Origin of the sequence: Priestia sp. YIM B13490 (genome assembly GCF_042787735.1) — a bacterium.
In the GTDB taxonomy this organism is placed as follows: Bacteria; Bacillota; Bacilli; order Bacillales; family Bacillaceae_H; genus Priestia; species Priestia megaterium.
In genome coordinates this window covers 865,073-917,721 of the sequence record NZ_JBHZOT010000002.1, presented here as the reverse complement: position 1 = coordinate 917,721, position 52,649 = coordinate 865,073, and the positions used below count along the sequence as shown (strand labels likewise).

The window sequence follows — 52,649 nt, the reverse complement described above, 5'->3', positions numbered from 1 at the left end:
GCGATTGTGGCGAAGTGGTTAACGCACCGGATTGTGGTTCCGGCATTCGTGGGTTCGATTCCCATCAGTCGCCCCATCTTAAGTAACGCGGGTGTAGTTTAGTGGTAAAACCTCAGCCTTCCAAGCTGATGTCGTGAGTTCGATTCTCATCACCCGCTCCAAAAATGGGCCTATAGCTCAGCTGGTTAGAGCGCACGCCTGATAAGCGTGAGGTCGGTGGTTCGAGTCCACTTAGGCCCACCATATTCCACAGTAGCTCAGTGGTAGAGCTATCGGCTGTTAACCGATCGGTCGTAGGTTCGAGTCCTACCTGTGGAGCCATACTGGCCCGTTGGTCAAGCGGTTAAGACACCGCCCTTTCACGGCGGTAACACGGGTTCGAATCCCGTACGGGTCATCTTAAAAGCAGTTTGCATATGCAAACTGCTTTTTTTGTTTGTAAACGGAGTTTATTCTTTTGTCTAAACTCTATTTTTCATTTTTCTATGATTTCCTCGCCTCAAATTACATTTCTTATAGCACATCCATAAACGCTTGTTCTAAATTTCGAAAAAAAACCTACAATAGTAATAACGGCATACTGTTTGTACAAAAGGAGGGGAATGCGTGAAAAAAATTGTTTGGTGGTCCATCGGAGTTTTTCTTGTGTATGGAGCGTGTATTTGGGTGTATTTATTCTATATAAGCGATACCTCTATTCCACAATCATTAAAAGGCACCAGCGTAGACCCGGCTACGTTTATGAATACACGAGAACTTATGTTAACCGAAAAATATTCAAAAATTAGAGATGCGCTCTTTTTTATCCGAATTCCATATGAGTGGCTAGGGTTTATTTTAATTTTAGTGTTAGGTGTGTCTAAGAAAGTTAATAAGTGGTCTAAAGATGTCAGCCGTTTCAGTCTTCTCCAAACTGCTATTTATGTATTTTGGTTATCCGTTCTGCTGCTGATCTATTCTTTTCCTATGGACTGGATTAGCTATAAGCTTTCAAAGGCTTATCATATTACGACGCAACCTTTCCAGGGATGGATGAAGGATCTTTTTACAGATTTTTGGGTGAACTATGCCACCATGTTTTTAGTGATTGCTGTGTTATATGCATTCATTCGTAAGTTTTCAAAAAGATGGTGGCTGTATGCGTGGCTAGTATCTATTCCATTTACGCTATTTTTGACGTTTATTCAACCAGTGGTTATCGATCCGTTATATAACGATTTTTATCCATTAAAGAATAAAGAGCTGGAAACGAAAATTTTGCATTTAGCAGACGAAGCTCATATACCTGCTAAGCATGTATATGAAGTAAACATGTCTGAAAAAACGAACTCCCTTAATGCATATGTGACGGGAATAGGTTCTAATTCAAGAATTGTGTTATGGGATACTACTCTTAATAAATTAACGGAACGTGAAATTTTGTTTATCATGGCGCATGAAATGGGTCATTATGTAAAGAAACATATTTATGTGGGGATTGCTTCAGCATTAGTTTTATCGATCGTAGGCTTATGGCTAACGAAACATTTAGCCAGCTTTGTGATTAAGAGATGGGGAAAAGCATTAAAAATTACTTCTCTTAGTGATTTAAATTCTTTACCGCTTATTCTACTTATTTTTTCTATTCTTACATTTGCTGTGAGTCCGTTAACAAATATGCAGTCGCGTCATCATGAACTTCAATCTGACACGTACGCTATGGACCTAACAGGAGATAAGCAAGCTGCTATTAAAACGTTTCAGGACTTAACGAAATCAGGACTATCTCAGGTAAATCCGCCGTATTTAGTGAAGATTTTCCGATATGGTCACCCAACAATACTGGAAAGAATTTCATTTGTTGAGAAGTATGAAAGAAATGAATAAGTGATATAAGAAAAAGTAAAGGATATATGAAGCCTTTTATACGTAGGTATTAATAGAAAAGCCTCCTTGCGAGTAGGAAAAAAATTCTAAAAGGAGGTTTCATTTTCGAAAGTACTGTTATATAATAACGTATGTAAAATAAAAACTGTTTTATAACAATAGGGAGGAATAGTTATTTGTGATTGAAAAGATAGCAGTCAAAATTCTCAGCGTATATTCACCTCAGCTAAGTCTTACTACATGTCCTTCAACTACTTACTTATTTCATCTACGTTCTTGCTAATATTATGGCAAGCTGCTAATTTACTTCATCATGAAACAGACATATTCTAACTGCTGCGTTTTATATTTTTGTGAATATAGAATTTTAAATTCATTAGGGGGTATAAAGAATGAAAGACATTCGTGTAAAAAACCTTGAAGAGAACTGGAAAAGCGATGAGCGTTGGAAAGGAATTGAACGTCCATATTCTGCAGAAAAAGTCATTGGGCTAAGAGGGTCCATTGATATTGAACATACGCTTGCTAGAAGAGGAGCCGAAAAGTTCTGGAACTTATTAAAAACAGAGCCATACGTTCATGCCTTAGGAGCTCTAACAGGAAATCAAGCGGTACAACAGGTAAAAGCAGGGCTAAAAGCAATTTACTTAAGCGGATGGCAAGTAGCTGCAGATGCAAATCTTTCAGGAAACATGTATCCTGATCAAAGTTTATACCCGGCAAACAGCGTGCCCCATGTTGTGAAACGAATCAATCAAGCGCTGCAGCGTGCTGATCAAATTCAGCATTTAGAAGGAGAAGGGGATATCGATTACTTTGCTCCAATTGTAGCAGATGCAGAGGCAGGGTTTGGAGGACAGTTAAACGTATTTGAACTCATGAAAGGAATGATTGAGTCGGGAGCATCTGCCGTACACTTTGAAGATCAATTATCCTCTGAGAAAAAGTGTGGTCATCTCGGCGGCAAGGTATTGCTTCCAACTCAAACCGCTGTGAAAAATTTGATTGCTGCTCGTTTAGCTGCTGATGTAATGGGGGTTCCAACACTTCTGATTGCTCGTACCGATGCTGATGCCGCTGATTTAATTACAAGTGATGTTGATCCTGTAGATCGCCAGTTTATTACAGGTGAACGCACCGCTGAAGGTTTTTATCGCACGAGAGCCGGAATCGATCAAGCTATTGCTCGTGGCTTAGCATATGCGCCATATGCGGATCTAGTATGGTGTGAGACGTCTGAACCAAACTTAGAACAAGCACAAAAATTTGCAGATGCTATTCATGAAAAATTCCCAGGTAAAATGCTTGCTTATAACTGTTCACCATCTTTCAACTGGAAGAAAAAGTTAGATAAGAAAACGATTGAAAAATTCCAAAGAGAAATTGCAAAAATGGGCTACAAGTTCCAGTTTGTTACGCTTGCTGGCTTCCACGCTTTAAACCACAGCATGTTTGAGCTGGCACGAGGATATAAAACAAGAGGAATGGCAGCTTATTCAGAGTTACAAGAAAGAGAGTTTGCTAGTGAAGTAAATGGATATACAGCTACAAGACATCAGCGTGAAGTAGGAACGGGCTATTTTGATGAAGTGGCACAAGTAGTTTCTGGTGGGACTTCTTCTACAACAGCTTTAAAAGGTTCCACAGAAGAAGAGCAGTTTCAGACGCATAAATAACAAAAAAACCTATGAGTGGAATGGTCGGTTACGTCCACTCATAGGAAAGATTCTACTAAAAAAGATTCTTACAGGTGTAAGAATCTTTTTTTATGTAGTAAACACGATTTAACAGACAGCTGTTCTTCCTGAGAAGAAAGGATCTGCCTGTTAAACGTACATATAAATCGTTAATATGAATTAAGCTCCTGAAATATTAAGTAGATGTTTGAAGCAGGGATTGGTACTGTGCTGATAGCTCATAAAAAGCAGTTTCATCACGTTGATCTAATGCCGTGTTAATGTTTGTTTCTAACAGTTCTTTTTGACGCTTAAAAAGCGATTCATCAATTACCATTTCGATATAAACATCCAACATACTCACAGTATCAATTACTTTTTTCTTGCGAGCGAGGGACTTCATCATTTCCGTGTACGATTTTTCATTGTTCATACCTCATCACCTCTGCACCCTTTTTATTATTATATAGATTAAAAGGAGAAAAAACAACTAATTTTCTAAATTTTTAGATTTTTATTTTTAGAAATGATAAAGTAAAAGGGAAACGCTATTTTTGTTTTTATCAATTGACTATTTGGTTTAAAAATGAGTGCTTGGGGGCGAAGAAATTGAATCATTTAAAAAAGCGTACGGTAACGATAGAGGATTTGTATGAACTGAAGTCTGTGTATAATCCTCAGATTTCCCCAGATGGTAAAAGTGTAGTTTATACGGTCCGAGAAACGAAGAAAATAGAAAACACGTATGAGACGCAGCTATTTATGCTAGATCTTGAAACGAAAAAAACAAAGCAATTAACCTACTGTAAAGGAAACAATCATTCTCCAGTATGGTCTCCTGATGGCAAGTGGATTGCTTTTTTATCCGATCGCAGTCAGACCGTTCAGCTCTATCTATTAGCAGCGGCAGGAGGAGAAGCAGAAGTACTCACAGAATTTGAAAAAGGCGTTAGTAATCCGGTGTGGTCTCCTTATAGTGACGAAATTATGTTTTCTACAAAAGTAGGAGAAAAAGCTGTAAGAGTTGAACAAAATCATGAATATCCTCAGCCTTACGAAGTGGAGCGTCTATTGTACAAATCCGATGTTAGCGGTTATTTAAAAGGTGAATATGCTCAAGTTGCCGTCGTTAAACTTAAAAACAAAGAAGTGACGTTTTTAACGGATGGACCTTATCATCACTCTGTTGGGTGCTGGTCCCCTGATGCAAACTCAATTGTATTTTGCAGCAGCCGAGGAGAGAATCCGGATTTATCATTAACTATGGACGTGTTTATTTTGCATCGCGAGACTAAAAAAGTAACATCTATTACAGCAGAAACAGGATATTTTCATCAAGTTTCGTGGTCACCGGATGGGTCATACATAGCATACATTGGAAATGAACGTACATACGGATCGGCTTCAATGAATGACATATACATTTATCAGATCTCTAACCAAAAAACAGCTTGTATCACTGCTGGTATAGACTTAGAAATAGGAGATATGGTAGCAGGAGATTTCCACTTTGGAAGAACCGCAGCGGGAATTATGTGGGGCAGTAATGAAGAATTTTATTTTGTCGTAAGTGAAAAGGGTTCTGTAGGCATATATAAAGGAAATGTGAATGGAAAGTTAGACTCTGTACTTATGGATAATGCTCACGTATATGAGGTATCTGTTCTTCCCAATTGTGAGGAAGCTATCGTGGCAATCAGTACATTTACACATCCCGGAGATCTTTATTCTCTAAATTTAAAAACAGAGGAATTAGTGAAGCTGACAAACGTTAATGACTCATTTTTAAAGCATGTGCAGCTTACACAAGCAGAATCTTTTTACGCCACTTCTACGGACGGTATACATATCCACAGTTGGGTAGTAAAAGCTGCTGCTACCAATGATGTATCTCCAACCATTTTAGAAATCCATGGAGGTCCGCATCTTATGTATGGTCATACATTTATGCTTGAATTCCAAGTACTTGCATCAAAAGGGTTCAATATCCTCTTTTCTAATCCAAGAGGCAGCAGAGGATATGGTCAAGCATTTACAGATGCGGTTCGAGGAGATTACGGAGGCATGGATTATACGGATTTGATGGCAGTGACCGACGAAGCAGTGAAGCGCTACTCTTATATTAATGAAGATAAGCTTGGCGTAACAGGAGGAAGCTACGGAGGGTTTATGACAAACTGGATTGTAGGAAGTACAAATCGGTTTAAAGCAGCGGTAACGCAACGGTCTATTTCAAATTGGACAAGTTTTTACGGCGTTAGTGATATTGGCTATTATTTTACCGAATGGGAATTAAAAGCTGATATTTATGAAAATCCGGAAAAACTTTGGAACCACTCGCCGCTTCGTTTAGCGGAGAATGTTAAAACACCGCTGTTAATCTTGCATAGCGAACAGGATTACAGATGTCCAATTGAACAAGCTGAACAGCTTTATGTGGCCCTGAAAAGAAAAGATAAAGAAGTAGAATTTATTCGTTTTCCTCAGTCTAATCATGAACTTTCTAGAAGCGGTAAGCCTAATTTACGAACGGCGAGACTAAAATATTTAACAAGCTGGTTTAAACGTTATTTAAAACAGTCTCAGTAAAAAGTGCATGGCTGTTCAACCAAATATGTATGTGTAAATAAAGGCTGTATGGCAAGCGTAAAAGGACAGGAAAGGTAAAACGCTGTAAAACTTTTGTTTGGTAAAGGAAAGTAGTACAATAAGTGAAAAGTAGCACAGTTGTTTAAATAAGGAGAACATTCGATGGATTTTGAAACATTAAAGCATTATTTGACGTTAGACGGCGTCCTCGAGTTATTAAAACAATATCAATCATTTGGAATCATTCCAGGGCTGCTGTTGCCTATTTTAGAAGCGTTTATCCCTATCTTGCCGCTTTTTGCGTTTGTAATGGCCAATGCTGCCGCTTTTGGCTTATGGTTAGGCTTTTTAATTTCATGGGTTGGCAGCTGCGTTGGATCACTGCTTGTCTTTTTGATTTTTAGAAAATATGGACAGGCGAGGTTTTTACATTTCATCAGCCGGCATGCGCAAATTCGAAAGATTATGATTTGGGTAGAAAGACACGGGTTCGGACCGCTGTTTATTATGCTTTGTTTCCCTTTTACCCCGTCTTCGGCAATTAATGTAGTAGCAGGACTATCACGTGTTAGTATGGCTCAGTTTATGCTTGCTGTATTAGCCGGTAAAATGGTGATGATATTTATGATGAGCTTTATTGGGGCCGATTTTGTTTCATTTGTGAAACAGCCTCTAAAAGCAGTACTTGTTTTAGTCATCATTTTTGTTCTATGGCTTGTTGGAAAACAAATTGAACGAAGATTAAATGAAAAATCTAAAGTGAAACAGTATGACAAATAGTTTGTTTATATATAACAAATAGTGATGAAAGACTGCTTTTTAATAGGCAGTCTTTTGTTATACATACAGCCAAAAGGGGTATTGTAAACTATAGAAAAGCCTTTTCTTATAGGGATACAACAGCATTTTTGAAAAGATCTTAAAATTTTTCTTAAAGAAGTTATTTGTCTGTTTATTCGGTTGGCAGAACAATGCATATACAGGGTATCTGTCCAGTAATGAACAAGTTTTTTGTTTATCAATTGTGAGAAATATGCTAAAATAAAAGAAAAAACTGGGAATAAATTAGACGTCTATTCCTAGTTGCACCTAAGTAATGAACCCTTTGTTTTCTAGAGATATACGTGTTTTTTCTCAACATGTATTATCACCTCATGTATTTCAAAACGTTTTCTTAAAAATTATATGAATGATTTTTGAGCTTGACTACTAAGATGTAAGTAGAGGGATCATTACTAGAAAAGCACCAAATGATCATTAAGACGTGCTTGGCGTCGTTTTGAGGAGGGGAATGCGCTACTGAGATTCAAGCGACTTGCTGATTAATCGTTGTTAGTAAGCGTCTTATAGCGCGGGTGACATGAGATTAAAAGATAAAGTGGCAATTATTACGGGTGCAGCAAATGGATTAGGATTCGAAGCTTCTCGAATATTCGCACAAGAGGGTGCAAAGGTCGCTATGGTTGACTACGATGCAAAAACGGGAGAAGAACGAGCAGCTCAGCTAAAAGAAGAAGGCGGAGATGTAGCATTTTTTCAAGTGAACGTAGCGGATCGAGACAGTGTAGATGCAATGGTAGAAGAAGTAGTGAAACGCTACTCTAAAATAGATATTTTAATTAACAATGCAGGTATCACCAGAGATGGAATGCTAACCAAATTATCAGTTGAAAATTTTCAAGCAGTAATCAACGTAAACCTTACAGGCGTTTTTCACTGTACACAAGCAGTGGTACCGCATATGATTGCTCAAGGTAAAGGGAAAATTATTAGCACATCTTCGGTATCTGGCGTATATGGAAATGTTGGTCAAACAAACTATGCGGCGACAAAGGCAGGCGTAGTAGGAATGACAAAAACATGGGCTAAAGAGCTGGGACGAAAAGGAATTAATGTAAACGCTGTAGCTCCCGGGTTTATTGAGACGGATATGGTGAAGGCGATGCCAGACAAAATCATTGATCAAATGAAATCCACTATTCCTTTACAAAGACTAGGTCAGCCTTCTGACATTGGTTATGCTTATCTGTATTTAGCATCTGATGAGTCCAACTATATTAACGGTACAACACTTCATGTAGATGGTGGAATCATGATGTAAAAGTAGAAAATAATTCGCTTTTCTAAAACTTTTCAGTGGTCTTTTGACTACTGAAAAGTTTTTTTGTTGCATCCAGCATTTCACATATCGGCAAAGTGGAATTTTGTCTGCAAGTTCAGTAAAATAATAAGGAGAGAGATAGAGAGATTTAGATGATTATCACTATAAAATTTTGACGACTGCGTCACGTGTTTACGTGGCGTTTATCCATTTTGTACTTAAACAAATGAAAACATAGAGAAAAAAATGAAGGGGTGAAAACGTGGGGCTACAGTTTTTATTAGGACGTTCAGGAAGCGGGAAAACGGAATATCTTTTAAATAGCATGCGCCAAGAGCTGTTAAATGCTCCGCTTGGGCATCCACTTATTTATATTGTACCTGAACAGATGACATTTCAGTCGGAGTATGCGCTTGTTCAAACACCTGGGTTAGAAGGCATGATGCGTGCTCAAGTTTATAGTTTTACACGTCTTGCATGGCGTATCCTGCAAGAAGTTGGAGGTATTAGCCGCTATCATGTGGATCAAACAGGTATTCATATGATGCTTAAAAAAATTATCGAACATCAAAAAGAAGAGCTTCGACTGTTTGCGAATTCTTCAGAACAAGCAGGGTTTATTGAAGAACTGGAAAAAATGGTTAAAGAATTTAAACAGTACACAGTAGATGCCCCGTCTCTCGAAGAGATGAAGAAAAAGCTTCAAGCAGAAGATGAGAAAGTCCTTGCTGATAAATTACATGATTTACATCTCATTTACGGAGAATTAGAAAAACAGCTGATGACGAAATATGTAGATGGAGAAGACTATTTGAAGCTGCTGGGTGAAAAAGTAGCGTCTTCTGGCTATCTTGCTCAAGCAACGATTTATGTAGATGGATTTCATCACTATACTCCTCAAGAATTAACCGTATTAGTAGAGCTGATGAAAGTTTGTAGAGAAGTAAAAATAGCGGTGACTTCTGATTATTCATATCAAGATTTTATTCCAAATGACTTGCACTTGTTTCGATTAACGAGCGAAACGTACCAAGAAATAATGGGCCTGGCGGCTGAAAACGGTATAGAGATTCAAGAGCCAATCGTATTTAACGAACAAAAAAGGCATCAAAACAGTCCAGAGCTTGCCTATTTAGAACGATATTATGATGAACGGCCAACGCCGGAATTTCAGTCAGAGCCCGAGCACATTCAGCTGCTGCCGGCTGTTAGCCGAAGAGCAGAAGTTGAAGGGATTGCAAGAGAAGTGCTTTCACTTGTGCGCGATCGCGGCTATCGCTATCGTGATATTGCCTTGATTGTTAGAAATGCAGAAGACTACCATGACTTGCTTCAAACCATTTTTCAAGATTATGAAATTCCGTACTTTATTGACCAAAAGCGAGCGATGTTTCACCATCCACTCGTTGAATTTGTTCGCTCAGTCTTAGAGGTGGTAAGCGGGTCATGGCGGTATGAAACCATCTTTCGAGCAGTGAAAACAGATCTTTTATTTCCTTTGTCATCTGATGTGCACCAGCTTCGCGAAGAGATGGATGAATTAGAAAATTATGTACTTGCTTACGGTATTCAAGGATCTAAGTGGACGAGTAAGGAACCATTTACCTACAGAAAATATCGTTCACTTGAAGACATGAACCTTGGGAAAACGGACGAAGAGCTTGCTTTTGAGCAAAAAATAAATGAATTAAAAAATATGATTGTTCCTCCTATTTATTCGCTTCAGCAAAAATTAAAACAAGGGAAAATAGGAAAAGAAAAAGCAGAAGCGCTCTATCGTTTTTTAACGAATTTAGATATTCCACAAAAGATAGAAGCGCTGCGCAATCGATGTGAAGAAGAAGGAAAGCTTCAAGAAGCAAGAGAGCACGAGCAGGTATGGAAAGCAATTCTTCACTTATTTGATCAGTTTGTTGAAATGATGGGAGAAGAGAAAGTATCGATTTCTTTGTTTGCAGATCTATTTGAGACAGGGCTTGACAGCATGCAGTTTGCACTTGTTCCGCCTGCACTGGATCAAGTGGTTGTGGCAAGTTTTGAGCGTTCGCGTTTATCCGATATCAAAGCAAGCTTTGTGTTAGGTGTAAATGACGGTGTGATTCCAGCTAAACCAAAAAGCGATGGCCTGTTATCTGAGAAGGAGAGAGAGCAGCTGCTTGAATCAGGTTTATTACTTGCGCCAACCGGAAGACAAAAGCTGTTTGACGAACAATTTCTCATTTATTTAGCACTTTCCAGCTCTTCGGAAAAACTTTATGTTTCGTATCCTCTTGCCAATGAGGAAGGGAAGACCCTGCTGCCTTCCCTCGTTATTAATCGAGTAAAAGAGCTATTTCCGCTCCTGCAGGAAAAACTGTTAATGACGGAACCTACAGATTTAGAAGAAGAAAAGCAAGTTGATTATATTACAAATCCTTTAACGAGCATCGCGCATTTAGCCAGCCAGCTGCAAGGATGGAAACACCATTATCCGATGAGTTCCGCTTGGTGGGATGTGTATAATTTTTATGTGGAAAATCCAGATTGGAACTCATACAGTGAGAAAGTACTAAGCAGCTTATTTTATCAAAATGAAGCAAAACGGTTAACAAAGAAAACGAGTCAGCGTCTTTATGGAAGGCATATTCAAGCAAGCGTATCGAGAATGGAAAAATTTGAAGCCTGTCCATATGCGCATTTTGCTTCTCACGGGCTCAAGCTTAAAGAACGAAAAGTTTTCAAATTGGCGGCTCCTGACATAGGCGAGTTATTTCACGCGGCGTTGAAAATGATTTCAGACGAACTTCGCGGCGGTCAAAAAGAATGGAAGAACTTAACGAGAAAAGACTGTCAGCAGCTTTCTACGGCTGCAGTGCATGAGCTTGCTCCGCGCTTGCAAAATGAGATTTTATTGAGCTCGAATCGCCACCACTATTTAACACATAAGCTGCAGCAAATTATTGAACGTGCGTCGCTTGTGTTAAGTGAGCACGCTAAGATGAGCGGCTTTGTTCCCGTTGGATTGGAGCTTGGATTTGGACCTAGTGCAGAGCTGCCTTCTATGCAGTTCACACTGCCAAATGGCCATACGATGGAACTCGTTGGCCGAATTGACAGGGTAGATAAAGCGGAAAGCTCAAAAGGACTTTTACTGCGTATTGTCGACTATAAATCAAGCGATAAAGCACTAAACTTAGTGGAAGTGTACTACGGTTTATCTCTTCAAATTTTAGCTTATTTAGACATAGTCGTGACGTATGCTGAACAGCTTCTTCATGATAATAGAGGAGCATTGCCTGCTGGCGTTCTTTATTTCCACGTTCATAATCCAATGATCAACAGTACTAAAGCATTACAGCCTGATCAAATTGAAGCTGAAATCTTCAAGAAGTTTAAAATGAAGGGACTGCTTGTAGGAGACGAGGAAGCAGTAAGGTTAATGGACGAAACGTTAGAATCAGGGCACTCACAGGTTATATCAGCTGGCATTAAAAAGACAGGGGGCTTTTATTCCAATTCTTCGGTTGCGAGCGAAGAAGATTTTACACATCTCCGTCAGTATGTGCGAGGTAAATTTGTGGAGGCAGGTACAGAGATTACAAATGGGAAAATTGATATTTCGCCTTATAAACTAAAAGATAAAACACCATGTGCGTTTTGTGAATACCGCTCAATTTGTCAGTTCGATGAATCAATGGAAAACAACGAATATCGTCAGCTTAGTACAGAGAGTCAAAGTGTTATTTTAGATAAAATTCGAGAGGAGGCCAAACGAGATGAGTGAAGATATACACGTAAAACCGGCCGACTCCCAGTGGACGGATGATCAGTGGAACGCCATTGTTTCATCCGGTCAAGATATATTAGTAGCCGCGGCGGCTGGCTCAGGAAAAACAGCGGTTTTAGTTGAACGTATTATTAAAAAGATTACGATGGGTGATGAGCCAATCGATGTTGATAGATTACTCGTTGCTACGTTCACAAATGCTTCTGCAGCCGAAATGCGAAATCGAATTGGAGAAGCATTGGAAAAAGAGTTAAAAAAGAATCCATCTTCTTTGCACTTGCGCAGACAGCTTAATTTATTAAACCGTGCGTCGATTTCTACACTCCATTCTTTTTGTTTAGAAGTCATTCGAACGTATTATTATTTGATTGATGTAGACCCTGGTTTTCGGATTGCAGATGATACGGAAGCCGATCTTCTGCGTGAAGAAGTATTAGAAGAATTGTTTGAAGAACAGTACAGTATTGAACAGAACGAGCGATTCTTTGATTTAATTGATCGTTATACAAGTGACAGAAATGACTTAGATATTCAGCTTATGGTAAGAAAGCTGTATGACTTTGCAAGATCTAACCCTGACCCAAACGGCTGGCTTGAAATGATCGTGAGTCAATATGATGTGACAGAAGACTCTTCTATTGATTCACTTCCGTTTCTATCTTTTCTTTTACAAGAAGTAACAACGCAGCTGATGGGCATTGAGTCGATTTTAAAACAGGGCTTAGAGTTAACAAAGCTGCCAGGAGGGCCTGCTCCTCGCGCCGTTAATGCAGAGGAAGACCTGGCTCAAATTCATCGGCTGATCAGTGCTTCTAAGCATTCTTTTGCTGATTTGCATGAGGAAATGCAGAATTTGAATTTTACTCGTTTAAAGCCATGTAAAGGAGAAGCATACGACTCGCAGCTTTTAGATGATTTCGGAGAGCTTCGCAAAAAAGCTAAAACAAGTCTTGAAAAACTTCATGCTGATTTGTTTTCTAGGCCTTTGCACGGCTACATGGCTGATTTTGAGAAAATGAAACCCGTTATTGAAACGCTAATCTTTTTAGTTCAGCGCTTCGGTGAACGATATGAACATATGAAAAAAGAGAAAGGGTTAGTGGACTTTTCTGATTTAGAGCATTATTGCCTGCAAATCTTGAGTGTAAAAGAAGATGGAGTGCTTAAGCCTTCGTCCATTGCCCAAAAATATCGTACTCAGTTTGAAGAGGTGCTTGTTGACGAATATCAAGATACAAATATGGTTCAAGAAACACTGATTAAATTAGTGACGAGAGATAGTGAAGAACAAGGGAATTTATTTATGGTTGGAGATGTAAAACAATCCATTTACCGCTTTCGTTTAGCGGAGCCATTTTTGTTTTTAACAAAGTACAAGCGCTTTACACAAGATGGTCGCCAGTTCGGAAAACGTATCGATTTGAATAAAAACTTCCGCAGTCGTTCTCAAGTGCTTGATGCTACAAACTTTATTTTTAATCAGCTGATGGATGAAGAAGTAGGAGAAATTGCATATGACGATGATGCTTCTTTAAAATTAGGAGCATCGTATCCAAAAGCGGAAGGAATGGAAACGGAGCTTCTGCTCATTGCAAAAGAAAATGTAGAAGAAGGAGGGGAAGAAGAATCGGATTCTTCTCTCGTCGCTTTTTCAGAAGCAGAGCTTGAAACGGCTCAGTTAGAGGCAAGAGCAATGGCGCGTAAAATCAAAGAACTCGTTCAAAACCGCTTTCAAATATATGATCGCAAGCTTGATATCATGAGAAATGTGACGTATCGTGACTTTGTTATTTTGCTTCGTTCTATGCCTTGGGCTGCGCAGATTATGGATGAATTTAAGCAAGAAGGCGTGCCCATTTATGCCGATTTATCGACAGGTTATTTTGATGCTACTGAAGTGATGATTATGATGTCTTTATTAAAAGTAGTAGATAACCCGCATCAAGACATTCCGTTAGCTTCTGTTCTTCGCTCACCGGTAGTAGGGCTTTCAGATGAAGAGTTAGCTACACTGAGAGCAGAGCAAAAGAAAGGAACGTATTACGATGCGTTAAAAACGTACTTAGCGGCTTCAGATGATGAAGAACTTCGCGATAAAGTAAAGTATTTCTATGAGCAGTTAAAAGCATGGAGAACACAAGCTAGACAAAGCTCTTTGTCAGAACTGGTATGGCAAATTTACCGCGATACGGGTTTCTTTGAATTTGTTGGCGGACTTCCTGGCGGGAAACAGCGTCAAGCCAATTTACGTGCTCTTTACGATCGCGCTCGCCAGTACGAGGCAACTTCATTTAGAGGTCTGTTTCGATTTTTACGTTTTATTGAACGCATGCAGGACCGGGGGAACGATTTAGGAGCTGCTCGAGCACTGGGAGAACAAGAAGATGTGGTGCGTTTGATGACGATCCACAGCAGTAAAGGTCTTGAGTTTCCGGTTGTTTTTGTAGCTGGTCTTGCTCGTCAGTTTAACTTAATGGACTTGAATAAAGCATATTTACTCGATAAAGAACTAGGTTTTGGGTCTAAATATATTGATCCAAAACTGCGTATTACGTACCCTACTCTTCTTCAGCAGACCATGAAGAAAAAAATGAAAAAAGAAAGCATGGCAGAGGAAATGCGGGTATTATACGTAGCTTTGACGCGTGCGAAAGAAAAACTTATTTTAGTCGGAACAGTAAAAGATGCACCAGAAAAGCTCAGACAATGGAGCTCCGTTATGGCACATGAAGATTGGACGCTTCCAGCTCACGTGAGAAGAGATGCAAAATGTTATTTAGACTGGATTGGACCTTCTTTAATCCGTCACCAAAATGTTAGTCATATGGTTGAAGGAGAGGTCCAGCCGGCCAAGGTGATTCATCAGCATGCTTCAAGCTGGAAACTTTCAACGTTATTAGCAGATGATTTAGCCGAGCAGCCTCTTGAAGAGCAGCAGCATCATGAAGAGCTTTTAAACGCTCTTCAAAAGCATGAGCCAGTTTCAGAATCGAGCGATTATAAAGACGAAGTGTATAGACGCTTAAATTGGTCTTATGATTATCGTGTAGCTTCCGTTCATCGTTCGAAGCAATCTGTTTCTGAACTAAAAAGGCAGCAGCAGCTGACGGACGCAGGTGGAAGCGACGATCTCATTCGGGGATCTAAAGCACCTCTTGAAAATCGTCCGCTGTTTCTTCAAGAGAAATCTCTCACAGGAGCTGAAAGAGGAACAGCTACACATGCCGTTATGCAGCAGCTTCCATTAAATAAAGCTTATACCCTTGAAATGGTTCAAGACTTTATTCAATCAATGGTTACCAAAGAATTATTGACGCAAGAACAAGCGGATGCTGTTGATGCAAATGATGTAGCAGACTTTTTAGACAGTGACATTGCACAAGGTATTCGAACGGCTCGCACGCTTTATAGAGAGATGCCTTTTAGTTTAGGTGTCTCCGCTAAAGAAATCTATGATCATTGGGAGCAGGAAGACGAAACAATTTTAGTGCAAGGTATTATTGATTGTTTGTATGAAACGGAAGAAGGTCTCGTTTTACTTGATTTTAAAACCGATAACATTTCGGATCGTTTTCAAGGGGATTTTGAACGAGCAAAACCATTTCTAATTGACAGATACCGCATTCAGTTAGAGCTTTACGCAAAGGCCATTGAGCGGATTGTAAAACAACCTGTGCAGCATCGCTATCTGTACTTTTTAGATGGTGGACATGCTGTTGAAATATAAAAAAAGAAGAAGGCGATAGTCTTCTTCTTTTTCACCAATAAGGAGAGAGTAACATGCGTTTATTACATACAGCGGATTGGCATTTGGGGCGAACGTTAGAAGGTCGAAGCCGTCTAGCTGAGCAAGCACAGTTTTTAGATGAACTGGCAGACATTGTGGAAGAAGAAAAGATAGATGCTATTCTCATGGCGGGAGATGCCTTTGATACGGTTAACCCTCCAGCAGCGGCAGAGCAGCTTTTTTACGAAAGTATGTCTAGGTTGAGCAACAATGGAAAACGTCCGATTATTGTTATTGCAGGTAATCATGACAACCCAGATCGGCTGTCGGCGGCTTCTCCATTAGCTGTTCATCAAAATATTACGCTTCTTGGTTTGCCTACTACCGATGTAGAAAGCATTCACATTCCTACATCAGATGAAGTGTTAAAGGTTGCGGCTCTTCCTTACCCATCTGAATCAAGGTTAAAGGAACTGTTAGCAGAAGAAAATGATGAGCTGGCTCTTCGAAACTCATATGATGCCAGAGTAAAAGGTATTTTTGATAAAATGAGTGAGCAGTTCACAACAGATACCGTTAATATTGCCATGAGTCATATTTACGTAGCAGGGGGAAGTTCAACGGACTCAGAACGTCCAATTGAAGTAGGAGGAGCTTATACGGTGGCGGCAACTAGTTTACCTGCTAATGCTCAATATGTAGCTCTAGGACATTTGCATCGCCCGCAAATGATCAATCGCGCCAGCACCCTTGCAAGATATTCTGGGTCACCTCTTGCCTATAGCTTTTCAGAGTCAGGCTATGCAAAGTCTGTTACCATTTTAGACGCTCAGCCAGGAAAAGAGGTCGAAATGACCGAAATTCCATTATCCAGCGGAAAGCCTTTGACACGTTGGAAAGCAAAAAACGGACTGCTAGAAGTATATACGTGGCTTGATGAACAGAAAGATGCGCAGGCATGGGTTGATTTAGAAGTTCACGTAGAAGATGCACTTTCATTAGAAGAAATCCATCGTCTTCGCAAGCTTCATCCAGGCTTTATTCATATCCGTCCAGTATTCAAAGCAGAAGAACTAGCACTTGAAACACGTTCACAGCGAGAAGTGCCGATCGAAGAACTGTTTACAAAGTTCTACAGCAGGCAAACCGGCGGAGGGGCACCTGATGATGAATTAGTCAAACTGTTTTTAACCTTGATTAACGATGAAGAAGTATCGGGAAAGGAGGATGAAAAATGAAACCTATTAACTTGACCGTTTCGGGGCTTCACAGTTTTAGAGAAAAACAAACTGTCGACTTTGAAGCGCTGTGTTCAGGCGGTGTTTTCGGAATATTTGGTCCTACAGGAAGCGGGAAATCCTCCATTTTGGATGCCATTACACTAGCTTTATACGGAAAAGTAGAGCGTGCAGCAAATAATACACAAGGAATTTTAAATCACGGGGAAAATGAACTGAAAGTATCGTTTACGTTCGAGCTGGAAAACGCTAGTCATAAAAAACGCTATACTGTTGAACGAAGCTTCAAACGAACGGATGAACTGCGTGTGAAATCAGCTTCAAGTCGATTGATTGAAATCGAAGATGAAACGTACGTATTAGCAGATAAAACGAATGATGTAAATCAGCAGGTACAGGAACTTCTCGGTTTAACTATTGATGATTTTACAAGAGCTGTTGTATTACCACAGGGAAAGTTTGCAGAGTTTTTATCATTAAAAGGGACGGAGCGCCGTCAAATGCTGCAGCGTCTTTTTAATCTCGAGCAGTACGGAGATCAGCTTAGTAAGAAAATACGCTATCAAGTTCAGCAGCTAAAAACAGACCTAGATAAGATTACGGCAGAACAAACGGGATTAGGTGAAGCTTCAACAGAGAAAGTAGCGGAAGCCCGGCAGCTTGTAAGTGATAGCATTGTACTTTTGGAAAAACGAGAAAAAGAAGCGTCTGATTTGCAGGAAAGATACGATCAGCAGGCGTCTCTTTGGAAAGCGCAGCAGGAAAAAACAATGCTAGAAGAAAAACTAGTGCATGCTTCTAAGCAGGAAGAGGAGATTAAACAAAAGCAAGATGTGCTGACGAAAGCTCAGCAGGCAGAACGTCTTTTTCCCTATTTAGAAACATTTGAACAAGCTGAAAAACAGCAGAAGCTTTATGAAGATAAAGTAGAAAAATTAAAAGCACAAATTGTTCAAAAAAGTGAGGAATATAAGCGCTCAAATAACTTATATGAGCAGGCTCGCTTACAAAAAAATGAACAGCAGCCCAAATTGGTTGTTCAAAAAGAACAGCTTCAACAAGCTTCTGATCTTCAAAAACAAATTAAAGAAGGTCAGCAAGAAATAAAAGAAGCGGAAGTTTCTCTTCAGCAAAAGCAGCAGGCAATTCAAACGAAAAATGATGAATTAATGGAAGCGGATCAGCGGTATCAGCAAGGTTTGACTCTTCAAAAAGAGTTAAAGGAAACATTAACAAAAGTGGAGATTCAACCTGATTATCGGCAGGCTGTTCAGCAAGCATTTTACCGTTATCAAGTATGGAATAACGATAAAAAAAACCTAGATGAAGGTCAAAAAACGTATAAAGAAAAAGCCGAACAGCTTAAGCATTTGTACACACAAAAACAAACACACAAAGAGAGAGATCAGCAAACAATAGAACAAAGTAAAGGGTTATTTTCAGATATTCAAGGCTTGTATCACACTGTATGTGAGCGGGAAAAAGAGTTTCAGCAGCTTTTTCAACAAGCAGATCGTTTAATGAGCGATCTAAAAAGACGCAAAGAAAAAGAATGGTCACGCCGTCTGGCTCATCAATTAGCCGAGCAGCTGACCCAAGGAGAGCCTTGTCCGGTTTGTGGCTCTGAGCATCACCCTAACCCCGTGTTACACCAACAAGAAGGTGACGTCACAACTGAATCAGCGGATCAGTTCGAAGATCAAGTTAATCAGTTGCGTGAACAGCGATTTAGCTATTCGTCGCTCAAAATGCAGCTTGAACAGCTAGCTAAACCTCTTGTTGAAAAAATACCTGAGTTAGCTGAGTTTATGAATGAAGCTGGCGAAGTTCCTGCTTTAGGAGAAATGGATACAGATGCCTTTGGGCATTATGCTAAGAAAATAGAAGTTGAAATCAAATCTCTTGAGCAGGATTATTTGCAGGTAAGTGAAAAACAGCAAGCAATTCTTGGGCAGATACAAAAGGTCCAGCAAAGTCTTGAAAAGATTGAATTAGAGCTTGCTCATTATCAAAAAGAACAAGCTGAATTAGAAGGAAAGATAAATCAGCAAAAACAGGCGCTACAAGCAGGAAAAGAAGCTTTTCAACAAGACTATCCTTCCTTTGTATTTGAAGAGATGGAAAAAATTAATGAAAAGCTGACTGAAAGAGAAAAAGAAGAGCAGACAATAAAGGCTCGAATTGAAAAAAGTAGCGTATTTTTTGAAAATCAGCAAAAGAAAATCGAACGTCTAAAAGAAGAGAAATATGCGGGCGAAAAAGAATTTACAGAATTAAAAGCAATGCTGTCTCATAAACAATCTCTTGTTCACTCGCAAATTGAACGCTTGCGTACGCTTACAGATCAAGAAGATATTGAACAGACGCTGCAAAAAACAGTTCTTTTACTTGCGGAGTTAGAGACGAATGAACAGCAGGCATATCAACATTGGCAGACTGTTCAAAAAGCGTATCAAACGCTGCAAATGGATGAAAAAGCGGCGAGCGAGTCCCTAGAAACAGCTCATATCCAGTATAAAAAGGCAGCTGAAAAATGGGAAGAAGCGGTAGGGAATTCTTTATTCAGCGAAGGAAAAGAAGTTCAGCAAGCTTTGTTATCACATGATGAGATGAAATTGTTGGATGAAACTGTTCAGGCTTATTGGGACAATATAAAACAGATGAAGTCATCAATTGAACAGTTAAATATTCAGCTGAATCACCAGTCCATAGAAGAGCACCAATTTGAAGAAACTCAGCAGCTGCTTCATGATATAAAAGCGGCTGTGAAAGAAGCGGTTCAGCTCAAGGGAGCAGCTGAGCAAACGTTAAAAAGCGTCAAAGAACGGCATGAGCGATTTTTAGTGCTTGAACAGGACCGTGAAGAAAAACAAGCGTTATTTGAACAGTATCAAAAGCTTCAAACAGTATTTAAAGGAAATGCTTTCGTGGAATATATTGCTGAAGAACAGCTGATGTCCGTTAGCCGAGATGCTTCAGAGCGTCTGGGTATATTAACACGTCAGCGCTATGCGATTGAAGTTGATTCCCAAGGCGGCTTTATTATGAGAGATGATGCAAATGGAGGCGTAAAACGTCCGGTTTCAACTTTATCTGGTGGAGAGACGTTTTTAACTTCCCTGGCTTTGGCCCTTTCATTATCTGCACAAATTCAGCTAAGAGGAGAGTATCCGCTGCAGTTTTTCTTTTTAGATGAAGGATTTGGAACGCTTGATGGAGAGCTTCTTGATACCGTGGTAACAGCGCTTGAAAAACTTCAGTCCAATAATTTATCAATTGGAGTCATCAGTCACGTGCAAGAACTTCGTGCTCGCCTGCCAAAACGTTTGATTGTTGAGCCGTCCGAGCCTTCTGGCAAAGGAACTAGTGTAAGAGTAGAAACTTTATAGGGAAGGAAATCTATATGAAGAAAAAAGACAGGCGGATAGGAACATGCGAATTATGCGGAAGGCAGGATGTCTTGACGACCGTACATCATTTAACGCCAAAGGAAATGGGCGGAGCATTTGAACCAACAGCAAACTTATGTATTCCGTGTCATAAACAAATTCATGCGTTATACACAAATGATGAATTAGCCATTCGTCTTAATACGATTTCTTTATTACAAGCTGATTCTAAAATTAGCTCTTTTATTAAATGGATTCGTAAACAGCCTTCTTCTAAATTACCTAAAACCAAGAAATCAAACAGCCGAAAATCCAGGTGAATAAAAAACCCCTTATCCGCTTTAATAGCAAAGATAAGGGGTTTTTTTAAGCATTTGCTGCTATATTTTGATCGAATAAATCTGGATCTAACGTATTTGTTCCTGAAATGCCGTTATTAGTATTAACAAAGTTACCTGTATTTAAAGAACCAGAGCCTGACGCTGTTTTAGCGGCACTTTTTGGAGAAACATAAAACGTATCTCCAAACGTTACGACACCGCCTCCGACGCTCATGATACTAACGGGTCCAATTATTGCTGGCATGAGATTCACACCCTTTTTTCATGATATTAATTTAGTATATGAGCATCTTTTTAAAAGGTTCACTCACTGCTGCTAGCTTGTGAAGAAGCACTACTTGATGTTCCTGTTTCAGCTTCCTTTGAAGGTTCATCGTTGATCAGTTCCCGAATATGCTTAATGCGGGCTTCTGCATAAACATTGCACGTTGATCCAATATGAATAACTGATGAGAATGAGCACCCTTTTATATCAATTCTGTTAACGCGGATCAAAGGTATTTCATTCCATGTTTGAACGGGAATAGGTTCATAATCGCCATGAGGAATAGGCTCATTAAAGATAGCGTAATCATCAAAGTTTCCTTCTCGACCGTAGAAAAACGGATACTGTCTCCGATCGGCTAAAGCTTTATTAAGTAGATGAATTTCTGTTGAATCTCCAATTTGGCAAAAGGAGCTCGCCGACAAGGAATTAATTTCTATATAATTAACAGAAGATGTGCGTGAAAGCATACGTAAGCTCCTTTATGATAACGATAGTGGCACATAAGGTCCGATAATCAACGATTCAGCCGGCGTATCAAATGTTGAGGATAGAGAGATGTAATTGGCATCACCAATTAAAAAAAGAGAAGAAGAAGATACGCCTGTAATACTAACGTCTCCAACAAGCAATTCGCGGTTTACAACGTTAAAGTTCATGAAGGAGGTCCACCTTTCTTTAAAGATTCAGGTAAATACGTTAAAAATGCGTCAATTCCTTTTTTCATATCTTCATAAAGTTTACCGATAATTTGAGGTTTGATTTGTTCAAAATTTCGTTCCATTTCTTCCGGCTGAACTTGCTGTATATAAAAAGTAATCCGCTGCTGCAGCTGCTTTTTAATATCTTCTAAAATAAACTCGTAGTACGATTCATCAATCATCATCGAGCGCTCATCAAGCACATGTTGAACCATAGAAAATCCATATTGATTAAGTTCAGCTAAAATCGTTTCGTGGATATCAGAGACCCACTGTTTTTCTAGCTGGCGGTTCAACGGTTTTAAGCTAGGATTTTGCGGTCCAGGACCTCCGGGTTGTCCCGGCTGCTCACCTTGAGGCGGTTGCCCCTGTGGCTGAGCTCCTTGCGAAAACGTTACTTCTGGTTTCTCATTGATAATGATATCTTCTAAATTATCAGGTGTAAGAGGGTTTAATCCAATATTTAATGTTCCATCTAAAGAATCGATTTTTAACTGTTCAAATTTATATTCAATTTTATCAATTTTAATAGGTGGCTGTTCACCTAACTCTTTTATTTTTTTCTGAAGTTCTTGTACGTTTTTTTCAAGCTGAGCAATGCGTCCTTCTTGCTGCTGAATATACGAAGACATTTGCTGAACATACTGATGTACCTGCTGAATATAGTCCATGTTATCCACCTTCAATCACCTCAATTCCCTTATCTTCTGATAAAGAAAATAGTTATATATATACATATGGCGATGAAGGTTGTAACATGTCAGTCGTTGTCTCGAACTGGGGGAGTTAACGACTGTGAGAAAGGAGCTGGGGCAGTGCCCGCACCGGTTCCGGGAGTAAAGGCAGAAGGAGAAACAGATCCAAGAATGCCTTTTTTTGTTTCAGTAGGTGCAGCGCCTGTAAACCCTCCTGTATTAAAGAGATTTGAGTTCGGTTTAATAACACCTACGCTTCCAATTTGAAGTACTGAAGAGTTACTTACGGCACTGATTTTCATACTTTGAATACAGATACTTTGATTCACGTAAAAGTTCATAAGCATCCTCCTGTATGAGCTTCATTTCTATTATAGATTTCCAGCAACATTTTGGTCATTTACATCATTGTCTGACGTATTGGTTGAGCTCTGCTGATTCACAACATATAATCCGTCACCTGTATTAAACGAACCTGCGCCAGCAAATGTTTTAGCAGTGGAAATAGGGGCTATTGTATAAACATCTCCAATATGAAAGACGCTGGCTGAACCAACACTGTTAAGATTAACAACACCAACAATGGCAGGCATAGGCAAACACCCTTTTAATTTAGTCTAGTAACAGCATATGAAGCCTAGACAAAAAGGTGATTAATGCTTTTTCTTTATCTATATGCAGGGAGGAAGCAAAACATTAAAGAGAGGAATGGAAATAGTAAACATTGAAGAAAAACTTTTGCGTTCGATATAATGTGAAAGCAATAATGAAATAATGTAAGGTGTGAAAGAATGAAACGTTTCAAAATGAACGCAGCTGATAAAGAACAGCGCATTGAGGCAGCAGATGTATTAAAAGGAATCGCGCTTATTGGTATTTTGCTCATAAACATGCCGAATTTTTATTCACCTGCTTCCTATTACGACCATAATTTGTTGGACGGTTCAAGAATGAACTATGTTGCTAATGGATTAGTTGATGTAGTTGTAGGGCAGACATGCTACGCGCTGCTCGCTATTTTGTTTGGATTTGGTTTTATGAAAATGTTCCAGCGTACATACGAAAGGCAAGTAAGCTTTACTCCTTTTTATGTACGAAGAATCACGGCTTTGCTTCTCGTTGGGGCTATTCATACTTTATTTATTTGGCACGGTGATATGATTGTGATGTACAGCTTCTTTGCTTTGATCATGCTATTTTTTCAAGAAGCAAAGAAAGAAGTGATATTAGCGTGGGGAACCGGAATATTTAGCATTTATGCTGTGATTATGATTGTTATTTTAACAGTAGCGGCTTTGGTTAACGAAGGAGAGACAGCAGCGGGAATTCACCAGCCTATTATTGACCAAGCGCTTCAAGCATATGGACACGGAAGTTTTGCGTCAATCTTTCATCAGCGCTTGCTTGATTGGTACTACGCGTATAATTTAAATACGGTTCCTTTTCTGTTTTTATCGCTATTTCCACTGTTTTTATTAGGCGGTTTTATGGCAAAAAGCGAGTGGTTCGAAGAAATAGAAGAATATATAGTGGAGACAAAGTGGCTTTGTCTTATTTCATTCATCGTGTATGCAGCATCATCTGTATTGCCCTATGTTTTAGATCACAATGTAGCGACATCGTATATTCACGATACAATTGGAGGAACGGCAGGAGCAATTTTTATTGTAACGTTGGTCACATTAGCTATGCGAAGTGTATCTATTCAAAAAGTCATGCAGCCATTTGCCTTTTTGGGGAGAATGATTTTAACTAATTATATTGTCCAGTCCATTGTATGCACATTTCTTTTTTACTCATATGGGTTAGGATACTACGGACATATTTCAATTGTAGAAGGTTTGGCTATTGCGGGGATTATCATTTTTATTCAACTGCTGGGAAGCCGGATATGGATGAGCCTATTTTCAGATGGACCCCTTGAAAAACTCATTCGGTATGCTACTTATGGACGCGGTCGCTAAAAATCCTTTTTCTTCCTTATATTATTGGTGAAGGAAAGGTTTTCATGATATGATATTTTCAGAAAGGACGTGAGATGAATGGCTCCACTACATATTCATGTAACGCTTTGGACATTATTAATTATCTCGTTTGTGGTTTCGTTGATTTTACATCGAGCAGGTAAAGCTAAAGGTCAAAAAATTCTACATATGGTGGCGAGACTCCTATACTTATTAGTATTAGTATCAGGTCTGCATATGTTAGCAGCTTGGTACCATTTTCAAGGCGCAGCGCTCATTAAAGGAATTGCCGGAGTGTTAGTGCTTGTGGGAATGGAAATGGTACTTGTTCGTACTGAAAAAAGAAAGCGTACAGGCGTTGCTTGGGCAGTTCTTGTAATTGCGCTTATCTTAGTATTCTATTACGGATATGTCGTACTAGGATAAGAAAAAAGCTATCTTGGATAAGATAGCTTTTTTCTTTTGCTTTAATCTAAAAAAAGATTCATTGAACGTTCTCCATCATTAACGGTATATTCAAATCGATCTAGGTGATGCGTGCCTCGTTCGAATAAATGCTGAACGGCACAAATTTTCTCCTCATTGTCATAAATGATAAAATTAGCACCTTTTGTATCACCGTCTGTCGGTAAAAAACATAATGTGTTGTGACAGTAAATACAATCATAAAGAGAGAATTTTAATGAATTTAAGTGCTGAGTGAATGATAAAAAGGTCTCTTTCGGTAGCGATTGAAGAAGCTGTTCGTATGCATAAGGTAGCTTTTTAGTCAGTCTTAGCTTATCCCCATTTCGCAATAAATACGTTCCATCGTGAAGCTTTATTTGACGGTCATCAACCATAATGGCTTTTTCCCAGCGTGTATCAATAAGAAGTTCTAATGTATCATCCATTACTTCATGGAGCATGGAAGCTTCGTCACTTTCATCTTCAAAGAAAATCCACTGTGAATCAACACATTCAACCGTACCAATCACGAAGGAACGCGGCTGATTGTTCAGAGCTTGTTGTTTAGAATAATGAGTCATAATCAAACCTCCGTGTGAAATTTATCCATATTTTTTTATTGCCTAAAAAAGCTCTCTTTATAACTCGAAAGTGAAAATAAAATATAAGGACAATTCAACTGTAACTATTGCGTGCATACAATGGCATTATTTCATTCATAAACAAGAGCGTGAAAGAAAGGATGATAAACGATGTGTGGTATAACGGGTTGGGTCGACTTAAAGCGATCGCTTTTAAATGAAACAGCAACAATAACAAAAATGGCTGACACTTTATCGAAAAGAGGTCCTGATGACACCAACGTATGGACACAGCAGCATGTTGCTTTTGGGCACAAACGCTTAGTTGTAGTAGATCCTCAAGGCGGAAGACAGCCCATGACAAGAGAAAAAAATGAACAGCTCTATACGCTTTGCTATAATGGAGAGCTTTACAACACGGAAGATATTCGGAAAGAATTACTAAAAAGAGGTTATCAATTTCAGGGACATTCAGATACGGAAGTACTTCTAACATCTTATATAGAATGGAAAGAATCATGCGTAGATCATTTTAACGGTATCTTTGCTTTTTCAATCTGGGATGAAGCCAATGAAAAGTTATTTATAGCACGCGACAGAATGGGAGTGAAGCCCTTATTCTATCGATCTTATGAAGGTGGAATTCAATTTGCATCGGAATTAAAAGCGATATTAGCTCATCCTGAGGTGAAAGCGGAAGTAGGATTAGATGGATTAGCAGAAGTGTTTGGCTTAGGACCTTCTCGTTCTCCCGGCCACGGCGTATTTAAAGAAATAAATGAATTGCGCCCGGCTCACGCGCTCACGCTTACTCGTAACGGGTTGAAAATTTGGCGATACTGGAACGTGAAAAGTGAGCAGCATACAGATGATTTAGGTGAAACTACAGAAAAAGTTAAATTTTTAGTGCAAGACGCGATTGTAAGACAGCTAGTGTCGGATGTCCCGGTTTGTACATTTTTATCAGGTGGAGTAGATTCAAGCGCCATTACAGCAATTGCTGCAAATGCGTTCAAAGAAAGCGGCAAGGGCTCTCTTCATACGTATTCTATCGATTATGAAGACAATGATAAATTTTTTAAAGCAAATGAGTTTCAGCCAAATTCTGATGGAACTTATATCAAGCTCATGTCGGATACGTTTCAAACAAATCATCACCGCTGCATTATTTCAACGGAGGACCTTGTGCAGCATTTAACAGAGGCTGTAGAGGTGAGAGACCTTCCTGGAATGGCTGATGTAGATTCATCGCTGCTTTGGTTTTGCCGTGAAATCAAACAAGATTTTGTCGTGAGCTTATCAGGAGAATGTGCGGATGAAATTTTTGGAGGATATCCGTGGTTTCACCGAAAACATGATTTGTCTTCGGATACCTTCCCGTGGATGCGTTCATTAGATGCTCGAATTGATTTGCTGCAAAGTTCATGGAGAAAGAAATTACAGTTAGAAGATTATGTGCGTGCAAGATATGAAGAAACATTAAAGGAAGTGCCTGAATTAGAGGGTGAATCGTTAGAAGATGCGCAGCGGAGAAAGCTGTTTTATTTAAATCAGATTTGGTTTATGACAACTTTATTAGATCGTAAAGATCGTATGAGCATGGGCGCGAGCTTAGAAGTACGGGTACCTTTTGCAGATCATCGCCTTGTGGAATATGCATGGAATATTCCGTGGGAGATGAAAATGACGGGCAATAAAGAGAAGGGGATTTTACGAAAAGCGCTTGAAGGAATTTTGCCTCATGACGTTCTTTATCGCAAGAAAAGCCCTTATCCTAAAACGCATAACCCAGCTTATACAAAAGCTGTAACTGTATGGCTTCAATCTCTTTTACAAGATAAACAGTCACCTCTTCATGAATTTTTTGATAAGCAACAGTTAAAGCATATTATTGATACAGGCGGAGAAGGATTTAAAGCACCGTGGTTTGGTCAATTAATGACAGGACCTCAGCTGCTAGCTCATCTAGCTCAAATTCACGTCTGGTTTACTCACAATAATATTCAAATTGTGGAATGACAGGACCCTCTCAGTACAGAGGGTTTTTTTTATGAAATAAAGTCATCTGTTTCTCTTTTTTGTACGTTTAACTAGAGAAGAAGACCGCAGTCTATTTTTGTATAACTTTACATAGATATAAAATAAAAGCTTGAAAGCACCGAATAAAGGGAAAGTGTACTGAAACCCTGGAAAAATGGTACAAACGTCATATTTTAATGGTTTAGTTATTGGTAATTTTATGATTCGAATAAAGACAAGCAGTTTATCGTTGTGTTTAATAATAAAGCTTTGTATAATGTTTGTATAACTATTGTATAGGATTAGGAGTGTATGTATGCAAAAAAACGTAATCGTGATTGGAGCAGGTCCAGGAGGACTAGCGGCAGCGATGCTGTTAGCAAGTCATGGCTATAAAGTAGATGTATATGAAAAGCAAGGATACGTGGGCGGGCGAAATTCAGCGATTAAAATGTCGGGTTATACGTTTGATATGGGTCCTACATTTTTGAGCATGCCACAGATTTTTGAAGAATTATTTCAAGCTGCTAATCGCAATGCGCATGATTATATGGACTTAAAACGTCTAAATCTCATGTATGAGCTTATTTTCGATGATGCGCAGATTCAGATGACGGATAACCATAAAAAGATGAAAGAAGAAATCGAACGTTTATACCCAGGAAACGGAGAAGGTTATGAGCGCTTTATGAAAGACACCGAAGCAAAGATGGCGGCTTTGCTGCCTTTATTGCAGGGCGAGATGGATCGTTTTCATCACTATTTAAAGCCTGAAGCAATTCGAGCACTGCCGCACTTATCCTTAGGTAAAACGCTCTATGATGTACTTGGCAAGTATTTCACTGATGAGAAATTGAAATTAGCTTTTACTTTTCAGTCGAAGTACTTGGGAATGTCCCCTTGGGAATGTCCAGGAGCCTTTTCTATTTTATCGTTTATGGAACATGCTTACGGTATCTTCCATCCAATAGGAGGAGTAAACCAACTATCTCAAGCAATGGCAAAAGTAGTGGAAGAACATCAAGGGCACATCCACTTAAACCAAGGTGTCCAAAAACTATGGGTTGAAAATAAGAGAGTAAAAGGAATTATTCTAGAAAATGGAGAGCGAATAGGTGCAGACGACGTCATTATCAATGGAGATTTTGCTCATGCGATGACGAATTTAATAGATGAAGGTACCCTTAAAAAATATGCAGTTAAAAAACTTGAAAAGAAAAAATACTCTTGTTCTACTTTCATGATTTATCTAGGCATAGACAAACAGTACAAAGATCTGCCTCATCACACGATTGTGTTCGCTGAAGATTATAAAAAAAATGTAGAAGAGATCACAAAAACGCTAGCTCTTTCAGAAGACCCTTCTATCTACATTCAAAACCCTGTGGTAACGGACCCAACTTTAGCGCCAGAAGGAAAGTCTGCTCTTTATATTTTAGCGCCGGTTCCAAATAATTTCAGCGGCGTAAACTGGGATGAAAAACAAAAAGATTTCCGGGATGCAGTATTAAGAATTGTAGAAAAGAAAACGGGCTTCAAAGATTTAGAGAGTCATATTGAAGTTGAAAAAATCATTTCACCAAAGCAGTGGGAAGAAGACGTGCTGGTCTATAAAGGAGCGACATTTAATCTTGGACATCAGCTCACTCAAATGATGGTGCTGCGTCCGCATAATAAATTTGAAGAATTAGAAAACTGCTGGCTAGTTGGAGGAGGAACTCATCCAGGAAGCGGTCTACCAACTATTCTGGAATCATCTCGCATTACGACAAAGCTCATCTTAAAAAGAGACGGACAATTACTGAATGAGCCGTTTAAAACCATGAAGGAAATGGAGAGTGCATTATGAGAACCGCAATTGTTGGAGGCGGCATAGGCGGTTTGATTACCGCTTTGTTATTAAGCAAACGAGGATTTTCTGTTGATATTTTCGAAAAAGAAAACAAGCTGGGCGGCCGGTTGGCGTTTGTAGAAAAAGATGGTTATAAAATTGATGAAGGTCCCACGATTGTCTTACTGCCTTTAATGCTTGAACGTATTTTAGATGAAGCAGGCATTTCTGCTTCTCAATATGAACTAATACGCTGTGATCCACTTTATGATATTCATTTTCCAGACGGTACGACCTATACAAAAAAAGCGACTGAAAAAGATCAGTTAGAGGAAATTAGCCGTTTGTTTCCAGGCGAAGAGCAAAACTACCGGCGTTTTATGACTGAATTAAAAAAGCGATTTGAATTAGGAAGTAAGGCATTTTTGGAAAAAACATTTGTAAATAAACGAGATTTTTGGACATGGCAAAACATCAAGGCATTAAAAAAAATGAATGCAAATAAATCAATGAGAAAATTTGTTTCAACGTATTTCCATGATGAACGTCTAGTAGATGCCTATTCCCTGCAATCTCTCTATATTGGAGGAAATCCTTATTCGGCGCCAGCTATTTATTCCCTTGTTCCTTACAGTGAGCATGCTCATGGCATCTATTACGTAAAAGGCGGATACGCAAGTCTTGTGCCACTTCTTGAAAAGGCGCTGATAGAGCAAGGTGTAAACATTCATTTGAATAAGGCGATTCAAGAGCTTTCTATATCAGGAGACAAAACGGAAGGGGTTATTGTTGACGAAAAACTTTATCCATTTGATCAAGTTGTTTTAAATGGCGACTTTCCTAATATGGCGAAAATTGCTCAAAAAAAAGAAAAGAAGTATGTGCCTTCGTCCAGCTGTCTGCTGCTTTATCTTGGTTTGAAGAGAAAATATGATCATCACAATGTGCATCAATACTTTATGGGCAATGATTTAGCTAAACATATGGAAGCAGTGTTTAAGCATAAAACGATTCCTGAAGATCCCGCTATTTATACATTTAATCCCTCTGTTATTGATCCATCGTTAACCCCTGAAGGGAAAAGTGTGCTATATGCACTTATACCGGTTCCATCAGGCGGCCACATTGATTGGAGCAATCAGCAAGATTTTGTTGATGGAATCATTCGAACTTTAGAAGAAAAAGGGTTTGAAGAGCTTCGTAAAGAACTAGAATGGGTAAAAGTACGCACGCCAAATGATGCTCAAGCATTTGGACTTTACGAAGGAGGAAGCTTTGGTATTGCTCCTGAGCTGTTTCAATCAGGCGTATTCAGACCCCAGTACCAGCCGTACGAATATAAAAATGTTTTTGCAGTCGGAGCATCTATTCATCCAGGCGGAGGCGTGCCAATTGTTATGCAAGGAGCAAAAATGTTAGCTGATCATCTTATTGAACAATCATCTGTTCAAACGGTTGCAAAGCTTTCTTAAGATCTTGTAAGCCATAAGGAAATGATGGTTTATCCTTTAATAGAGAAAGGGGTCCTATATGATGAACATTTCGTTAGACAAAGCGTACAATCAGTGTGAAGAAATTATTAAAGAAAACTCAAAAACGTTTTACAAAGCTTTTTCCATGCTGCCGTCAAAACAAAGAAAGGCAGTATGGGCAGTATATGCATTTTGCCGTCAAGTCGATGATATTGTAGATGAAGGATGCAACCCTGAAATAGAGCTGCAGCAATTCGAATCAGAATTTGCTCGATTTAAAAATGGAGAACTATTAAACGAAAGCGCCATGTGGGTAGCTCTGCGCAATGTATTTGAACAATATGAGATGAATGTTCAAGCGTTTGATGATATGATTACCGGCCAGAGAATGGATTTAGTAAAAAAAGAATACGATACGCTTGATGAAGTGAAAACATATTCTTATCATGTAGCGAGTACGGTAGGGTTAATGCTTTTACCGATTTTAGCTCCAACTACTCATAAAGAATTAGAAGAAGAAGCAGTTGCATTAGGCATTGCGATGCAGCTGACCAACATTTTAAGAGACGTTGGGGAAGACTTAGAGCGAGGGCGCATTTATTTACCGAAAGACCTTATGAGTTCTTACGGATATACGCGCATGCTATTAGAGAACCGGTGGGTCACTTCTGAATTTATAGAGATGTGGGAGCACCTGGCTAAAGAAGCGGAGATGTATTATATAAAAGGACTTCAGTCGATTCATAAATATCCGGTCGCTTCTCGTTTGCCTCTCACAGGAGCGGCGCATTTATACCGAGCGATTCTTGATAAAATTCGAAAAGAAAATTATGACGTATTTACAGAAAAGCACTTTGTCACAAGTCAAGTGAAAAAGAAAATTATGACATCTATTTCTACGGGGTAACGCAAAGGAATTACTTTTCCTTTGCGTTACTTTTTTTTGAAAAGATATGAAAGCGTTAACTATTATGTAAATAAGAAAAAAGTCTCAGCCAAGAAGAAATTGCTGGTTTAGATTTTGCTGAACACGGTTCATCCGCATACGAATTTCGTGAAAGTTTCGTAGCGACAGCAGATGGTAACCTTCATCCTGAATTTGGTGTTGGATTGATTGATCGATTAAATAAAGTTGGTAAAGTATCGGATAAACCTCATATCTCGAACGTAAATGAGACGGTATAGCAGCATATAGATGGAAAAAAGTGATTAAAAGTAAAAACTTTTAATCACTTTTTTTGTTTTTATCAACTTATTTAACAATAATGTAAGCGTTAACGTTATAATGGAAACAAAAGTGAGTTTGAAACAGTTCGTCTATAGGAGGGGAATAGATGAAATGGAAAAGGACAAGTATGCTGCTTATACTACTATTGCTTTTTGGAAGCAGTGCCTCAGCGCAAGATCATAAAGATATACGTGATGAGGTAATATACTCATTGATGATCAACCGTTTTTATAACGGAAGTGAACAGAATGATCGAAATGTTAACTATGAACGTTCAGATGCCTATTATGGAGGCGATTTACAGGGAATAGCACAAAAGTTAGACTATATTCAAGAGATGGGATTTACCGCTGTTTTATTAACTCCTTTTATGGAAAATGATGAGACAGGCTATCATGGATATGCGGTGACCAACCATTATAAAATAGACGATCATTTTGGAACGTTAAAAGACTTACAAAATCTTGTGAAGAAAGCACATGAGCGCAATATAAAAATTATGGTCGAATTTCCTTTGACAATCAGTAACAATCATCCCTGGGTAGCAGATAAAGAAAAACAAACATGGATAAGTAATAAATCCGGTACAGATAACGAAGTAATTAAAGCATTGCCTCACCTTAATTTAAACGAAAGCGCTGTGCAGAAATACCTTATTAAAAATGCTGCTTGGTGGGGCAAACAAGCAGATATTGACGGATATTACGTTAAAGATATCGATCAAGCCCCTTCTGCATTTATTTCATCCTTTTCTAAGACGCTAAAAAGCATGGATCCTTCTTTTCTATTAATAGGAGAAATAAACGGGGAACCATTTAAAAAAAATGAGCAGGCTGATTCGTTAGGAGTAGATTTGCTTGTAGATAGAACGCTAGCCGAAGCCACTGCTGCTACGTTTAGCGGTACTAATCGTCCGCAGAAAATGTTGTATGACAAGTGGGGAAAAGGAAGTAATCAGCCTTTAGCCAATTTTTTAGATGATGTTCATAGCACGCGTTTTACAGCACAAGCATTAAAGAGTGAAAATCATCCTGGAGCCCGAACAAAGCAAGGGCTTTCGTATCTTTATACTTCGCCGAGTGTACCAATCGTTTTTTATGGAACGGAAATTGCGCTGAATGGGGGAAAAGGAGCAGAAAATTATGGCATGATGAATTTTTTAGCTAATCCCGATATTATAGATCATTTAAAAAAACTGGCTGAACTTAGAGCAAAGTCGCCTTCTCTTCGAAAAGGAAGCTTTACCCTTGTGTCTGAGCAACAAGGTGTGGCTGTATACAAGAGAAGGTATAAGGACGAAACGACGTTTGTTGTGATTAATAATACAAAGGAAACGTCGGCCATTAATGTCCCGCTTAAAAAAGTTGGAAAAGAAAATGAACTAAGAGGGTTAATAACGGAAGGAATTATACGACCCGTTGACGATGTATACAACATTTCATTGGAGCCTGAGACCACAAATGTATATAAAGTAGTGAAAAAGTCAGGGGTTAATATTGGATATATCGCAGCGGTTGCTGCTGTTTATACGGGATTTGGCATCTTTTTGTACAAAGCATCTTCAAAAAGAAGAAAAGAAAAGAAAATTTCTCAATCTCGTAAAAAGGACAGCGCGTCGTAGTTGTCAAATTATATTGGATAAGTATTATAAGTATTAATGAAGAAAACATAATTAAGAGGTGGAATTATGGGTGTAACAATAAAAGATGTGGCAAATTTAGCAAATGTAGCCCCTTCGACGGTATCTCGCGTCATTGCAGACAGCTCAAGAATTAGTGAAAAAACAAAACAGCGCGTGCGATCGGCTATGAAAGAACTTGGTTATCACCCAAATATTATTGCGCGAAGTCTAGCAAATCAAACGACAGAGGCAGTCGGCCTAGTGATGCCGAGCTCAGCAGACAAGGTGTTTCAAAATCCGTTCTTTCCCGAAGTGCTAAGAGGAATCAGCACCGGAGCTCACGAAAACAAAAGAGCGATTTATATGTCCACTGGAGAAACAGAAGAAGAGATTTTTGCAGAAGTTGTTCAAATGGTACAGGGAAGACGAGTGGATGGATTAATTTTGCTGTACTCCAAAGTTGATGATCAAGTACTTTCTTATTTGCAAGAACAGAGCGTGCCGTTTGTAGTTATTGGAAAGCCGTTTAAACATAGTGAAAGCATCACGTTTGTTGATAATGATAATTTTAAAGCTGGAAAAGAAGCGACGGAATATTTAATTAAATCTGGACATGAGCGTATTGCTTTTATTGGCGGAAGTCTTGAATTAGTCGTTACCATTGACCGTTTAACAGGCTATGATAAAGCGATTCAAAAAGCAAACATTCCTTACCGGGACGAGTATGTAATTCATGAAGAATTTCTACAAAAGGGAGGAAAAGAAGCTGTTTGCGAACTTTTATCTCTAAAAGAACGTCCAACAGCTCTGGTAGTAGCAGACGATCTAATGGCATTAGGCGTTTTAAATACATTGGATGAAATGGGGATTTCGGTTCCTGAAGACATTTCGATTGTCAGTTTTAATAATGTTCTGATCGCCGAAATGGCTAGACCTGCTCTCACATCTATTGATATTAATATTTTTGAACTTGGTTATCAGGCTGTACGCTGCTTGATTAAGCAGATTGAAACGCCATATGCTGTTGCAGAACAAGTGCGCGTTCCCCACAAAATGATTGAAAGACAATCCTGTAAAACCATTCAAATGACGAAGAGATAACTTTATATACAAAGAGAAAAGAGGCTGGGACAAAAGTATTGTAGTTGAAGGAAGATCCGAACGAGTTTGATTCTTGATGGAGAATCAAACTTGTTCGGATTTTTTCGTTTTTAGATTGGATTGATTTTGGTATGTCTCAATATATTTTCTGTGCCAAAGATATTGGCGTTTAAAGTGCAAAAAAAAATACACACGTGCCAATTATTTTTTCCTTTATCAAAAAGAAAGAATGATATAAGTGGTGAAAACCTTGATGACAAATAGGCTGTAAAGTTTTATTAAAAGTTGGCACGCTATTTGCATAACTATAAAGTAAACAAAGATTTGCATACTAGGAGGTATATATCATGGTAGTTTCTTATTCTCATGAACCATTTACAAATTTTAAGGACGAAAACAATAAAAAGGCATTTCAAGAAGCATTAACATATGTAAATACACAGCTTGGCAAAACGTACCCGCTTGTGATCGACGGTGAAAAAGTGGAAACTGAAGAGAAAATTACGTCTGTTAACCCAGCGAATATAAAAGAAGTGATTGGATATGTCTCTACAGTAAATAAAGACTTAGCAGAGCAAGCGATGCAGTCAGCTTTAAAAGCTTTTGAAACGTGGAAAAAATGGAAAGTAGAACATCGCGCGGATATTCTTTTCCGTGCAGCGGCCATCATCCGTCGCAGAAAGCATGAATTTTCTAGTTATCTTGTAAAAGAAGCAGGAAAGCCTTGGAACGAAGCAGATGCTGATACAGCAGAAGCAATTGATTTTTTAGAGTACTATGCACGTCAAGTCCTGACGTTAAAAGATGGTTCTCCAGTACAGAGTCGAGACGGTGAGTATAATCAGTACAATTATATTCCACTTGGCGTAGGTATTATTATTTCACCCTTTAACTTCCCGTTAGCTATCATGGCTGGAACAGCAGTAGCAGCTATCGTAACAGGCAACACGATTTTATTAAAGCCAGCTGATGCCACTCCTGTAGTAGCAGCGAAATTTGTAGAAGTAATGGAAGAAGCAGGTTTACCGAAAGGCGTATTAAACTTTATTCCTGGTGCTACACCTGAAATCGGTGACTACTTAGTTGAACATCCAAAAACACGTTTTGTTTCATTTACCGGCTCGCGCGCAGTAGGTTGCCGCATTTACGAAAGAGCAGCAAAAGTACAGCCGGGCCAAAAATGGCTAAAACGCGTTATTGCTGAAATGGGCGGAAAAGATACGGTGGTTGTAGACAAAGATGCGGATCTTGATTTAGCTGCTTCTTCAATTGTATACTCTGCATTTGGTTTTGCAGGGCAAAAGTGCTCCGCTGGTTCTCGTGCTGTTGTGCATCAAGATGTGTATGATGAAGTGCTTGAAAAAGCAGTTGCGCTAACAAAAACATTAACCGTTGGAAACCCGGAAGAAGTTTCAACTTATATGGGACCTGTTATTCATGAGGCGTCGTATAACAAAGTATTATCGTATATTGAAATTGGAAAAGAAGAAGGACGGCTTGTTGCGGGAGGAGAAGCAGACAATTCAACTGGATACTTTATTCAGCCAACTATTTTTGCGGATGTAGATGAAAAAGCTCGTCTCATGCAAGAAGAAATTTTTGGTCCGGTAGTAGCATTCTCTAAAGCGCGAGATTTTGATCATATGATGGAGATTGCAAACAATACAGAATATGCATTAACAGGCGCTTTATTATCAAACAACCGCGAGCATATTGAGCGCGCTCGTGAAGAGTTCCATGTTGGAAATCTGTATTTTAACAGAGGATGTACAGGAGCGATTGTGGGTTACCAGCCTTTTGGCGGATTTAATATGTCAGGAACGGATTCAAAAGCAGGCGGACCGGATTATCTTGTTCTTCACATGCAAGCAAAAACAACATCTGAAACATTCTAATTAGAAAATAAGGAGGAGTAAATATGACAACTGAAACACAAAAAACGGTGAAAATCATTGAGCAAACAGAAAAATTTGGGGCACACAACTATCATCCGCTGCCGATTGTAATTGAAAAGGCAGAAGGCGTATGGGTACACGATCCAGAAAATAATAAATATATGGATATGCTAAGTGCTTATTCCGCTGTTAACCAAGGACATCGTCATCCAAAAATTATTGAAGCATTAAAACGTCAAGCTGATAAAGTAACGTTAACGTCACGAGCTTTTCATAATGATCAGCTTGGTCCATGGTATGAAAAGATTTGTAAATTAACAAATAAAAATATGGCTCTTCCAATGAATACGGGAGCAGAAGCGGTGGAAACAGCCATTAAAGCTGCACGCCGCTGGGCTTACGATGTGAAAGGCGTTGCTGAAAATCAAGCACAAATCATCGCATGTGTGGGCAACTTCCACGGTCGTACAATGACAGCTGTTTCCTTATCGTCTGAAGCAGAATATCAACGTGGTTTTGGACCGATGCTTCCAGGGCTTCAAACCATTACTTATGGTGATTTAGAAGCGTTAAAAGATGCTATTACACCAAATACAGCCGCATTTTTAATTGAGCCAATTCAAGGTGAAGCAGGTATCGTTTTACCTCCAGAAGGCTTCTTAAAAGCTGCAGCTGATTTATGTAAAGAACATAATGTGCTATTTATTGCTGATGAAATACAAGTTGGCTTAGCGCGTACAGGCAAAATGTTTGCTTGTGATTGGGAAGGCGTAGAACCAGATATGCTGATTTTAGGTAAAGCGCTTGGAGGAGGAGTTTTCCCTATTTCTTGCGTAGTCGCTAATGAAGACATTTTAAGTGTCTTTAACCCTGGCTCTCATGGTTCAACATTTGGAGGAAACCCGCTTGCTTGTGCCGTATCATTAGCTGCTTTGGAAGTAATTGAAGATGAAGAACTTCCAGCGCGTTCATTAGAATTAGGTTCTTATTTCAAGCAGAAGCTCCAAAGCTTAAGCAATCCAGTTATTAAAGAAGTGCGCGGCCGAGGTCTATTCATTGGGGTAGAATTACACGAAGAAGCTCGTCCTTATTGTGAAAAATTAAAAGACCAAGGTTTGCTTTGTAAAGAAACGCACAGTACGGTTATTCGTTTTGCTCCGCCGCTAACGATTTCAAAAGAAGAGTTAGACTGGGCAATTGAACGAATTGAAAAAGTATTTGCTGAGTAATCGGTTTAAAATAAATAAAAATAGTACGATATGTATATATCGTACTATTTTTATTCATATGCAGCTAAATAACGTTTTTATTTGATAGGCAGGAGGAATAGAAGTGTATATCCAACTCTCACAGCTAAGCATGGAAGAGCAAGTTGAATGTTTAACAAAAGCGTTAGTGAAAATCAAAAGTATCAATGGGACAAGCGGCGAAGTAAAGATTGCTGATTTCATTAAAAACACGCTTCAAAGTTTTCCTTATTTCAAAGAAAATCCCCTCCACGTTTGGGAACAGAAAATTAATGGCGATACGCTAGGTAGAAAAAATGTATTTGCTTTTATTCAAGGCAGCAAAAAAAATGCTCAAACAATGATTTATCACGCTCACTTAGATACGGTTGGCATTGAAGATTTTGGTCCATTAAAAGACATAGCATTAGATCCAGAAGAACTTCAGCGCTATTTCTCTACGCATAACATTAATGAAGATGTACAGCGAGATGCTCGCTCAGGTGAATGGATGTTTGGAAGAGGAGCCGTTGATATGCAAAGTGGAATTGCTGTACATTTAGCCAATGTGCTGCATTTTACTAAGCATCTAAATAAACTAGAAGGAAACGTCCTTTTTATGGTCAACCCAGATGAGGAAAGTCAGCATGCTGGAATTATTTCTGCCGTTTCTGAACTGAACCGTTTGAAAAAAGAAAAAAATCTTTCATATGTAGCAGCGATTAATACCGACTTTATTACACCTCTTTACGATGGAGATTCCACGCGCTATATTTATACAGGAGCCGCTGGGAAACTGCTTCCATGTTTTTATATTTACGGAAGGGAGGTACACGTAGGAGATACGCTTGCTGGTATAGATCCTAATTTGATTGCATCTGAGATTACAGGAAGCATCCATAACAATATTAATCTAGCTGAAAATATTGAAGGAGAGCTGGTACTGCCACCTTCCTGTCTGTATCAACGAGATAATAAAGAGGCTTATAATGTGCAAACTGCTGTAAGCAGTCATTTGTATTTTAACTATTTCATCTATGAACGAACGGCAAAAGAAGTGATGAGTCAATTAATTGGATTATCAATCGAAGCATGTGAAAAAGTGGAGAAAAAACTTTCTGATTATTACGAACTTTTTGTTTGGAGAACGAATTTACCAAAGCGAAACTTGTCTTGGAAAGTGGATGTTGTGAGTTTGGAAGATTACCTGGAAGAATTGGATCAAAAAGGGATAAATGCTCAGGCTTGTATTGAACGAGCTTTCGAACAGTATGGGCATTTAGAACTTAGAACAAGGTGCTTTAAAGTAATTGAAGAACTTCAAAAGTTAGATCTGCATCAAAGTCCGCGCGTAATTGTCTTTTTTGCACCGCCTTACTTGCCTCATAATCACTTGAAGAAAGACGAAAGCAGAGATCAGCAGCTTCTTTATCCCTTGCAAGCAGCTGTGGAGAAGGTTGGAAAACAGACGGGAGAGACGTTTCAGTTTAAAAAATTTTTTCCCTACCTAGCGGATGGCAGCTTTTTATCTCTTCATGAGACAGATGAGGAAATCGATGCTTTTACACGTAACTTTCCGGGGTGGGGGATTGCAGGGGCGATTCCTTTCCGTGAAATTCGAGAGTTAAATATTCCGTCCATCAATATAGGAGTATATGGGAAAGACGGACATAAGTGGACAGAGCGAGTGTATAAGCCTTATTCGTTCGGAGTTCTTCCTAAGTTGATTCAAGAAACAACTGTTCAGATGCTAAAAAGTAGGCATGCTTGTACAAACCACATATAAGAAAATGAAGAACGGAGGTACCGATGAATAGACATACAGAACAAAACCAATTACAGAGAACAATGAAAAGCAGACATTTATTTATGATTGCGTTAGGAGGCGTGATTGGAACAGGCCTATTTTTAGGTTCGGGTTTTACTATTAGCCAGGCAGGGCCGGGAGGAGCCATTCTTGCATATGTAATAGGCGGCTTCCTCATGTACTTAGTTATGCTTTGTTTAGGAGAGCTAGCGGTAGCAATGCCGGTTTCAGGTTCCTTTCAAGAATACGCTACAAGGTTTTTAGGGCCTTCTACAGGCTTTATGATTGGATGGCTGTACTGGTTCAGCTGGGCAAATACGACGGGGCTTGAATTTACGTCAGCAGGAATTTTAATGCAGAGGTGGTTTCCTGATGTACCTATATGGTCATGGTGCTTGATTTTTGGCGTCATTACATTTTTAATTAACGCTCTTTCTGCTCGAAGCTATGCTGAAACTGAGTTTTGGTTTTCGAGTATTAAAGTTACGGCTATTATTCTATTTATTTTAATTGGAGGAGCTGCTGTTTTTGGTTTTATCGATTTCAAGGGAGGAGAACCCGCACCGTTTCTTTCACATTTCACCCAAGGCGCAGGTCTTTTTCCAAATGGAATACTGGCAGTTTTATTGACTTTAGTAACGGTTAACTTTTCGTTTCAAGGAACGGAGCTTGTCGGCATTGCAGCAGGAGAAAGTGAAAGTCCTGAGAAAACGTTGCCGAGATCTATTCGAAACGTCATTTGGAGAACGCTGTTTTTCTTTGTGTTAGCTATGTTTGTTTTAGTCTCTATTCTGCCATACAAAACAGCAGGCGTCATTGAAAGTCCGTTTGTTGCCGTATTAGATCAAATTGGCATTCCATACGCAGCGGATATCATGAACTTTGTCATTTTAACAGCCGTTCTATCAGTGGCGAACTCCGGCGTTTATGCTGCTTCTCGTATGCTTTGGTCACTGTCAAACAGCAATATGGGGCCAAAACCTTTGAAGAAATTATCTTCAAAAGGTGTTCCAATTAACGCATTAATTGTGACAATGATTATTTCAGGGTGCTCGTTGATTACAAGCGTCGTGGCTGCTGAAACCGTATATCTTTGGTTTATTTCGATTTCAGGAATGGTGACCATTATTGTTTGGATGTCCATTTGTGCCTCTCAATTTATGTTCCGCCGTCGTTTTTTAGCGGAAGGAGGAGACATAAAGGAATTGAAATTTAAAACGCCGCTTTATCCGTTCGTTCCTATTCTAGGTTTTTGTTTGTATGGACTTGTATTAATCAGCTTAATTTTTATTCCGGATCAACGAATTGGTCTTTACTGTGGTGTCCCTTTAATCATTGTGCTCTACGTGTATTATCACGTAGGAATCAAGAAAAATATTGATCAAAAACAATCGGATTCACCGGTTTATAAAGCAAAATAAAAAAGAAGTGCACTGTGCACTTCTTTTTTATTTAGAGCGGATGTTTAATCGTTTCATACGATACTGCAAGCTTTGTCTAGTCAGCCCTAGTATCTTAGCACTTTTTGAGATGTTGTGGCTGTGTTGTTCAAGCGTTTGTTTAATACATTCTGCTTCGAACGCTAACAGCTGTTCCTTTAAAGGAAGAGAAGGGTGAAAAGCGCTTGGATAAGAAGGTGCGTCACTGCTTGCTTTATTTTCAAAATGTTCATGCTGCTTTAGCTGGAACTTCGTTCTGTATTGGAAAGGAAGGTGAGAATAGTGAATAACATCTTCGTCCATTACTAAGTTCATTGCACCTTCAATAATGTGTTCTAATTCCCGTACGTTCCCTGGCCAGTCATAAGAGAGAAAAGAAGACATGACTTGGTGATCTACGGTTTTTACATTCATCTGAAATAAATCATTGTATTTTTTGATGAAAAACTTTGTTAATTCAATAATATCTTCTTTTCGTTCACGAAGAGGAGGAATAAAAAGCGTCACGACGCCAAGTCGATAATATAAGTCTTTGCGTAATCGGTTTTCTGCAATTGCATCGATTGGATCTTCATTCATGTTCGCGATCACTCGAACGTTAACCGGTTTGTCCACTGTATCCCCAATTCTTCGTACGGTTTTTTCCTGCAGCACTCGAAGAAGCTTAGCCTGAAGATTTGGGTTTAACGAGTTGATTTCATCTAGCAGTAATGTGCCTCCTTGCGCTTGTTCGAAAAGGCCAGGATTATCCATTGCACCTGTAAAAGCTCCGCGCTTCGTACCGAACAAAAGACTTTCAATTAAATTATCCGGTAGCGCAGCACAGTTTTGTGAAATAAAAGGAGCAGAAGAGCGGCTGCTGCCATTATGTATGCTTTGAGCAAACAGTTCTTTTCCCGTGCCTGTTTCTCCAATGATTAAGACATAAGAAGGAGTTCTAGTAGCGCGCTTGGCGTCTTCAATCACATCATGAACCGCTTGACTGTTTCCAATGATGCTATCAAACGTAAAGCGTGTGTTTCCTTTTTGCCTAATGTTTTGCCGGATTAGACGCTCTAGTTTCGTCACGTCCTGAGCAATTTCAACCGCTCCTTGAATGACCCCGTCTTTTAAAATAGGGAAGGTATTATTAATCGTCGTAATTTCTTGTCCTTGATTGTTGAAATACGTTTGCTTGACGTTAACCGTTTCTTTTCCTTTTTGCAGCGCCTGTACAAGCGTGCTTTGCTGATTTTCTTTGAACATAAACACATCTAACAAGTTTTTATGTAAAACGTCTTGTTCATCCATCAGCTCCATCTTTGTCATCTTTTCATTATAAATAATAGTTTTTCCTGTTTCATCGACCGCATGGATACCGGCATCGACTTTATTTAAAATGGTTTCGTATATATGTTTAAGAGTGCTTAATGTATCGGTCATTCAAATACTCTCCTTTAGCGGTGTTCATATCTCTATTTAAACAAAAATAGCTGAATTCTGATAGTGTTTCCACATAAAAATAAATGAATGACCGAAGAGAAATGTTATCCGTTTACAATAGATCCCCCATTAATGTGCAGAACTTGCCCGGACATATAAGAAGAATCAGAGCTTGCCAAGTATACATAGGCCGGTCCGAGCTCAGAAGGCTGTCCTGCCCGTTTCATAGGTGTATTAGACCCAAATGTCGCAACTTGCTGTTCGTCGAACGTAGACGGAATAAGAGGTGTCCAAATGGGTCCCGGAGCTACGCCGTTTACGCGAATGCCTTTTGTTGCGAGCGAAGCTGATAAAGAACGTGTAAAAGCAACGATAGCACCTTTGGTTGAAGAGTAATCAATCAGCTGATCATGCCCATGGTAAGCTGTCACAGACGTTGTATTAATAATAGCGCTTCCTTGTTTTAAATGAGGCAATGCAGCTTTGGTCAGATGAAAAATTGAAAAAATATTCGTTTGAAACGTACGAGTAAGCTGTTCAGTCGTAATATCCGTAATACTTTTTTGAGGATGCTGTTCAGCTGCATTATTGACTAAGATGTCTATTTTTCCGAAAGTCTGAATCGCCTTTGAGACGACTTCTTGACAAAAATGCTCATCTCCTATATCGCCAGCAAGCAATAAACAAGAAGCTTCCATTCGTTCAACTTGTTTTTTGGTTTCATTTGCATCATCGTGTTCATTAAGGTAGGTTATGACAACATTTGCGCCTTCTTTAGCGTAATGATAAGCGACAGAACGTCCGATACCGCTGTCTCCTCCGGTGATAACAGCTACTTTGTTCTGTAATTTTCCGCTTGCCTTATAGTCTGGAGCGATAGAGGTAGGGATTGGATGCATATCTTTCTCAATACCTGGCTGAGTTTGCTGATGCTGAGGAGGGAAGTTTTGTTTTTGATTTTGATTCATTGGTATACACTCCTTAATTAATATGAGTATGTAAGCGTATACTAGTATTTGTTAAGAAAGTGTATCTATGCATAGGAATAAGCCTGAACGAATAAAAAAAGGCTTTAAAAGAAAAAATGAATGCCGGAGCATCCATTTTTTTAGCGGTAATTAATAAATTGTACGTCAATAGGTAAATCAGCGCTGCGAATAGCTGAAATAATTTGCTGCAGGTCATCACGATTTTTACCGCTTACGCGAAGCTGATCATCTTGAATCTGGCTTTTTACTTTTAAACCGGTATTTTTAATAATTGTATTTAGCTTTTTAGCGTTGTCTTTGTCGATACCTTGAATTAGCTTGGCGCGTTGTCTAACCGTTCCTCCAGAGGCGTTCTCAATTTTTCCATATGAGATATTGCGTGTAGGTACGCCGCGTTTAATAAGCTTGGAGATCAGTACGTCTTTTAACTGTTCAAGCTTAAATTCATCATCAGAAATAAGAACAAGCTCTTCGTTTTCAAGCGAGATTTCGCTTTTACTACCTTTAAAATCGTAGCGGGTTTTAATTTCTTTTGTTGCCATGGTAATGCCGTTTGTTACTTCTGATAAATCGACTTGTGACACAATGTCAAATGAACTATCTTTAGCCATAATAACCTCCATATGTAAAGAGTTTGTTCTTTTATTATAAATAAAACACAAACTGTATACAACTGATATTGAATAGAGAGCCGGTAATTGATACAATACAAGTTATGCTTTTTGTTGTAAGCTATAGAAGCAGCTTTTTTAAACAATGCATGCATTTAAGTTGATTTGAAAGTTAAAATGCTGTTCGATGCAAAGTGAGAAGGTATGTGGTGACGGAATAATCACTACTAATTTATATAAAGGATGGATAGAACGATGAATGTAGAAGCTGGGATGAAAGCGTATTTAACAGTAAACCGGGAAACGCCGATTGGTTATATGTTAGCAGAAGGTGAAGAAGAAATTTTGCTACATAAAAATGAAACAACAAGAGAACTTGCTGAAGGAGAAGAAGTGGAAGTTTTTCTATACCTTGATCAGCATGACCGTTTAACGGCAACGATGCACTTACCTCTTGTTGAAGAAGGTGTTTATGAGTGGGTCGAGGTCGTAGATGTTAATCCAGGTTTGGGCGTGTTTGTAAATATCGGCATGAACAAAGATATGTTAATTGGTTCAACAGACTTACCTGCCCTAGAAGATCTGTGGCCAGAAGTCGGAAACAAAGTTTACTGTACAATGAAGATTTCAAAGCGCGGTAAGATGTACGGAAAAATTGCTACAGACGATGTGATGAAAGCAATGGCATTAGATGCTCCGCCCGAACTTTTTAATCGTGAAGTGAGCGGATACATCTATCGCGTACTGCGCGTAGGTTCATTTATTATGACAGATGAAGGATATGTTGGATTTATTCATGAAAGCGAGAGACGCAAAGAACCAAAGCTTGGTACGTATGTAACAGGCCGCGTAATTAATGTAAAAGAAGACGGAACGCTAAACGTATCGCTTCTTCCGCGCAAGCAAGAAAGCATGGATGAAGATGCACAAGTACTATACGATTACATGGAAAGCCGCGGTGGCGTTATGCCATTTTGGGATAAAAGCTATCCGGAAGATATTCGCGAGCGCTTTAATATGAGTAAAGCTGCGTTCAAACGTGCGCTTGGTAAACTGATGAAAGAAGGAAAAGTTTATCAAGAAGAAGGATGGACATATTTTAAAAAAGAAGAAAACTAAAAGGAGAAGCCGCTGAAAATTCAGCGGCTTCTTTTTATAAGTGATCAGTTTTTTTAGAAAATGAATGTTTTCCAAGCTCACGGTTATGCTTAGCTTGCAGATTCTTTTCGTGAAGCTTTGCGTTATTATCTTTTGCTTTTTTATCGTTATCGCTCGTTTTTGGCATTGTGATACACCCCTTTTTGGTCGTATCTTTAGAATGCCCTGACCTCTTTAAATTATTCGATGGTTTCATTCAAAAAGAAGACTGCAATCGTCCCTGGGCCAGAGTGAGAACCTATGGCTGCACCAATAATATTAATAATAAAATGTTTGGTTCCAAAACGTTCTTGAATCATCTCTTTCAGCTGAAGAGCTGTTTCTAAATCATCTCCATGGCTAATTCCAATGGTTTGAGAAGAGAGGTTTTTTCCTCGCTCTTCCATTACATCAAGCATGCGCTTAAATACTTTTTTACGGCCGCGGATTTTTTCGATTGGAATCAATTTTCCATCTTCCACATGAAGCAGCGGCTTAATATTAAGCAGACCTCCTACAAAAGCAGAAGCTTTGCTCACGCGTCCTCCTTGAGCAAGAAAATCTAAGTCATTGACCGTAAAAATATGTTCCATATGCAGCGCGTATTGCTTTATTTTTTCTGTCATCTCTACTAGTGAGAGGTTCTGTTGTAGTAATTGTGCTGCATAATAAGTAACTACTCCCTGGCCAAGAGATGCACATTTCGTATCGATTATCTCTAATTGAAAATCGGGATACTTTTCTAGGAGTTCTTCTCGAATCATCATTGCTGTTTGATATGTACCGGATAATTCTGAAGAAAAAGCTAAATAAACGCATGAGTCACCTGATTTAGCTATGTCTTCAAAGACTTCATACATAGTAGTTGGAGCCGCTTGAGATGTTTTTGGCATCTTGCCTTTACGGATGGCTTCGTAGACAGAAGCTGGCTCAATCGTTTGTAGATCTAAAAATTCTTGATTATCCAGGCTTACGCGAAGTGGTAAAAAGCCAACGTTATTTTCTTGAAAAAAGGATAAAGGCAAATCGCTTGCACTATCGGTTAAAAGTTTAATTGACATAAATGTCACCTTCCTAATTGCATTTATAAAATATTAAATGAATTTGATGTATAAACATTGAGAAGCGTTATATACGACATAGTATTAGTGTATAAGCACTTTGAGGAAAATACAATTTTTGAATAAGTTTTTTTAATTCTGCCAAATCGTACATACTATATGTACTAACTATTTTAAAGATGCTGACTTTATTCATTTTATAAATGGGTATAGGAGAGTAAGAAGTTTTAAAAAAGCGGAGGTCGGTCATTTGAATATGTGGCTTGAAACAAAAAAAGCGATAGTCGTCTTGGTAGGAGCATTATTGAATGCGCTTGCGCTCAACTTGTTTTTGATACCTGCTAATGTATATTCGAGCGGCTTTACAGGAGTAGCGCAGCTTGTTTCGAGTATCGTGACAGATTACACCCCTTTTACTATTTCCACTGGAGTGCTGCTGTTGTTGTTAAATATTCCTGTAACTATTTTAGGGTGGAAAAAAGTTGGGAAGTCATTTACTGTTTACAGCTTTATCAGCGTTGCTGCAACAACTTTGTTTCTTGGAATTATTCCTATTCAAGCACTTTCTAAAGACATCATCCTTAACGCAGTTTTTGGAGGCGTTATTTTAGCGGTAGGGGTAGGAATTACGTTGAAATTTGGAGCTTCAACTGGTGGGCTCGATATTATTGCCCTGATTTTATCTCGAGTAAAGGACCGACCAATTGGCACTTATATGTTCATATTAAACGCAATTATTATCGTGCTAGCAGGTCTTTTATATGGTGCTGAGAAGTCACTCTATACGCTTGTGACGCTTTATACAACTACTCGCGTCATTGATGTTATTCATACGCGTCATGTCAAACTCACAGCAATGATCGTAACGAAAAAAGGAGTGGAGCTAAGAAAGGCGATTCACGCCAAACTTGTGCGAGGGATTACGGCGGTACCGGCTAAAGGCGGCTTTACAAACGAAGATAAAGAAATGCTGATGATTGTTTTGACTAGATACGAATTATTTGACTTGGAGCGAGTGATTAAAGAGGTAGATCCTAAAGCATTTACCAATATCGTTCAGACAACGGGAATCTTTGGTTTGTTTCGCAAGGATTAAAAAAGGTCCAGGTATTCATTACCTGGACCCTTTGTATTAATGTGTGCCTTTTAAGTCATTAGAAAGCTCTTGAAGCTGAGCTTGTTCTTCAGGAGAAGCATTTTGCTGCGCATGAGACAGCATATCAGCTGCAATGTTTTCATCAGAAGCTGCAGACGTATGAGCCTGAGACGTTTGATGATTTTGACCAGCAGCTCCCAATGTATTCTGAAGCTGCTGAAGCTGAGCTTGTTCTTCAGGAGAAGCGCTTTGCTGTGCATGAGACAGCATATCAGCTGCTACGTTTTCACTAGACGTGTGAGTTTTACCGTGAGCGTGAGACTGCCCGCCCTCTAAAGTGCTTTGAAGCTGTTCAAGCTGGCTCTTTTCTTCAGGAGAAGCATTTTGCTGTGCATGAGATAATATATCAGCTGCCACGCTTTCACTGGACGTGTGAGTTTTACCGTGAGCGTGAGACTGCCCGCCTTCTAAAGTGTTTTGAAGCTGTTCAAGCTGTGCCTTCTCTTCGGAAGAAGCATTCTGAACGATATGAGACAGCGTATCAGACGTAATGTCTGCGCTTTTCTCTTGTGAATGTGATTCTCCATCTGTATCATACGCTTGATGCAATGAGTTTTGGAATTGCTTCAGCTGCTCTTGCTCCTCAGGAGAAGCGTTAGAAGCAATACTATTTAATACGCCTTCTGAAATATCAAGCTCACCATTGCTGTGCTTTTGACGGTGAAGCTGATCTTCTGAATGGCCGGATACTGCATTTCGAATCGCATCTTTTACTTGACCAAAAAGTGAATTTTTCATAAGTTACTGTCCTCCATGAGGAGTTTGGCGCTGCTGAGCTTGAAATGCTTCTGCCTCTGCCATAGTCATATGATAAGGAATTCGTTCATCATGTTTTTGAACTGCGTCTGCACCTTGTTTCACAAAACGTTTTGATCGATTGCCTCTGCCCATCATAAATTCCTCCTCGTAATATAAATAAAACCGACACCTTAAGAAGTGTCGGTTATAGTGTGTGCTAAATAAAAAAAATGATAGCGATAAAAATTTACCTTGCTTTTCAAAAAAAGCTAAGTTATAAATTTAACGTTTTTTCCAAATAATAAGCAATACCATCATTTTCATTCGATTTTGTTACTTCACGCGCTAGCTGTTTTAATTCGTTAATGCCATTTTCCATAGCGATACCGTGTCCTGCAAATTTAATCATTTCAAAATCATTGTCTTCATCTCCAAACGCAATAATTCGTTCGCGTGGAATTTGATAATGATTAGCTACGCGCTCAAGACCTACAGCTTTATTAAGTCCTTTTTTTACAATTTCAACGACATGCCAAGGTGCTCCCCAGCGTCTATGTTCTAGTACTTCTGCATGAACATCTGAAAGGTGAGAGCGTATATCTTGTACATGTTCTTCATCTGCGTGAATTAAAATAGACGTTGGATCGTGCTGCAGCGTATGACGCAAATCACCCGTTTGTAATTTAGGATCCCCTAGGCTAAGTACATCCATTAATTTTCGATCTTCAAAATGAAGATACACATCATCTTGTACTTCTGCCATGATATTGTTGATGCGATAGTCTTGCATAGCTGTCACAATGTCATGGACAGTGCGGCGGTTTAAAGGTTCGTGATGCGTGCCGAAATCAGGCTGAAGGGGGTGATGGACAAGCGCTCCGTTAAAGTTTACGATAGGCGTGGATAAATCTAATTCGCTGTAATACATAGCACTGGAACGATAAGGTCTACCAGTTGCAATCATTACAATATGTCCTTCTTGTTTTGCTTTTTCTAATACCCGTTTCGTTGTAGGTGAAATGGTTTTTTCATTCGTTAACAATGTTCCATCCAGATCTAAGGCGATTAAGTGTTGATCGTTTCTCATATAGGGCTCCTTTTAAATTGAAGTAGTTATACGATTATATTGAATTCTACTAATACTCATGCTTGTATTCCCATATTTTACACAACTTTTCCTTAGGAGCAAAGCAGAACGATTGACATGCAAAAGCTGTCTTGTTACGGTGTAAGACATAGTTATTGATTGCTTACGATAAATTGTTTAAGGGTATATTTAATACGTGAAGATAATTACGGAAGTAAAAGAAAGGAGAATGAATATGGATAAACAGTTAGAAGATAAAATCATGGAATCACTAGAAGAAGTAATTGATCCAGAGCTTGGCGTTGATATCGTAAATTTAGGCTTAGTGTACGGTGTAGAAATGGAAGAAAACAACACTGTTATCGTGACGATGACGTTAACTTCTATCGGCTGCCCGCTGGCTGGTGTGATTGGCGAACAAGTGAAAAAACAATTAATTTCGCTTGAAGAAGTAGAAAATGTAGAAGTGAATATCACATTTAATCCGCCATGGGATAAAGATCGCATGACGCGCTACGCTAAAATTGCATTAGGTGTTCAATAAGAAAAAAGCCATCAACGATGGCTTTTTTTCTTATTCAATTCTGCACAATTCCACAGGGCAGTCCTCACAGTCTATTTCTTTCTTTAAAAAAGAAAGCTTATGAATGATGATTTTTCCATCTGCCATTGAAATCACTTCGTTTTTTCGCAACTCAGCGAGCATGCGATTGACTACTTCTCGAGATGTCCCGCATAGATTGGCGATTTCTTGATTGGTTAACGTTACGTTTAATAAAATACCATTTGGCTTCATTACTCCAAAGCTATTAGACATGCGGATCAGAGTAGAATAAAGAGCACCTTTTTTTCCATTGAGAATTAAGTCTCTAAATTTTGTCTGCATTCGCTTAATTTGTAGTCCCATCCACTTCATGTACTCCATAGAAAGAGCAGGGTATTGTGCTAGTTCGTTTTCTAACAACCGTTTTTGAATACTGATTGCCGTACAAGGTTCAATAGCTTTTGCTTGAAGCATATGGGGAGTAGATCCGCAAAACAGCATGACTTCCCCGATTAAGTCTCCGGAACTCGCCAGCTGAAGCGTCAGCTCGCGTCCTTCCGGCGTCACTTTACCTACTTGCACGGCCCCTGACGTAATAAAAAATAAATGAGTTGAAGGTGAACCTTCTTGAAAGAGAAAGTCACCTTTTTTAAACGAAAGTTTATGATCAAAGTTCATAAAAAATTGCTGCAGCTCATTTGAAAAAGAATCCGTTGTGATGTTTATCATGTTATCACCTTTTAATTAAAATTTTTGCGACTGCTACTTATTAATCTATTAAGTTAGAACAGTCTGTATATGCTGTACGTCCACTGGCCGTATAAAAAATATCATACGGATGATTTTTATCGATATTCTTATTATACACAAAAACAACCAGTGTTTTCCAAAAATATCTGTGAACAATTTCTAAACAAAAATAGAAAGTTAGTTATAAAAATAAAAACTTATGAATAAATAAAAATGTTTAAAAATATAGAATAAAGTGTTGGATTTTTTAAATATTCATTTGATTTTATTTTTATACGGTATTATAATGATAAATAATTCAAATAGATACGTGGAAAAAGGAGTTTTAAAATGAAAGAATACAAGGTAGGAATTGTTGGAGCAACAGGGTATGGAGGAGTAGAACTGATTCGTTTGTTAGCGAATCACCCACATTTTTATGTTTATGCAGTTTATTCATCCTCTCAGGATGGGATGGAACTAGCAGAAGTTTATCCTCACCTTTCTAATACTGTATATACGCTGCAAGATATAAACCCTAAGAAGATGGCTGAAGAATTAGATTTAGTGTTTACAGCAACTCCGTCCGGTGTTTCTAGCAAACTTGTACCTCAATTAATAGAAGAAGGAATAAAAGTGGTAGATCTATCTGGAGATTTTAGATTAAAAACAGAAGCGCTTTATGAAAAATGGTACAAAAAGCCTGCTGCAGCTGAAGCATTTTTACAGCAGTCTGTGTATGGATTATCAGAATGGTTTGCAGACGAAGTCGAAAGCAGTACGTTCGTTGCGAACCCGGGGTGTTATCCAACAGCTACACTGCTTGGGCTAGCTCCCCTCGTTAGTAAACAAATGGTAAAATCAAACTCTATTATCATTGATGCAAAGTCCGGGATCTCAGGAGCAGGACGCGGTCTTTCGCAAATGGCTCATTATGCTGAAATCAATGAAAATATGAAAATATACAAAGTTAATCAACATCAGCATATCCCAGAAATCGAATCTATTTTAGAAAAGTGGGATGAAGAAATTGGCCACGTTACGTTCAATACGCACTTAGTTCCAATGACGCGAGGGATTATGAGTACAATATACGCTGAACTTTCTAAAGAAAGCTCAGTACAAGAGCTTCATCAGCTATATGTAGATACATATCAAAACTCCCCGTTCGTTCGCGTTCGAAAAGCTGGTGAATTTCCGTCTACTAAAGAAGTAAGTGCATCAAATTATTGCGATATCGGTGTTGCATTTGACGAACGAACAAAGCGTGTCACGATTGTTTCTGTCATTGATAACTTAGTTAAAGGGGCAGCCGGTCAGGCCATTCAAAATGCCAATATCATGATGGGGTTTGAACAGCAAGCGGGTATCGGGCTACTGCCTGTCTTCCCATAAAGACACAGCATCACTAATCACGATAAAAGCAGGAGGGAACGTATAGTGATTACGGTTAAACAAACGAAAGAAAAGATAAAGAAAATAGAGAACGGTACAATTGTAACGCCGCTAGGGTTTTCAGCAGATGGCGTTCACGCTGGTTTACGTTATGCTAAAAAAGATTTAGGAGTTATTGTAAGCGACGTGCCAGCTAATTGCGCGGCTGTTTACACGCTTAATGCCTTTCAAGCAGCGCCTTTAGCTGTTACAAAAGAAAGTGTAGCGGTGGAGCAGAAGCTGCAAGCGATCGTTGTGAACAGCGCATGTGCAAATGCATGTACTGGAGAACAAGGATTAAAAGATGCATACCAAATGCGAAATACATGTGCAGAAAAGCTTAATATCCTACCTCATCATGTAGCGGTAGCTTCTACAGGCGTAATTGGAGAGCTTCTAGATATGAAAAAAATTGTTAAAGGTATTGGGTTATTAAGTCCTTCATCGAACAAAGAAAAAGCAGAAGAATTTCAAACGGCTATTTTAACAACAGATACAGTGATGAAGTCAGCTTGCTATGAAACAAAAATTGACGGCAAAGTAGTTACCATTGGAGGCACAGCGAAAGGATCAGGCATGATTCACCCAAATATGGCTACGATGCTTAGCTTTATCACAACAGATGCTAAGGTTGAAGCTTCAGTGCTACAAGATGCGCTAAGTTCTATTACAAATAAAAGCTTTAATCAAATTACAGTGGATGGTGATACGTCCACCAACGATATGGTTGTTGTTTTAGCAAATGGAAAAGCTGAT

The 52,649-nt window shown here is 39.0% G+C and carries 44 protein-coding genes and 5 tRNA genes (1 of these 49 cut by a window edge); 32 read left to right on the top strand and 17 right to left on the bottom strand.

Annotation, left to right across the window (positions count from 1 at the left end; translation table 11 throughout):
- From ACFX4R_RS09925 to aceA, 7 genes are all read left to right on the top strand, one after another.
- Positions 1 to 76, top strand: a tRNA-His gene (locus tag ACFX4R_RS09925).
- Between the two features lie 11 nt (positions 77 to 87).
- Positions 88 to 161: transfer RNA gene (locus ACFX4R_RS09920), tRNA-Gly, on the top strand.
- Between the two features lie 5 nt (positions 162 to 166).
- Positions 167 to 243 (top strand) — tRNA-Ile (locus ACFX4R_RS09915).
- A 3-nt stretch (positions 244 to 246) separates the two neighbouring features.
- A tRNA-Asn gene (locus ACFX4R_RS09910) sits at positions 247 to 321 on the top strand.
- Between the two features lie 4 nt (positions 322 to 325).
- A tRNA-Glu gene (locus ACFX4R_RS09905) sits at positions 326 to 397 on the top strand.
- Positions 398 to 606: 209 nt separating this feature from the next.
- On the top strand, positions 607 to 1,866 hold the full coding sequence (locus ACFX4R_RS09900; RefSeq protein ID WP_322551714.1) for a M48 family metallopeptidase: 1,260 nt from the start codon (positions 607 to 609) through the stop codon (positions 1,864 to 1,866).
- Between the two features lie 392 nt (positions 1,867 to 2,258).
- Positions 2,259 to 3,542: an isocitrate lyase gene (gene aceA / locus ACFX4R_RS09895; protein ID WP_016762997.1), complete on the top strand. Its 1,284-nt coding sequence runs from the start codon at positions 2,259 to 2,261 to the stop codon at positions 3,540 to 3,542.
- A 196-nt stretch (positions 3,543 to 3,738) separates the two neighbouring features.
- Here aceA and ACFX4R_RS09890 read toward each other — a convergent pair whose 3' ends face one another.
- Positions 3,739 to 3,975 carry an IDEAL domain-containing protein gene (locus ACFX4R_RS09890; protein ID WP_028412421.1) on the bottom strand — a complete coding sequence of 79 codons (237 nt, stop codon included), beginning with the start codon at positions 3,973 to 3,975 and terminating at the stop codon, positions 3,739 to 3,741.
- Between the two features lie 176 nt (positions 3,976 to 4,151).
- Here ACFX4R_RS09890 and ACFX4R_RS09885 point away from each other — a divergent pair, with 176 nt between their 5' ends.
- The 8 genes from ACFX4R_RS09885 to ACFX4R_RS09850 all read left to right on the top strand — a co-directional run bounded on the left by ACFX4R_RS09885 (position 4,152) and on the right by ACFX4R_RS09850 (position 20,672).
- The gene (locus tag ACFX4R_RS09885; protein ID WP_377569448.1) at positions 4,152 to 6,131 is read left to right on the top strand and encodes a S9 family peptidase; all 1,980 of its coding nucleotides are present in this window, start codon (positions 4,152 to 4,154) and stop codon (positions 6,129 to 6,131) included.
- Between the two features lie 162 nt (positions 6,132 to 6,293).
- Positions 6,294 to 6,911, top strand: a complete 618-nt coding sequence (locus ACFX4R_RS09880) for a TVP38/TMEM64 family protein (protein ID WP_013081701.1) — start codon at positions 6,294 to 6,296, stop codon at positions 6,909 to 6,911.
- Positions 6,912 to 7,491: 580 nt separating this feature from the next.
- Positions 7,492 to 8,232 (top strand): 3-oxoacyl-ACP reductase FabG, encoded by a 741-nt coding sequence (fabG, locus tag ACFX4R_RS09875; RefSeq protein ID WP_013055347.1) that lies wholly within the window; start codon positions 7,492 to 7,494, stop codon positions 8,230 to 8,232.
- Between the two features lie 262 nt (positions 8,233 to 8,494).
- Complete coding sequence (gene addB / locus ACFX4R_RS09870) at positions 8,495 to 11,995, top strand: helicase-exonuclease AddAB subunit AddB (RefSeq protein ID WP_377569446.1); 3,501 nt, start codon at positions 8,495 to 8,497, stop codon at positions 11,993 to 11,995.
- Entirely contained in the window at positions 11,988 to 15,725 is a 3,738-nt protein-coding gene (gene addA, locus ACFX4R_RS09865; RefSeq protein ID WP_043980878.1) for a helicase-exonuclease AddAB subunit AddA, read from the top strand. Before addB ends, addA begins: the two co-directional genes overlap by 8 nt.
- Before the next feature lie 53 nt (positions 15,726 to 15,778).
- Positions 15,779 to 16,963, top strand: a complete 1,185-nt coding sequence (locus ACFX4R_RS09860) for an exonuclease SbcCD subunit D (RefSeq protein ID WP_043980880.1) — start codon at positions 15,779 to 15,781, stop codon at positions 16,961 to 16,963.
- Positions 16,960 to 20,352, top strand: coding sequence for an SbcC/MukB-like Walker B domain-containing protein (locus tag ACFX4R_RS09855; protein ID WP_237074499.1), 3,393 nt, complete (start codon positions 16,960 to 16,962; stop codon positions 20,350 to 20,352). The genes ACFX4R_RS09860 and ACFX4R_RS09855 overlap by 4 nt, the downstream gene beginning before the upstream one ends.
- Positions 20,353 to 20,366: 14 nt before the next feature.
- Positions 20,367 to 20,672, top strand: a complete 306-nt coding sequence (locus ACFX4R_RS09850) for an HNH endonuclease (RefSeq protein ID WP_033578017.1) — start codon at positions 20,367 to 20,369, stop codon at positions 20,670 to 20,672.
- A gap of 46 nt (positions 20,673 to 20,718) precedes the next feature.
- Here the strand turns inward: ACFX4R_RS09850 and ACFX4R_RS09845 are convergent, their stop codons facing one another.
- From ACFX4R_RS09845 to ACFX4R_RS09820, 6 genes are all read right to left on the bottom strand, one after another.
- Entirely contained in the window at positions 20,719 to 20,937 is a 219-nt protein-coding gene (locus ACFX4R_RS09845) for a spore germination protein (protein ID WP_025749935.1), read from the bottom strand.
- Positions 20,938 to 20,996: 59 nt separating this feature from the next.
- Positions 20,997 to 21,428 carry a spore germination protein GerPE gene (locus ACFX4R_RS09840; RefSeq protein WP_028407429.1) on the bottom strand — a complete coding sequence of 144 codons (432 nt, stop codon included), beginning with the start codon at positions 21,426 to 21,428 and terminating at the stop codon, positions 20,997 to 20,999.
- Between the two features lie 12 nt (positions 21,429 to 21,440).
- Complete coding sequence (locus ACFX4R_RS09835) at positions 21,441 to 21,617, bottom strand: hypothetical protein (protein ID WP_013055355.1); 177 nt, start codon at positions 21,615 to 21,617, stop codon at positions 21,441 to 21,443.
- Positions 21,614 to 22,330, bottom strand: a complete 717-nt coding sequence (gerPC, locus tag ACFX4R_RS09830; RefSeq protein ID WP_043980887.1) for a spore germination protein GerPC — start codon at positions 22,328 to 22,330, stop codon at positions 21,614 to 21,616. The genes ACFX4R_RS09835 and gerPC overlap by 4 nt, the downstream gene beginning before the upstream one ends.
- Before the next feature lie 89 nt (positions 22,331 to 22,419).
- On the bottom strand, positions 22,420 to 22,695 hold the full coding sequence (locus ACFX4R_RS09825; protein ID WP_237074501.1) for a spore germination protein GerPB: 276 nt from the start codon (positions 22,693 to 22,695) through the stop codon (positions 22,420 to 22,422).
- Between the two features lie 30 nt (positions 22,696 to 22,725).
- The gene (locus ACFX4R_RS09820; protein ID WP_013055358.1) at positions 22,726 to 22,947 is read right to left on the bottom strand and encodes a spore germination protein; all 222 of its coding nucleotides are present in this window, start codon (positions 22,945 to 22,947) and stop codon (positions 22,726 to 22,728) included.
- Positions 22,948 to 23,145: 198 nt separating this feature from the next.
- Here ACFX4R_RS09820 and ACFX4R_RS09815 point away from each other — a divergent pair, with 198 nt between their 5' ends.
- Together ACFX4R_RS09815 and ACFX4R_RS09810 are read left to right on the top strand one after the other, a co-directional pair.
- Entirely contained in the window at positions 23,146 to 24,318 is a 1,173-nt protein-coding gene (locus ACFX4R_RS09815; protein ID WP_043980891.1) for a DUF418 domain-containing protein, read from the top strand.
- 78 nt (positions 24,319 to 24,396) lie between these two features.
- Positions 24,397 to 24,744 (top strand): DUF1516 family protein, encoded by a 348-nt coding sequence (locus tag ACFX4R_RS09810; RefSeq protein WP_013055360.1) that lies wholly within the window; start codon positions 24,397 to 24,399, stop codon positions 24,742 to 24,744.
- 41 nt (positions 24,745 to 24,785) lie between these two features.
- Here ACFX4R_RS09810 and ACFX4R_RS09805 read toward each other — a convergent pair whose 3' ends face one another.
- Positions 24,786 to 25,346 carry a DUF2777 domain-containing protein gene (locus ACFX4R_RS09805; RefSeq protein WP_016763009.1) on the bottom strand — a complete coding sequence of 187 codons (561 nt, stop codon included), beginning with the start codon at positions 25,344 to 25,346 and terminating at the stop codon, positions 24,786 to 24,788.
- A gap of 171 nt (positions 25,347 to 25,517) precedes the next feature.
- Here ACFX4R_RS09805 and asnB point away from each other — a divergent pair, with 171 nt between their 5' ends.
- The 10 genes from asnB (at position 25,518) to ACFX4R_RS09755 (ending at position 40,967) form a co-directional block, all read left to right on the top strand.
- The gene (gene asnB / locus ACFX4R_RS09800) at positions 25,518 to 27,365 is read left to right on the top strand and encodes an asparagine synthase (glutamine-hydrolyzing) (RefSeq protein WP_025749930.1); all 1,848 of its coding nucleotides are present in this window, start codon (positions 25,518 to 25,520) and stop codon (positions 27,363 to 27,365) included.
- A 316-nt stretch (positions 27,366 to 27,681) separates the two neighbouring features.
- A complete protein-coding gene (locus ACFX4R_RS09795) occupies positions 27,682 to 29,214 on the top strand; it encodes a phytoene desaturase family protein (RefSeq protein ID WP_043980535.1) in 1,533 nt (510 codons plus the stop codon).
- Entirely contained in the window at positions 29,211 to 30,668 is a 1,458-nt protein-coding gene (locus tag ACFX4R_RS09790; RefSeq protein ID WP_377569444.1) for a phytoene desaturase family protein, read from the top strand. The genes ACFX4R_RS09795 and ACFX4R_RS09790 overlap by 4 nt, the downstream gene beginning before the upstream one ends.
- Before the next feature lie 58 nt (positions 30,669 to 30,726).
- Positions 30,727 to 31,575, top strand: coding sequence for a phytoene/squalene synthase family protein (locus ACFX4R_RS09785; protein WP_340447622.1), 849 nt, complete (start codon positions 30,727 to 30,729; stop codon positions 31,573 to 31,575).
- 427 nt (positions 31,576 to 32,002) lie between these two features.
- Entirely contained in the window at positions 32,003 to 33,517 is a 1,515-nt protein-coding gene (locus tag ACFX4R_RS09780; RefSeq protein ID WP_165575573.1) for an alpha-amylase family glycosyl hydrolase, read from the top strand.
- Between the two features lie 66 nt (positions 33,518 to 33,583).
- Entirely contained in the window at positions 33,584 to 34,618 is a 1,035-nt protein-coding gene (locus ACFX4R_RS09775) for a LacI family DNA-binding transcriptional regulator (protein ID WP_377569442.1), read from the top strand.
- A gap of 347 nt (positions 34,619 to 34,965) precedes the next feature.
- The gene (gene pruA, locus ACFX4R_RS09770; RefSeq protein ID WP_014461625.1) at positions 34,966 to 36,513 is read left to right on the top strand and encodes an L-glutamate gamma-semialdehyde dehydrogenase; all 1,548 of its coding nucleotides are present in this window, start codon (positions 34,966 to 34,968) and stop codon (positions 36,511 to 36,513) included.
- A gap of 23 nt (positions 36,514 to 36,536) precedes the next feature.
- Positions 36,537 to 37,742 carry an ornithine--oxo-acid transaminase gene (locus tag ACFX4R_RS09765; RefSeq protein ID WP_377569440.1) on the top strand — a complete coding sequence of 402 codons (1,206 nt, stop codon included), beginning with the start codon at positions 36,537 to 36,539 and terminating at the stop codon, positions 37,740 to 37,742.
- Between the two features lie 103 nt (positions 37,743 to 37,845).
- On the top strand, positions 37,846 to 39,525 hold the full coding sequence (locus ACFX4R_RS09760; RefSeq protein ID WP_377569438.1) for a M20/M25/M40 family metallo-hydrolase: 1,680 nt from the start codon (positions 37,846 to 37,848) through the stop codon (positions 39,523 to 39,525).
- 23 nt (positions 39,526 to 39,548) lie between these two features.
- Positions 39,549 to 40,967: an amino acid permease gene (locus ACFX4R_RS09755; protein ID WP_043980524.1), complete on the top strand. Its 1,419-nt coding sequence runs from the start codon at positions 39,549 to 39,551 to the stop codon at positions 40,965 to 40,967.
- 27 nt (positions 40,968 to 40,994) lie between these two features.
- Here the strand turns inward: ACFX4R_RS09755 and ACFX4R_RS09750 are convergent, their stop codons facing one another.
- From ACFX4R_RS09750 to ACFX4R_RS09740, 3 genes are all read right to left on the bottom strand, one after another.
- Entirely contained in the window at positions 40,995 to 42,407 is a 1,413-nt protein-coding gene (locus tag ACFX4R_RS09750; protein ID WP_028407442.1) for a sigma-54 interaction domain-containing protein, read from the bottom strand.
- Between the two features lie 104 nt (positions 42,408 to 42,511).
- Positions 42,512 to 43,375: an SDR family oxidoreductase gene (locus ACFX4R_RS09745; protein WP_016763019.1), complete on the bottom strand. Its 864-nt coding sequence runs from the start codon at positions 43,373 to 43,375 to the stop codon at positions 42,512 to 42,514.
- A 140-nt stretch (positions 43,376 to 43,515) separates the two neighbouring features.
- Entirely contained in the window at positions 43,516 to 44,007 is a 492-nt protein-coding gene (locus ACFX4R_RS09740) for a YajQ family cyclic di-GMP-binding protein (RefSeq protein WP_013055376.1), read from the bottom strand.
- 255 nt (positions 44,008 to 44,262) lie between these two features.
- On the opposite strand from ACFX4R_RS09740, the gene ACFX4R_RS09735 reads away from it, so the two are divergent.
- Complete coding sequence (locus ACFX4R_RS09735) at positions 44,263 to 45,126, top strand: CvfB family protein (RefSeq protein WP_013055377.1); 864 nt, start codon at positions 44,263 to 44,265, stop codon at positions 45,124 to 45,126.
- Positions 45,127 to 45,160: 34 nt separating this feature from the next.
- Here ACFX4R_RS09735 and ACFX4R_RS09730 read toward each other — a convergent pair whose 3' ends face one another.
- Entirely contained in the window at positions 45,161 to 45,292 is a 132-nt protein-coding gene (locus ACFX4R_RS09730) for a DUF3941 domain-containing protein (RefSeq protein WP_013055378.1), read from the bottom strand.
- 52 nt (positions 45,293 to 45,344) lie between these two features.
- Positions 45,345 to 46,205 (bottom strand): DegV family protein, encoded by an 861-nt coding sequence (locus ACFX4R_RS09725; protein WP_043980523.1) that lies wholly within the window; start codon positions 46,203 to 46,205, stop codon positions 45,345 to 45,347.
- A gap of 256 nt (positions 46,206 to 46,461) precedes the next feature.
- On the opposite strand from ACFX4R_RS09725, the gene ACFX4R_RS09720 reads away from it, so the two are divergent.
- Positions 46,462 to 47,301, top strand: a complete 840-nt coding sequence (locus tag ACFX4R_RS09720) for a YitT family protein (protein WP_025749916.1) — start codon at positions 46,462 to 46,464, stop codon at positions 47,299 to 47,301.
- A 36-nt stretch (positions 47,302 to 47,337) separates the two neighbouring features.
- Here ACFX4R_RS09720 and ACFX4R_RS09715 read toward each other — a convergent pair whose 3' ends face one another.
- The 3 genes from ACFX4R_RS09715 to ACFX4R_RS09705 form a co-directional block, all read right to left on the bottom strand.
- On the bottom strand, positions 47,338 to 48,099 hold the full coding sequence (locus ACFX4R_RS09715) for a DUF3813 family protein (protein WP_377569436.1): 762 nt from the start codon (positions 48,097 to 48,099) through the stop codon (positions 47,338 to 47,340).
- A gap of 3 nt (positions 48,100 to 48,102) precedes the next feature.
- The gene (locus ACFX4R_RS09710; protein WP_013081728.1) at positions 48,103 to 48,252 is read right to left on the bottom strand and encodes a hypothetical protein; all 150 of its coding nucleotides are present in this window, start codon (positions 48,250 to 48,252) and stop codon (positions 48,103 to 48,105) included.
- Positions 48,253 to 48,373: 121 nt separating this feature from the next.
- Positions 48,374 to 49,186 (bottom strand): Cof-type HAD-IIB family hydrolase, encoded by an 813-nt coding sequence (locus ACFX4R_RS09705; protein ID WP_050691042.1) that lies wholly within the window; start codon positions 49,184 to 49,186, stop codon positions 48,374 to 48,376.
- 235 nt (positions 49,187 to 49,421) lie between these two features.
- On the opposite strand from ACFX4R_RS09705, the gene ACFX4R_RS09700 reads away from it, so the two are divergent.
- A complete protein-coding gene (locus ACFX4R_RS09700; RefSeq protein ID WP_013055384.1) occupies positions 49,422 to 49,730 on the top strand; it encodes a metal-sulfur cluster assembly factor in 309 nt (102 codons plus the stop codon).
- Between the two features lie 30 nt (positions 49,731 to 49,760).
- On the opposite strand, the gene ACFX4R_RS09695 is transcribed toward ACFX4R_RS09700, so the two are convergent.
- On the bottom strand, positions 49,761 to 50,459 hold the full coding sequence (locus ACFX4R_RS09695) for a Crp/Fnr family transcriptional regulator (RefSeq protein ID WP_162213613.1): 699 nt from the start codon (positions 50,457 to 50,459) through the stop codon (positions 49,761 to 49,763).
- A 351-nt stretch (positions 50,460 to 50,810) separates the two neighbouring features.
- On the opposite strand from ACFX4R_RS09695, the gene argC reads away from it, so the two are divergent.
- The gene (gene argC, locus ACFX4R_RS09690; protein ID WP_043980519.1) at positions 50,811 to 51,854 is read left to right on the top strand and encodes an N-acetyl-gamma-glutamyl-phosphate reductase; all 1,044 of its coding nucleotides are present in this window, start codon (positions 50,811 to 50,813) and stop codon (positions 51,852 to 51,854) included.
- A 45-nt stretch (positions 51,855 to 51,899) separates the two neighbouring features.
- Positions 51,900 to 52,649: the 5' portion of a bifunctional ornithine acetyltransferase/N-acetylglutamate synthase gene (argJ, locus tag ACFX4R_RS09685; RefSeq protein WP_162213615.1), read on the top strand. The gene runs 486 nt beyond the window's last position; the window shows 750 of its 1,236 coding nt (coding positions 1–750); its start codon is at positions 51,900 to 51,902; the stop codon falls past the right edge of the window.

What these genes read in the sequence shown, in the direction of transcription:
- ACFX4R_RS09700 (WP_013055384.1), top strand. Translation starts at nt 49,422, where the DNA reads ATGGATAAACAGTTAGAAGATAAAATCATGGAATCACTAGAAGAAGTA.
- ACFX4R_RS09835 (WP_013055355.1), bottom strand. Translation starts at nt 21,617, where the DNA reads ATGAACTTTAACGTTGTAAACCGCGAATTGCTTGTTGGAGACGTTAGT.
- gerPC (WP_043980887.1), bottom strand. Translation starts at nt 22,330, where the DNA reads ATGGACTATATTCAGCAGGTACATCAGTATGTTCAGCAAATGTCTTCG.
- ACFX4R_RS09810 (WP_013055360.1), top strand. Translation starts at nt 24,397, where the DNA reads ATGGCTCCACTACATATTCATGTAACGCTTTGGACATTATTAATTATC.
- ACFX4R_RS09695 (WP_162213613.1), bottom strand. Translation starts at nt 50,459, where the DNA reads ATGATAAACATCACAACGGATTCTTTTTCAAATGAGCTGCAGCAATTT.
- ACFX4R_RS09780 (WP_165575573.1), top strand. Translation starts at nt 32,003, where the DNA reads ATGAAATGGAAAAGGACAAGTATGCTGCTTATACTACTATTGCTTTTT.
- ACFX4R_RS09745 (WP_016763019.1), bottom strand. Translation starts at nt 43,375, where the DNA reads ATGAATCAAAATCAAAAACAAAACTTCCCTCCTCAGCATCAGCAAACT.
- ACFX4R_RS09715 (WP_377569436.1), bottom strand. Translation starts at nt 48,099, where the DNA reads ATGAAAAATTCACTTTTTGGTCAAGTAAAAGATGCGATTCGAAATGCA.
- ACFX4R_RS09710 (WP_013081728.1), bottom strand. Translation starts at nt 48,252, where the DNA reads ATGGGCAGAGGCAATCGATCAAAACGTTTTGTGAAACAAGGTGCAGAC.
- ACFX4R_RS09890 (WP_028412421.1), bottom strand. Translation starts at nt 3,975, where the DNA reads ATGAACAATGAAAAATCGTACACGGAAATGATGAAGTCCCTCGCTCGC.
- ACFX4R_RS09785 (WP_340447622.1), top strand. Translation starts at nt 30,727, where the DNA reads ATGATGAACATTTCGTTAGACAAAGCGTACAATCAGTGTGAAGAAATT.
- ACFX4R_RS09750 (WP_028407442.1), bottom strand. Translation starts at nt 42,407, where the DNA reads ATGACCGATACATTAAGCACTCTTAAACATATATACGAAACCATTTTA.
- ACFX4R_RS09860 (WP_043980880.1), top strand. Translation starts at nt 15,779, where the DNA reads ATGCGTTTATTACATACAGCGGATTGGCATTTGGGGCGAACGTTAGAA.
- fabG (WP_013055347.1), top strand. Translation starts at nt 7,492, where the DNA reads ATGAGATTAAAAGATAAAGTGGCAATTATTACGGGTGCAGCAAATGGA.
- ACFX4R_RS09735 (WP_013055377.1), top strand. Translation starts at nt 44,263, where the DNA reads ATGAATGTAGAAGCTGGGATGAAAGCGTATTTAACAGTAAACCGGGAA.
- ACFX4R_RS09730 (WP_013055378.1), bottom strand. Translation starts at nt 45,292, where the DNA reads ATGCCAAAAACGAGCGATAACGATAAAAAAGCAAAAGATAATAACGCA.
- ACFX4R_RS09740 (WP_013055376.1), bottom strand. Translation starts at nt 44,007, where the DNA reads ATGGCTAAAGATAGTTCATTTGACATTGTGTCACAAGTCGATTTATCA.
- ACFX4R_RS09765 (WP_377569440.1), top strand. Translation starts at nt 36,537, where the DNA reads ATGACAACTGAAACACAAAAAACGGTGAAAATCATTGAGCAAACAGAA.
- ACFX4R_RS09815 (WP_043980891.1), top strand. Translation starts at nt 23,146, where the DNA reads ATGAAACGTTTCAAAATGAACGCAGCTGATAAAGAACAGCGCATTGAG.
- ACFX4R_RS09805 (WP_016763009.1), bottom strand. Translation starts at nt 25,346, where the DNA reads ATGACTCATTATTCTAAACAACAAGCTCTGAACAATCAGCCGCGTTCC.
- ACFX4R_RS09790 (WP_377569444.1), top strand. Translation starts at nt 29,211, where the DNA reads ATGAGAACCGCAATTGTTGGAGGCGGCATAGGCGGTTTGATTACCGCT.
- argC (WP_043980519.1), top strand. Translation starts at nt 50,811, where the DNA reads ATGAAAGAATACAAGGTAGGAATTGTTGGAGCAACAGGGTATGGAGGA.
- pruA (WP_014461625.1), top strand. Translation starts at nt 34,966, where the DNA reads ATGGTAGTTTCTTATTCTCATGAACCATTTACAAATTTTAAGGACGAA.
- ACFX4R_RS09720 (WP_025749916.1), top strand. Translation starts at nt 46,462, where the DNA reads ATGTGGCTTGAAACAAAAAAAGCGATAGTCGTCTTGGTAGGAGCATTA.
- ACFX4R_RS09850 (WP_033578017.1), top strand. Translation starts at nt 20,367, where the DNA reads ATGAAGAAAAAAGACAGGCGGATAGGAACATGCGAATTATGCGGAAGG.
- ACFX4R_RS09705 (WP_050691042.1), bottom strand. Translation starts at nt 49,186, where the DNA reads ATGAGAAACGATCAACACTTAATCGCCTTAGATCTGGATGGAACATTG.
- ACFX4R_RS09855 (WP_237074499.1), top strand. Translation starts at nt 16,960, where the DNA reads ATGAAACCTATTAACTTGACCGTTTCGGGGCTTCACAGTTTTAGAGAA.
- ACFX4R_RS09825 (WP_237074501.1), bottom strand. Translation starts at nt 22,695, where the DNA reads ATGAACTTTTACGTGAATCAAAGTATCTGTATTCAAAGTATGAAAATC.
- ACFX4R_RS09820 (WP_013055358.1), bottom strand. Translation starts at nt 22,947, where the DNA reads ATGCCTGCCATTGTTGGTGTTGTTAATCTTAACAGTGTTGGTTCAGCC.
- aceA (WP_016762997.1), top strand. Translation starts at nt 2,259, where the DNA reads ATGAAAGACATTCGTGTAAAAAACCTTGAAGAGAACTGGAAAAGCGAT.
- ACFX4R_RS09755 (WP_043980524.1), top strand. Translation starts at nt 39,549, where the DNA reads ATGAATAGACATACAGAACAAAACCAATTACAGAGAACAATGAAAAGC.
- ACFX4R_RS09795 (WP_043980535.1), top strand. Translation starts at nt 27,682, where the DNA reads ATGCAAAAAAACGTAATCGTGATTGGAGCAGGTCCAGGAGGACTAGCG.
- ACFX4R_RS09725 (WP_043980523.1), bottom strand. Translation starts at nt 46,205, where the DNA reads ATGTCAATTAAACTTTTAACCGATAGTGCAAGCGATTTGCCTTTATCC.
- ACFX4R_RS09880 (WP_013081701.1), top strand. Translation starts at nt 6,294, where the DNA reads ATGGATTTTGAAACATTAAAGCATTATTTGACGTTAGACGGCGTCCTC.
- asnB (WP_025749930.1), top strand. Translation starts at nt 25,518, where the DNA reads ATGTGTGGTATAACGGGTTGGGTCGACTTAAAGCGATCGCTTTTAAAT.
- ACFX4R_RS09775 (WP_377569442.1), top strand. Translation starts at nt 33,584, where the DNA reads ATGGGTGTAACAATAAAAGATGTGGCAAATTTAGCAAATGTAGCCCCT.
- addA (WP_043980878.1), top strand. Translation starts at nt 11,988, where the DNA reads ATGAGTGAAGATATACACGTAAAACCGGCCGACTCCCAGTGGACGGAT.
- ACFX4R_RS09840 (WP_028407429.1), bottom strand. Translation starts at nt 21,428, where the DNA reads ATGCTTTCACGCACATCTTCTGTTAATTATATAGAAATTAATTCCTTG.
- ACFX4R_RS09845 (WP_025749935.1), bottom strand. Translation starts at nt 20,937, where the DNA reads ATGCCAGCAATAATTGGACCCGTTAGTATCATGAGCGTCGGAGGCGGT.